The 57,671-nt window shown below is 56.2% G+C and carries 51 protein-coding genes (1 of these 51 running past the window's edge); 43 read left to right on the top strand and 8 right to left on the bottom strand.

Features of this window, described 5'->3' with window-relative positions; translation table 11 throughout:
* Positions 1 to 527 carry the 5' portion of an electron transfer flavoprotein subunit beta/FixA family protein gene (locus PKO01S_RS19710; RefSeq protein ID WP_127533156.1) on the bottom strand. 235 nt of this gene lie to the left of the window's left edge, so the window shows 527 of its 762 coding nt (coding positions 1-527); it begins with the start codon at positions 525 to 527; its stop codon lies off the left edge, out of view.
* A 451-nt stretch (positions 528 to 978) separates the two neighbouring features.
* Here PKO01S_RS19710 and PKO01S_RS19705 point away from each other — a divergent pair, with 451 nt between their 5' ends.
* The 26 genes from PKO01S_RS19705 (at position 979) to fumC (ending at position 32,768) form a co-directional block, all read left to right on the top strand.
* A complete protein-coding gene (locus tag PKO01S_RS19705; protein WP_127533160.1) occupies positions 979 to 3,327 on the top strand; it encodes a (Fe-S)-binding protein in 2,349 nt (782 codons plus the stop codon).
* 702 nt (positions 3,328 to 4,029) lie between these two features.
* Complete coding sequence (locus PKO01S_RS19700) at positions 4,030 to 6,786, top strand: 3-hydroxyacyl-CoA dehydrogenase/enoyl-CoA hydratase family protein (RefSeq protein ID WP_246070647.1); 2,757 nt, start codon at positions 4,030 to 4,032, stop codon at positions 6,784 to 6,786.
* 41 nt (positions 6,787 to 6,827) lie between these two features.
* Entirely contained in the window at positions 6,828 to 8,075 is a 1,248-nt protein-coding gene (locus PKO01S_RS19695; protein WP_127533154.1) for an acetyl-CoA C-acyltransferase, read from the top strand.
* Position 8,076: 1 nt separating this feature from the next.
* Positions 8,077 to 9,855 (top strand): acyl-CoA dehydrogenase family protein, encoded by a 1,779-nt coding sequence (locus tag PKO01S_RS19690; RefSeq protein WP_127533153.1) that lies wholly within the window; start codon positions 8,077 to 8,079, stop codon positions 9,853 to 9,855.
* A 110-nt stretch (positions 9,856 to 9,965) separates the two neighbouring features.
* Complete coding sequence (locus PKO01S_RS19685; protein WP_127533152.1) at positions 9,966 to 11,669, top strand: long-chain-fatty-acid--CoA ligase; 1,704 nt, start codon at positions 9,966 to 9,968, stop codon at positions 11,667 to 11,669.
* A gap of 311 nt (positions 11,670 to 11,980) precedes the next feature.
* Positions 11,981 to 12,409: a PaaI family thioesterase gene (locus tag PKO01S_RS19680; protein WP_127533151.1), complete on the top strand. Its 429-nt coding sequence runs from the start codon at positions 11,981 to 11,983 to the stop codon at positions 12,407 to 12,409.
* Between the two features lie 90 nt (positions 12,410 to 12,499).
* On the top strand, positions 12,500 to 12,709 hold the full coding sequence (locus PKO01S_RS19675; protein ID WP_127533150.1) for a hypothetical protein: 210 nt from the start codon (positions 12,500 to 12,502) through the stop codon (positions 12,707 to 12,709).
* 229 nt (positions 12,710 to 12,938) lie between these two features.
* Positions 12,939 to 13,127, top strand: coding sequence for a hypothetical protein (locus PKO01S_RS19670; protein ID WP_006038752.1), 189 nt, complete (start codon positions 12,939 to 12,941; stop codon positions 13,125 to 13,127).
* A 144-nt stretch (positions 13,128 to 13,271) separates the two neighbouring features.
* The gene (locus PKO01S_RS19665; RefSeq protein WP_127533149.1) at positions 13,272 to 14,282 is read left to right on the top strand and encodes a methionine ABC transporter ATP-binding protein; all 1,011 of its coding nucleotides are present in this window, start codon (positions 13,272 to 13,274) and stop codon (positions 14,280 to 14,282) included.
* On the top strand, positions 14,282 to 14,947 hold the full coding sequence (locus PKO01S_RS19660) for a methionine ABC transporter permease (protein WP_127533148.1): 666 nt from the start codon (positions 14,282 to 14,284) through the stop codon (positions 14,945 to 14,947). Before PKO01S_RS19665 ends, PKO01S_RS19660 begins: the two co-directional genes overlap by 1 nt.
* A 51-nt stretch (positions 14,948 to 14,998) precedes the next feature.
* Positions 14,999 to 15,862 (top strand): MetQ/NlpA family ABC transporter substrate-binding protein, encoded by an 864-nt coding sequence (locus PKO01S_RS19655; protein WP_246070646.1) that lies wholly within the window; start codon positions 14,999 to 15,001, stop codon positions 15,860 to 15,862.
* A 160-nt stretch (positions 15,863 to 16,022) separates the two neighbouring features.
* A complete protein-coding gene (gene map, locus PKO01S_RS19650) occupies positions 16,023 to 16,766 on the top strand; it encodes a type I methionyl aminopeptidase (RefSeq protein ID WP_127533147.1) in 744 nt (247 codons plus the stop codon).
* 942 nt (positions 16,767 to 17,708) lie between these two features.
* Positions 17,709 to 18,965, top strand: a complete 1,257-nt coding sequence (locus PKO01S_RS19645; protein ID WP_164779677.1) for a M48 family metalloprotease — start codon at positions 17,709 to 17,711, stop codon at positions 18,963 to 18,965.
* Between the two features lie 102 nt (positions 18,966 to 19,067).
* On the top strand, positions 19,068 to 19,733 hold the full coding sequence (locus PKO01S_RS19640) for a bifunctional 2-keto-4-hydroxyglutarate aldolase/2-keto-3-deoxy-6-phosphogluconate aldolase (RefSeq protein WP_127533145.1): 666 nt from the start codon (positions 19,068 to 19,070) through the stop codon (positions 19,731 to 19,733).
* Positions 19,734 to 20,235: 502 nt separating this feature from the next.
* Positions 20,236 to 21,906 carry a GspE/PulE family protein gene (locus PKO01S_RS19635; RefSeq protein ID WP_127533144.1) on the top strand — a complete coding sequence of 557 codons (1,671 nt, stop codon included), beginning with the start codon at positions 20,236 to 20,238 and terminating at the stop codon, positions 21,904 to 21,906.
* 24 nt (positions 21,907 to 21,930) lie between these two features.
* Complete coding sequence (locus PKO01S_RS19630; RefSeq protein WP_127533143.1) at positions 21,931 to 22,992, top strand: type IV pilus twitching motility protein PilT; 1,062 nt, start codon at positions 21,931 to 21,933, stop codon at positions 22,990 to 22,992.
* 6 nt (positions 22,993 to 22,998) lie between these two features.
* Entirely contained in the window at positions 22,999 to 24,216 is a 1,218-nt protein-coding gene (locus PKO01S_RS19625; RefSeq protein WP_127533142.1) for a type II secretion system F family protein, read from the top strand.
* A gap of 55 nt (positions 24,217 to 24,271) precedes the next feature.
* Complete coding sequence (locus tag PKO01S_RS19620; protein ID WP_127533141.1) at positions 24,272 to 24,640, top strand: prepilin-type N-terminal cleavage/methylation domain-containing protein; 369 nt, start codon at positions 24,272 to 24,274, stop codon at positions 24,638 to 24,640.
* Positions 24,641 to 24,778: 138 nt separating this feature from the next.
* Positions 24,779 to 25,459 carry a prepilin peptidase gene (locus PKO01S_RS19615; protein WP_127533140.1) on the top strand — a complete coding sequence of 227 codons (681 nt, stop codon included), beginning with the start codon at positions 24,779 to 24,781 and terminating at the stop codon, positions 25,457 to 25,459.
* 38 nt (positions 25,460 to 25,497) lie between these two features.
* Positions 25,498 to 25,956, top strand: coding sequence for a type II secretion system protein (locus tag PKO01S_RS19610; RefSeq protein ID WP_164779676.1), 459 nt, complete (start codon positions 25,498 to 25,500; stop codon positions 25,954 to 25,956).
* A gap of 15 nt (positions 25,957 to 25,971) precedes the next feature.
* Positions 25,972 to 26,514 carry a prepilin-type N-terminal cleavage/methylation domain-containing protein gene (locus tag PKO01S_RS19605; RefSeq protein WP_127533138.1) on the top strand — a complete coding sequence of 181 codons (543 nt, stop codon included), beginning with the start codon at positions 25,972 to 25,974 and terminating at the stop codon, positions 26,512 to 26,514.
* Between the two features lie 73 nt (positions 26,515 to 26,587).
* On the top strand, positions 26,588 to 28,612 hold the full coding sequence (locus PKO01S_RS19600; protein WP_127533137.1) for an autotransporter outer membrane beta-barrel domain-containing protein: 2,025 nt from the start codon (positions 26,588 to 26,590) through the stop codon (positions 28,610 to 28,612).
* A gap of 20 nt (positions 28,613 to 28,632) precedes the next feature.
* Positions 28,633 to 29,871, top strand: a complete 1,239-nt coding sequence (gene pilM, locus PKO01S_RS19595) for a type IV pilus biogenesis protein PilM (RefSeq protein ID WP_127533136.1) — start codon at positions 28,633 to 28,635, stop codon at positions 29,869 to 29,871.
* Complete coding sequence (locus tag PKO01S_RS19590) at positions 29,871 to 30,473, top strand: hypothetical protein (RefSeq protein WP_127533135.1); 603 nt, start codon at positions 29,871 to 29,873, stop codon at positions 30,471 to 30,473. Before pilM ends, PKO01S_RS19590 begins: the two co-directional genes overlap by 1 nt.
* Entirely contained in the window at positions 30,470 to 31,183 is a 714-nt protein-coding gene (locus PKO01S_RS19585; protein WP_127533134.1) for a hypothetical protein, read from the top strand. Before PKO01S_RS19590 ends, PKO01S_RS19585 begins: the two co-directional genes overlap by 4 nt.
* A gap of 196 nt (positions 31,184 to 31,379) precedes the next feature.
* The gene (gene fumC / locus PKO01S_RS19580; RefSeq protein WP_127533133.1) at positions 31,380 to 32,768 is read left to right on the top strand and encodes a class II fumarate hydratase; all 1,389 of its coding nucleotides are present in this window, start codon (positions 31,380 to 31,382) and stop codon (positions 32,766 to 32,768) included.
* A gap of 136 nt (positions 32,769 to 32,904) precedes the next feature.
* Here the strand turns inward: fumC and PKO01S_RS19575 are convergent, their stop codons facing one another.
* A complete protein-coding gene (locus PKO01S_RS19575; protein WP_127533132.1) occupies positions 32,905 to 33,636 on the bottom strand; it encodes a DUF3153 domain-containing protein in 732 nt (243 codons plus the stop codon).
* A gap of 188 nt (positions 33,637 to 33,824) precedes the next feature.
* Between PKO01S_RS19575 and PKO01S_RS19570 the strand changes: the two genes are divergently transcribed.
* On the top strand, positions 33,825 to 35,810 hold the full coding sequence (locus PKO01S_RS19570; RefSeq protein ID WP_127533131.1) for an ABC-F family ATP-binding cassette domain-containing protein: 1,986 nt from the start codon (positions 33,825 to 33,827) through the stop codon (positions 35,808 to 35,810).
* 543 nt (positions 35,811 to 36,353) lie between these two features.
* Here PKO01S_RS19570 and PKO01S_RS19565 read toward each other — a convergent pair.
* Together PKO01S_RS19565 and PKO01S_RS19560 are read right to left on the bottom strand one after the other, a co-directional pair.
* Positions 36,354 to 36,569: a hypothetical protein gene (locus tag PKO01S_RS19565; RefSeq protein WP_127533130.1), complete on the bottom strand. Its 216-nt coding sequence runs from the start codon at positions 36,567 to 36,569 to the stop codon at positions 36,354 to 36,356.
* 30 nt (positions 36,570 to 36,599) lie between these two features.
* A complete protein-coding gene (locus tag PKO01S_RS19560) occupies positions 36,600 to 37,559 on the bottom strand; it encodes a D-2-hydroxyacid dehydrogenase (RefSeq protein ID WP_127533129.1) in 960 nt (319 codons plus the stop codon).
* 64 nt (positions 37,560 to 37,623) lie between these two features.
* On the opposite strand from PKO01S_RS19560, the gene PKO01S_RS19555 reads away from it, so the two are divergent.
* From PKO01S_RS19555 to PKO01S_RS19545, 3 genes are all read left to right on the top strand, one after another.
* Positions 37,624 to 37,884 (top strand): DUF6953 family protein, encoded by a 261-nt coding sequence (locus PKO01S_RS19555; RefSeq protein WP_127533128.1) that lies wholly within the window; start codon positions 37,624 to 37,626, stop codon positions 37,882 to 37,884.
* A 41-nt stretch (positions 37,885 to 37,925) separates the two neighbouring features.
* On the top strand, positions 37,926 to 38,549 hold the full coding sequence (locus PKO01S_RS19550) for a hypothetical protein (RefSeq protein WP_127533127.1): 624 nt from the start codon (positions 37,926 to 37,928) through the stop codon (positions 38,547 to 38,549).
* Positions 38,550 to 38,621: 72 nt separating this feature from the next.
* Complete coding sequence (locus PKO01S_RS19545) at positions 38,622 to 39,215, top strand: hypothetical protein (RefSeq protein WP_127533126.1); 594 nt, start codon at positions 38,622 to 38,624, stop codon at positions 39,213 to 39,215.
* A 153-nt stretch (positions 39,216 to 39,368) separates the two neighbouring features.
* Here PKO01S_RS19545 and trxB read toward each other — a convergent pair whose 3' ends face one another.
* Both trxB and PKO01S_RS19535 read right to left on the bottom strand, forming a co-directional pair.
* Entirely contained in the window at positions 39,369 to 40,310 is a 942-nt protein-coding gene (gene trxB, locus PKO01S_RS19540; protein ID WP_127533125.1) for a thioredoxin-disulfide reductase, read from the bottom strand.
* A 96-nt stretch (positions 40,311 to 40,406) separates the two neighbouring features.
* Positions 40,407 to 40,808 (bottom strand): secondary thiamine-phosphate synthase enzyme YjbQ, encoded by a 402-nt coding sequence (locus tag PKO01S_RS19535; protein WP_127533124.1) that lies wholly within the window; start codon positions 40,806 to 40,808, stop codon positions 40,407 to 40,409.
* A gap of 228 nt (positions 40,809 to 41,036) precedes the next feature.
* Between PKO01S_RS19535 and PKO01S_RS19530 the strand changes: the two genes are divergently transcribed.
* From PKO01S_RS19530 to PKO01S_RS19475, 13 genes are all read left to right on the top strand, one after another.
* Positions 41,037 to 41,720 (top strand): response regulator transcription factor, encoded by a 684-nt coding sequence (locus PKO01S_RS19530; RefSeq protein WP_127533123.1) that lies wholly within the window; start codon positions 41,037 to 41,039, stop codon positions 41,718 to 41,720.
* On the top strand, positions 41,717 to 43,123 hold the full coding sequence (locus PKO01S_RS19525; protein WP_127533122.1) for a sensor histidine kinase: 1,407 nt from the start codon (positions 41,717 to 41,719) through the stop codon (positions 43,121 to 43,123). The genes PKO01S_RS19530 and PKO01S_RS19525 overlap by 4 nt, the downstream gene beginning before the upstream one ends.
* 118 nt (positions 43,124 to 43,241) lie before the next feature.
* Positions 43,242 to 44,126 (top strand): UTP--glucose-1-phosphate uridylyltransferase GalU, encoded by an 885-nt coding sequence (galU, locus tag PKO01S_RS19520; RefSeq protein ID WP_127533121.1) that lies wholly within the window; start codon positions 43,242 to 43,244, stop codon positions 44,124 to 44,126.
* A 53-nt stretch (positions 44,127 to 44,179) separates the two neighbouring features.
* Positions 44,180 to 44,533, top strand: coding sequence for a metal-sensitive transcriptional regulator (locus PKO01S_RS19515; RefSeq protein ID WP_281278938.1), 354 nt, complete (start codon positions 44,180 to 44,182; stop codon positions 44,531 to 44,533).
* Positions 44,534 to 45,486: 953 nt separating this feature from the next.
* On the top strand, positions 45,487 to 45,687 hold the full coding sequence (locus PKO01S_RS29420) for a copper ion binding protein (RefSeq protein ID WP_246070645.1): 201 nt from the start codon (positions 45,487 to 45,489) through the stop codon (positions 45,685 to 45,687).
* 39 nt (positions 45,688 to 45,726) lie between these two features.
* The gene (locus tag PKO01S_RS19510) at positions 45,727 to 48,027 is read left to right on the top strand and encodes a heavy metal translocating P-type ATPase (protein WP_246070644.1); all 2,301 of its coding nucleotides are present in this window, start codon (positions 45,727 to 45,729) and stop codon (positions 48,025 to 48,027) included.
* Between the two features lie 29 nt (positions 48,028 to 48,056).
* Positions 48,057 to 49,013: a hypothetical protein gene (locus tag PKO01S_RS19505; protein WP_246070643.1), complete on the top strand. Its 957-nt coding sequence runs from the start codon at positions 48,057 to 48,059 to the stop codon at positions 49,011 to 49,013.
* A 76-nt stretch (positions 49,014 to 49,089) separates the two neighbouring features.
* A complete protein-coding gene (locus tag PKO01S_RS19500; RefSeq protein WP_127533120.1) occupies positions 49,090 to 49,299 on the top strand; it encodes a cation transporter in 210 nt (69 codons plus the stop codon).
* A 182-nt stretch (positions 49,300 to 49,481) separates the two neighbouring features.
* Positions 49,482 to 50,591: a GntR family transcriptional regulator gene (locus PKO01S_RS19495; protein WP_127533119.1), complete on the top strand. Its 1,110-nt coding sequence runs from the start codon at positions 49,482 to 49,484 to the stop codon at positions 50,589 to 50,591.
* A 297-nt stretch (positions 50,592 to 50,888) separates the two neighbouring features.
* Entirely contained in the window at positions 50,889 to 51,584 is a 696-nt protein-coding gene (gene araD / locus PKO01S_RS19490; RefSeq protein ID WP_127533118.1) for an L-ribulose-5-phosphate 4-epimerase, read from the top strand.
* Positions 51,585 to 51,618: 34 nt separating this feature from the next.
* On the top strand, positions 51,619 to 53,301 hold the full coding sequence (locus tag PKO01S_RS19485; RefSeq protein WP_127533117.1) for a ribulokinase: 1,683 nt from the start codon (positions 51,619 to 51,621) through the stop codon (positions 53,299 to 53,301).
* Between the two features lie 405 nt (positions 53,302 to 53,706).
* Positions 53,707 to 55,152, top strand: a complete 1,446-nt coding sequence (locus PKO01S_RS19480; RefSeq protein ID WP_127533116.1) for an FxLYD domain-containing protein — start codon at positions 53,707 to 53,709, stop codon at positions 55,150 to 55,152.
* Between the two features lie 13 nt (positions 55,153 to 55,165).
* The gene (locus PKO01S_RS19475) at positions 55,166 to 56,314 is read left to right on the top strand and encodes a S1C family serine protease (RefSeq protein WP_127533115.1); all 1,149 of its coding nucleotides are present in this window, start codon (positions 55,166 to 55,168) and stop codon (positions 56,312 to 56,314) included.
* Between the two features lie 53 nt (positions 56,315 to 56,367).
* On the opposite strand, the gene ssuE is transcribed toward PKO01S_RS19475, so the two are convergent.
* Positions 56,368 to 56,913 carry an NADPH-dependent FMN reductase gene (gene ssuE, locus PKO01S_RS19470; RefSeq protein ID WP_127533114.1) on the bottom strand — a complete coding sequence of 182 codons (546 nt, stop codon included), beginning with the start codon at positions 56,911 to 56,913 and terminating at the stop codon, positions 56,368 to 56,370.
* Positions 56,914 to 57,142: 229 nt separating this feature from the next.
* The coding region (locus PKO01S_RS19465) for a hypothetical protein (protein ID WP_176587506.1) at positions 57,143 to 57,671 on the bottom strand (529 nt) is incomplete at its 5' end.

Raw genomic sequence — 57,671 nt, 5'->3', positions numbered from 1 at the left:
CCTTGCTGTGCCGTCACGAGAGCAGGAATGGGAACCTCGACGGTTGCGGTATCGCCTTCGATGTCGCGGTCGGCGACTAGGTTGCTGCCGTTGATCTCAACTCGAACGGCTGCCGACACATGCGGGATTCCGAGCCGTTCCGCTGTCTGCAAGGCAACGCTGCCCGCGCCCGTATCGACGGCGAACAGCCCGGCGAGAAGCAGGTCTGCCTTCAACGGCCGAATGGCGGCGGCGATCGCGGCAGCGACCGAAGCGCTGTCGTCGTCTGGCGACGGCTCGATGCGCACGGCCTCGTCCGCGCCCATCGCCAAAGCGGTCCGCAGCGCTTCCGCGCTTTGCTCCGGTCCGCAGGCGACCGCCGTTACGGTGCCGCCATGCTTCTCGCGCAAGCGAAGGGCTTCCTCCAGCGCATATTCGTCATACGGGTTGACGATGAGCTTAACGCCGTCCGCGGCTACCCGGCCGCCTTGGACGACGATTTTTTCCTCCGTGTCGAACGTTTGCTTAATGAGCACGACGATGTGCATCTTGTTCGCCTCCTCATGCCGTTTCTTGACCAGGTGTTGCCTGTGATTGTGATTGTGATGCCGATGCCGGTGCCCTCGGCGGGGTTCGTGTCCATCAGTGCTACGATATGTCCATGGCCGATTGATTAGACTAGCGGATGCGTGGCTGCAACAAGTGCATAAAGGCAGCCTTGAAAACACCTTAATCTCGGCGAACCACCGTTCCTATTATTGTTGGCGCCTCGCCGCATCCACCACTACAAGATCCCCAGAGAGTAATATGAATCCTCGCAAGAAATAAGCAAATTCCCTAATTGTACGTCCTGGTGCGCCAGCGACTGCCGCCGACCGCCGACGCATGTTCGCGGTCACGGGCTCATATACTTGAACAACGCGCAGTTGTGAAAGCGCTTCAACAACTTGTCCAATATCGAAGTCGCACTAGGGGGGCGATGCTGCGTTGACAGATGAAATGGTAATCCGGACGGTCAAGTGGCTGCTGTTCGCTGCTGTGTCGGGGACGGCCATCGGCTGGTTTGTGCAGGCGGTGGTGAGGCGAGTCGCGTATATGCGGCTAGGGCGGGGATCCTTTCGTCCGCCGCCTCTGCCTGCCGGTCAAGATCCAGCGGGGGAACCGTTCTCAGACAACCGCATGGAAAGCAGCGGCGGCAAGAAGGCGAAAGGGAACAACAGGACGAAGCCCGCCGGTTTCACTCCAGACGGAAGTGCAGGCGGACAAATTTTCGGCCATCGGAAGCTGCTGCGCGACATTCGAAGCGGCGTAATGCACCTGCTTCTTTTTTACGGCTTCATTGTTTTGCAGTTCGGGGCGCTCGACCTGATCTGGAAAGGGCTCGCAGGCTATTCGCTGCCGTACGCCCGTTTCGGCTGGTTCTCGTATATGCAGGAACTAACGGTAGCGGTTGTTTTTGTCGCGGTGCTGTATGCCGTGTTCCGGCGGTACATTGAGCGGATTGAGCGGCTCAAAAGGGGCTGGAAGCCCGGCATCGTGTCGCTGTTCATCGGCGGCATCTGCGTAACGGTGCTGCTGACGCTCGCGTTCGAACGGATCGCCGAGCCGGCCTCCGTTCCCGGTGAAGCGTACGCGCCAATTTCTTCTGCAGCCGCGGATCTGCTCCAGTCGATAGGGGTAACGCCGGGTACGGCGGAGTCCGGTTACGAATCGGCATGGTGGATGCATCTGTTCGTGCTGCTGGCTTTTCTGGTGTATGTACCGCAATCGAAACATTTTCATCTCTTTACGGCTCCGGTTAACTTGTGGCTGCGCCAAAAAGGGGGCCGGATCGGCCGCTTGGAACCGGTCGATCTCGAGGACGAAACGGCGGAGTCGTTCGGCGTCGGCCGAATCGAGGATTTCCGGCGCAAGCAGCTGCTTGATCTGTATGCCTGCGTCGAGTGCGGGCGATGTACGAACGTCTGCCCGGCGTCGAACACTGGGAAGCTGCTGTCGCCAATGCATTTAATTGTGAAAATGCGTGATCATCTGACGGAAAAGGGCGCCGCCGTTACGAAGCAGAACGCTTACGTTCCTGCATGGGTGTGGGCATCGGGCGGCACTTCGCCGGATACGAGCGTCTCGGACGGAGAGCAGAGCGGTCGGGATCGGCTGCCTGCGGGCAGCTTCCACGTCATGGGCGCATCGGTGCCGATATGGAGCGGAGGGCGCAGCGCGGCCGATACGTCAATCGCCCCGACGATGGAGGCGCAGGCGGAGGCTTGGCAGCGTACGGGAACGCCGGGCGGCGACGCCACGGAGGTCGTGCTTATTGGCGGCGTCATGACGGAATCAGAGTTGTGGTCCTGTACGACATGCCGCAATTGCGAGGACCAGTGCCCGGTAGGCAATGAGCACGTGGACAAAATTATCGACATGCGCCGCCACCTCGTGCTGATGGAAGGGCGTCTGCCCTCGGAAGGGCAACGCGCGATGCAGAACATCGAGCGCCAGGGCAATCCGTGGGGGCTTCCGCGCGCCGACCGCGCCGCTTGGATGGAAGCGTGCGCCGAGCAAACGGGCATTACGGTGGAGACGGTGCAGAGCTTCGAGCAGCGCGGCGAACGTCCGGAATGGGTCGTATGGGCAGGATCGATGGGGGCTTATGACGTTCGCAGCCGCAAGGTGCTGTTCGCTTTCATTCGGCTGCTGGACGCGGCCGGCGTCCGGTTCGCAGCGCTTGGCTCGGAAGAGCGAAATTCCGGCGATACGCCGCGGCGGCTTGGCAACGAGCTGTTATTCCAGGAGCTGTGCAAGGAAAATATCGAGACGCTGGAGAGGTACGGCATCCGCCGGATCGTCACGGCTTGCCCGCATACGTTTCATGCGATGCGCAATGAGTATCCGGATTTCGGCCTTCACCAGGATACCGAAATCGTCCATCATACGGAGCTGCTCGCCAGGCTGCTGGATGAAGGGAAGTTGGTGCCGTCGCACAGCGTCTCGGAGCGAACGGCTTATCACGACTCTTGCTATATGGGGCGCTATAACGGCGCTTATGAGGCGCCGCGCCGAATTCTGCGGGCTATCCCAGGCATGGAGCTGACGGAGATGGAGCGTTCCGGCCGCAACGCAATGTGCTGCGGCGCCGGGGGCGGCATGATGTGGATGGAGGAGCGCGCGGGCGCCCGGGTCAATGTGGCGAGAGTAACGCAGGCGCTGGCTGTCCAGCCGACGGTGATCGGTTCCGGCTGTCCATACTGCTTGACGATGATGGAGGATGGTCTCCGCCAGCTCGAACGCGAAGGCGTTGCTGCGCGGGACGTTGCAGAGCTGCTGGCCGCTTCTGTTTTAGGCGAGACTTAAGTGCTTAGGGGGCAGCAGGCGGACGGATGCACATTGCTTGCAGCCTCTGTGTTAGGTGAGGCCTGAGATCGCAGCAGGCAGCAGGCGGGTGCGGTTTGGACGCCACTGTTTTAGGCGAGGGCTGAGAGTCCAGTAGGCGGACGCGAATGTGTCTGGTGACGGGTGTCGGGTGTGACGGATGTGACAGCAGAAGTGATAGCCGAGAGGTCGGGCTAGCATAGGCAGTGATGCGTGATGCGTGATGCGTGATGCGTGATGCGTGATGCGTGATGTGTGATGCGTGATGTGTGATGCGTAATGCGTAATGCGTAATGCGTAATGCGTAATGCGTAATGCGTAATGCGTGCGTGATGCTCGTGAAATAAGAGTCTCCTAAGGTTACTTAATTTCACGCAGAAGCTATTCCAGTTCATTTAAGCGACGCCAATAGACTCTTATCGCATGATCGAGGCGGCAATTCCTTACCCGTATGCATCATTAAGAGTCTTTTGCAGTCTCCTATTCGGATACTTTGACCTAACCGCGACCGTTAAGCGACCTTTGAGGGCGCTTAATTCAGTTGCACACGACGGACCTCGGTGGATCCGGTACGGTATAGTCCGGCGCGGAGGCTGTTAGTTCGCGGGGACGTAGATCCGACAACCCATCAGCATGAACTCGCACCGACGATGCCATTTTGACTCACTTAAGGGAGGGAATAGCGTGAATCAATCCCACAGACCGATTCGCCGCGCGGCGGTTATCGGTTCGGGTGTTATGGGGGCGGCGATAGCCGGCCATCTCGCGAACTCGGGCATGCGGGTGACGCTGCTCGACATTGCGCCGAAGTCGCTCACGCCGGAAGAGGAGAAGGCGGGGCTGGCGCTTGAGCGTCCCGAGGTGCGCAAACGTCTCGCTGCTGCCGCGATTGAGAAGCTGAAGACGTCGAAGCCGGCGGCACTGTACGATGCGTCATTCGCTAGCCGGATAACACCTGCTTGTCTGGAGGACGACGCGCAGGTGCTGGGCGATGCGGATTGGATTGTCGAGGCGGTAACCGAGCGGGTCGACATTAAGAAGAGCGTTCTGGATACGATCGAGCGGCACCGGGCGCCGGGATCGCTCGTCAGCACGAACACGTCCGGATTGTCGGTGGCATCGCTTGCGGAAGGGAGAAGCGATGATTTTCGGCGGCATTTTATGGCGACGCATTTTTTTAATCCGCCGCGTTATATGAAGCTTGTCGAGATTGTGCCTGCTCCGGATACGGATGTTGACGCACTTGCTGAGCTGACTAGGGTATGCGAGAGGCAGCTTGGCAAAGGCGTTGTCGTGGCGAAGGATACGCCGAACTTCATCGCGAACCGGGTCGGCACTTACGGCATGCTCGTCACGCTGGAGGAGATGGAGCGGTTCGGGCTGACGGTCGAAGAGGCGGATGCGCTGACCGGACCCGCGCTCGGCCGGCCCAAAACCGCGACGTTCCGCATGCTCGACCTTGTCGGACTGGATACGCTGCTCCATGTGGTCGACAACGTGCGGGAGCGGAGCGGCGATCCGGAGGATGCGCTCGTTTTTGCTCGGCCCCCTGTGCTGGAGAGACTTGTTCGCGACGGGCGGTTAGGGGAAAAAAGCGGCCAAGGCTTCTACCACAAACGCCGCGGAGCAAGCGGCAAGAGCGAGATCGAAGCGCTGTCTCTCGTTACGCACGAGTATGGGCCTGCTGCCAAAGTCTCATCGTCCATCATTGACGCATCCAAGGCGGCCAAAGGCGCCGCAGCGAAAGCGCAGGCGCTGCTTTCCGGCGTATGGCAGGCGCCGGTCGCTTGGCCGCCGCGCGGCGAAGCCTCGATCAGCGGAATCGCGAGTCCGTCGGGCGATAAGCAGGCAGATACGCAGGAGGTGGCCGGCCCGAGCAGGGGCGGTGGCGAGCTGACGGAGGATACCGCTGCGTTGCCGCCAACTGCTGGATCTGGCGCTTCAGCCGTCCCGCCGCCGACCGCTACTGTCGCCGATACTGCCGCCGCCGCAGCTGGCGCGCCGTCATCTGCTACTGTCGCCGATACTGCTGCCGCTGTCGTCCCGCCGACTTCCGCTTCCGTCGCCAATGCCGCCGCTTCGCCGCCTTTATCTTCGCTGCCCCGCGATGTCCGCTATACGCTATTCGCTTGGCATTCGCTGAAGCGGACGCTGCTCTATGCCGCGCGTCAAGTCGGCGTCATTGCCGACTCCATCGTCGACATCGACCGGGCGATGGAGTGGGGCTTCAACTGGGAGCTTGGACCGTTCGCGTTGTGGGATGCGCTGGGTGTCGAGCGAACAGTGAAACGGATGAAAGCCGAAGGCGATACGGTGCCGGATTGGGTGGAGCAATGGCTGGCGGACGGCAACCGGTCTTTCTACAAGCAGGAAGGAGTCGTCAGGCTGTACGTATCGGATGGACGCTACCGCGAGACGGAGGAGTCGGATGATACGATTTCGCTTCCGTCGCTCAAGGCGGCGGGGCGCGTCATTCTGAGCAATGCCGGCGCAAGCTTGATCGACCTCGGCGACGAGGTAGCATGCCTTGAATTCCACTCGCAGAATAACGCCATAGGTGCGGATATTTTGAGTGCGATCCGACAGTCGACCGAGGAAGTCGGGCGCAACTGGCGGGGGCTGGTGCTGGCGAATGAAGGACGCAATTTCTGCGTCGGCGCGAATCTGATGCTGCTGCTGATGGAAGCGCAGAACGGCGAGTGGGATGAGGTCGAGGACATCATCCGGATGTTCCAAGGCAGTATGCTCCGGCTCAAAAGAATGGCCCGGCCCGTCGTAGCCGCGCCGCACCGGATGACGCTCGGCGGGGGCGTCGAAGCTTGCTTGCCTGCGGACCGGATCGTGTTCTCGCCGGAGACGTACTTCGGTCTCGTCGAGACCGGCGTCGGGTTAATTCCCGCCGGCGGCGGCTGCAAGGAGGCTGCCATTATGGCGGCATCCCGCATGCAGCCGGTTAACGGAGCCGGCTCGCTGCACGAGCAGCTTGCCGCGCTGTTCGAGACGATCGCGATGGCGAAGACGACGACGAGCGGCCATGAGGCGGCTGCTCTTGGCTTCATGCGTCCGCACGACACGGTCATTACGCGGCAGGACGCCCGTATTGCCGAGGCGAAGCGGGCGGTGTTGGAGCTTGACCGCGCCGGATATGCGGCGCCGGACCCGGGCGCGCGCGTCACGGTTGCCGGCCGAGAGGGCAAAGCGATTCTGCTGCTCGCCGTCGATTCGATGAAGCGCGGCGGTTATATCAGCGTCCATGATGCCCGCATTGCGTCGAAGCTTGCGCATGTACTGGCCGGCGGCGATGCGCATCCGGGAGCGGAAGTAAGCGAGCAATACTTGCTCGATCTGGAGTGCGAGGCGTTTCTCGCGCTGCTGGGCGAGCCGCTGACTCAACAGCGGATGCGCCACATGCTTGAAACCGGCAAGCCGCTCCGGAACTAGGACACTCGGCTCGAATATTCTCTCTAGAAGGAGATGAGCGCATGCCATTCGATAGGGAACGCGATCCCGTCATCGTGTCGGCCGTCCGCACGGCGGTCGGCAAAGCGAAGAGAGGCTCGCTGTCGCAAACGCGAGCCGAAGATCTAGGCCGGGCGGTGCTTCGCGCCGCCATCGACCGGGTACCCGGGCTGTCATCCGGCGACGTCGAGGACGTCATAATCGGCTGCGCAATGCCTGAGGGCGAGCAGGGGCTTAACTTCGCCCGCATCATGTCGCTGTACGCCGGCTTTCCGAACGCGGTGCCGGCTCTAACCGTGAACCGGTTCTGCGCCTCCGGCCTGCAGGCGATCGCTTACGCGGCCGACCGCATCCGGCTCGGCGAGGCGGATGTGATCATCGCAGGCGGCGTCGAGAGCATGAGCCATGTGCCGATGACGGGCTTTCGGCTGTCGCCTCATCCGGCGATCGTCGATGCGATGCCGGAAGCGTATATGGGCATGGGGCATACGGCGGAGGAGGTCGCACGCCGCTATGACGTAAGCCGCGAAGCGCAGGATGCTTTCGCAGCCGCCAGCCATGCGAAGGCGGCTGCCGCGATCGCCGCAGGCAAGTTCAAAGACGAAATCGTGCCTCTGGAAGTATCGCTAGGCTCTGTCGATGCGGGCGGAAGGCCGACGGAGCGCCGGTTTGTTTTTGACACGGACGAAGGGGTAAGGCCGGATACGACGGCGGAGCGGCTGGCGAGACTGAAGCCTTCCTTCGCGCGGGACGGCAAGGTGACGGCGGGCAATGCGTCGCAGATGAGCGACGGAGCGGCGGCGGTCGTCGTCATGAGCCGTGCGCGCGCCAGGCAGCTCGGTGTTAAGCCGTTGGCTGCTTTCCGCTCCTTCGCGGTAGCCGGGGTCGCACCGGAGGTAATGGGTATCGGTCCGATCGAGGCGATACCGAAGGCGGTTGCCCGGGCAGGCATCACGCTCGATCAGGTCGATCTGTTCGAGCTGAACGAGGCGTTCGCCGCGCAATGCGTGCCGATTATCCGCGAGCTGGGTCTTCCGGAAGAAGCGGTCAACGTCAACGGCGGCGCCATTGCGCTTGGCCATCCGCTCGGTTGCACCGGCGCGAAGCTTACCGTGTCGCTGCTCCATGAGCTTCGCCGGAGGGGCGGCCGGTACGGCATCGTCACGATGTGCGTGGGCGGCGGCATGGGGGCCGCAGGCGTATTCGAGGCGGAGCCGACCGTGCAGACGCATATTGCAGCACCGATTAGCGACGAAAGGAGCGTGTTCTAAAATGGCGACGGACCATGCAGCGAGCGGCGGCCGATTCGTCGTGGACGATTCGGCGCCTCAATCGATTGTGACGCCTGAGGATTTAACGGAGGAGCAGCGCATGATGGCGGATGCGGCGAGAGCATTCGTCGAAGGGGAAGTGAAGCCGCGCGACGAGCAGATCGAGAAGCTCGATTATTCGCTGACCGTCCAGCTGATCCGGAAAGCCGGCGAGCTTGGACTGCTCGGTGCCGACGTGCCGGAAGCATACGGAGGGCTCGGGCTTGATAAAGTGAGCACGACGCTGCTGGCGGAGACGATGGCGGAGGCGTCCTCCTTCGCGTTGTCGGTCGGCGCGCACGTCGGCATCGGCACGCTGCCGATCGTCTTCTTCGGCACGCCGGAGCAGAAGGCGCGCTACTTGCCGGACCTTGCTGCCGGCACGCGAATCGCGGCTTACTGCCTGACCGAGCCGGGATCAGGCTCCGACGCGCTCGGCGCGAGGACGACGGCGCGGCTGTCGCCGGACGGCACGCACTACTTGTTGAACGGCTCCAAGCTGTACATTACGAACGCGGCCTTCGCGGATGTGTACATCGTCTATGCAAAAGTGGACGGCGATCATTTCACTGCCTTTATCGTGGAGCGGGGTACACCGGGCTTCACCGTCGGTCCGGAGGAGAAGAAGATGGGCATTAAGGGCTCGTCGACGTGTCCGCTCTTCTTCGAGGATGCACCGGTACCGGTCGCCAACGTGCTTGGCCAGGTGGGCAAAGGCCACTTGATCGCCTTCAACATATTGAATATCGGACGGTTCAAATTAGGCGCGGGCTGCGTTGGCACCGCGAAGGAGACAATCGCGCTTGCAGCTTCGTATTCAGCGTCGCGCAAGCAGTTCGGAAGACCGATCAGCTCGTTTCCGTTGATCGGCGAGAAGCTCGCGGATATGAACATCGCCGCGTTCGTCACCGAAAGCATGGTGTACCGGACGGCTGGGCTGATCGACGAGCGGCTCAGCACCGCTGATCCGAATGCTCCTGACGCGGGAGCACAGGCGGCCAAAGCGATTGCCGAATACGCGCTGGAATGCTCGATCGTGAAGGTGTTCGCGACCGAGGCGCTTGATTTTATCGCGGATGAAGGAGTGCAAATCCACGGCGGCTATGGCTACATCCAAGAGTACAAAATCGAGCGCATATACCGTGATTCGCGGATCAACCGCATTTTCGAAGGGACGAACGAAATTAACCGAATGCTTATTCCCGGCACGCTGATGAAGAAGGCGCTCAAAGGAGAGCTGCCGCTGCTTCGCAAGGCGCGGGCGCTGCAAGAGGAACTGCTGCAGCCGATGCCGCTTCCATCATTCGACGGAGCGCTGAGCAGGGAGACGTACCGGTTGGGCCAAGCGAAGAAGACGTTCCTTGCCGTTGGAGGGCTCGCGGTGCAGAAGCTTGGCCTGCGGCTGGAGCAGGAGCAGGAGGTGCTTGTCGCACTGGCCGATATCATGATCGGCATCTATGCGATGGAAAGCGCGCTGCTGCGCGTCCGGAAGCAGCTGGCCCGCGTCAGCGAGGCGGCGGCCGCTAATGCGGTCGATATGACCGTCGTCTTCGTTCAAGACACGATGGAGCGGATCGAGCGGCTCGCCCGCAAAGCGCTAGCGGCGATTGAACAAGGCGATGCGCTGCAAGTGCAGCTGTCGGTGTTGAAGAAGCTGATGCGAGCGCCGCTTACCGATACGATCGCGATTAAACGGTCGATCGCTGAGAAGGTGAAGGCGGCAGGCCGGTACGTCGTGTAACCGCAAGAGCAACAGCATGCGCCGGAACATGTACAAGTGCATGTGCATGTGCATGTGCATGTGAAGGCCATGCGCAAGTGAGCCCATTGTGAGCGGAAAGGGTGAGGACGATGGAACCGATCGAACCGCGTCCGTGGCTGCGCCATTATCCCGAGGAGGTGGCCGAGACTTGCACCTATCCCGATCTTGCGGTTACCGACCTGCTGTTAGAAACCGAGCGCAAGTACGGCAACCGGCCGGCCGTTTATTTTATGGGCCGGACTTTGACCTACAGCCGGCTGCTGGAGGACGTCCGCCGTATGGCGGACGCTCTTCGGCGGCTAGGCGTTGAGAAAGGAACCCGCGTTGCCATCATGCTGCCGAATTGCCCGCAGGCCGTTATCTCGTACTATGGCGCGCTGTTCGCCGGCGCAATTGTCGTTCAGACGAATCCGCTCTATGTGGAGCGGGAACTTGAGCATCAATTGGCCGACAGCGGCGCGTCCGTCATTATTACGGTTGATTTGCTGTATGCCAGGCTCGCGCGCGTGCGGGGTGAGCATACAGAACTAGGACCTGTGCCCGATCTTCGCGCCGTTATCGTCACATCTATTAAAGATGGGCTTCCTTTTCCGAAAAATATATTGTACCCGCTCAAGCAGCGGAAGGAAGGCTTTCGTCCCAATATCCCGTACGGAAAGCTTGGGGTTCATGCGTATACGCGTCTAATGTCGGATGCGAGGCCTGCAACTTTCCCGGCAGAGATTGACCCAAGCCGCGATCTGGCGCAACTGCAATATACAGGAGGCACGACCGGTCTTGCCAAAGGCGTCATGCTGACTCACCGCAACTTAGTCGCTAACATGGTGCAGACATCGGCTTGGATCTATAAAGCGGAGGACGGCAAGGAGCGGTTTCTCGCTGCGCTGCCGTTGTTTCATGTGTTCGGTCTGACCGTATTGATGAATTTGTCTGTCTATAAAGCGGGAGAGCTTCTGTTGCTGCCCCGGTTCGAAGCCTCACAGGTGCTGAAGACGATCAAGGAGCGCCGCCCGACGCTGTTTCCCGGTGCGCCGACGATGTACGTGGCGCTATTGAACCATCCGGAGGCGGCCAAATTGGACCTGTCCTCGATCGAAGTGTGCATTAGCGGCTCGGCGCCCCTGCCGCTAGAAGTGCAGCAACGGTTCGAGGCGTTGACAGACGGCCGTCTGATCGAAGGGTACGGGTTGACCGAAGCCTCGCCGGTGACGCATGCCAATCCGGTATGGGGAAGGCGCAAGATCGGCACGATCGGACTTCCGTTCCCCGATACGGACTGCGCCATCTTCGATCAGGAGACAGGAGAGCGATTGCCGCCCGGCCGAATCGGAGAGCTGGCCATACGCGGTCCGCAAGTGATGCAAGGGTATTGGAACCGTCCGGCGGAGACGGCTAAGGTGTTGAAGGACGGCTGGTTGTATACGGGCGATCTCGCCACGATGGACGAAGAAGGTTATTTTGCCGTCGTGGACCGGATCAAGGACGTTATAATTGCAGGCGGCTTCAACATCTATCCCCGCGAAGTGGAAGAGGTGCTGTACGAACATCCGGGCGTCCGGGAGGCTGCCGTTATCGGCATTCAGGATGCTTACCGGGGCGAGACGGTCAAAGCGTATATCGTGCCGAAGGACGGCGTCTCGCTGTCCGAGGAGGAGCTGAACCGGTGGTGCCGCGAGCGGCTGGCTTCATTCAAAGTGCCTCATGTATATGAATTCCGAAGCGATCTGCCGAAGACCATCATAGGCAAAGTGCTGAAGCGAAAGCTGCACGAGGAGCTTGAAGAAACACAGTAGAATCAGTGTGTAAGCTCGCAGATGAATAGTCAGATCGACTTTTGTATCTGTCTTCGTTGCATAATTTGCAATGAAATTCAGGTTTTTCGCACTGGCAACAGTCTTCCTTGCAGTCCGTACAATGAAAAATCCGGAAAATCCGCAAAAAGAGCACAATTCGCTGTTTGAAAGAAATTTCCATTGTATAAGATACAATGAAGGCGTAGTGAATGGAGCTTCATTGCCCCGTTCGTTGTATGGAATACAATGAACCGTAATGGCGCATAACCCGCCGAAACAAATTGGGCAACCGATAAGGAGGGACTCCTATTATGATGCCGCCGGAATCAGAAGATTGGGCTCGGATGGAGGAGAAGGCCCGGTCGACTTTCTGGGGGGCGCTCGGCTGCGAGATTGAGAGCGCAGAGCCGGGTAAAGCGGTCGTTCGGCTTTACTGCGAGGAGCGCCATTTGAATATGGCGGGGCTTGTTCACGGCGGCGTGCTGGCGTCGCTTATGGACAACGCGATGGGGTTGGCTGTGATGCTCGCATTTCCCGGAGAATTGCTCGTCACGGCGCAGCTGAACATTCATTATTTGGCCTCATCGACAGGCGGCCCTCTGCGCTGCGAAGCCTCGATGGTTCACCGTTCCAAGAGGACGGCGACGATGCAGGGACACATATACGGAGATGACGGCAGTCTGCTCGCTTGGGCTAGCAGCGCGTTCCGAATCGCAGGCTCAAATGCAATCAAAACGTAACATTTAGAAGGGTTCCGATCTGTTGAAAGGGGCGGTTTTTTTCGTTATACTTAACTTTATATGGAAAAACGGTTGTGAGGGGGCGTCAGAATGGTTGAAGGTTGGGTGACTACCCTTGTTGTCGTTTTTGGCGTAGCCGTGGCCGTTGTCGGCGTTGTCGCATATCTGCGAATGTTCAGGAAAGGCGCAGGTGCTGCAACATACCGTTCGACAGCAGGCGACAATAATTCCCGGCCATCTGCCCCCTCCCAGCTAACGGATGCGCCTATTTTGACGGATGATGGAGATCGAAATTTGTAGAGTAAAATTTGTTAATTTTTATATATGGAACCGTTTTAATTTGTGTATTCCCTTTTATAGCTAACTGCCAGATGGTATAATAGTAAGAAAAGTTCAAATTGTTTTGCATTTTTTTGACCGTGGGAGCCGCTGTAATCCACCCTGGATGGATTAGCGGGTGCCGTGCCGCCTTCCGTAATCGTACCGTGAAGTTTGAGGATAACCATCCAACGCTTAGGGGGGAGATTTCATGGCCAAGCATAGCCAGAATGAAGTCAAGGAAAGCCTGAAAGAGCTCACGCGAATTTTCCAGCCGAAAGATCCGCGCAAATTTGTGAAGGACTACATTCGCAAATATCGGATAACAGGTGGTTACGAAGAAGAATTGACGATGCTGGTGGAAGACGAGCTCGGCAAGCTGAACTCCTCGGTCGGTTGAACAGTCGATGAATAGAAGATCGTATAACAGCCTTACTCCTGAATACAGGGGTAAGGCTTTTTTCTATTACTCATGGATATTGGAAAGGTTGGTTAACTTAATACTGTTTGTTACTGACGACCAGTTGCTTGGGGGTGTGCCAATCTGATTGAACTGAAGGCGATAACGAAAGTGTACCGGTCGCGCGCAGGGGTAACGGAAGCGATTCGCGGAATCGACCTGCATGTACGGAGCGGTGAAATATTCGGCGTCATCGGCCATTCCGGCGCGGGCAAAAGTACGCTGCTGCGCTGCGTCAACCTGCTGGAGAGACCGACGACGGGCTCCGTCACAGTCGGCGGCGTAGAGCTGACGAAGCTTAGCGCGAGACAGCTGCAGCGGCAGCGAAGGCGGATCGGCATCATTTTTCAACATTTCAATCTGCTCTCGACGGCGACGGTCCGCGATAATATTGCGTTTCCGCTACGGCTGGCCAAGCGTCCCCGCTCCGAAATTCGTGCCCGGGTCGACGAAATGATTAAGATGGTCGGTCTGGAAGGACACGGGGACAAATATCCGTCGCAGCTGTCCGGCGGTCAGAAGCAGCGTGTCGGCATCGCCCGGGCGCTGGCGAATAAGCCGGAAGTGCTGCTGTGCGATGAGGCGACATCGGCGCTAGATCCGCAGACGACGGAATCGATACTGTCGCTACTGCTAAGCATTAACGAGAAGCTGGGCTTGACGATTATGCTCATCACGCATGAGATGAACGTCATCCGCTCGATATGCGACCGGGTGGCGGTCATCGATGATGGCGTTATTGTGGAGTCGGGCGAAGTGATCGACGTATTCCTTCATCCGCAGCAACGGATTACGCAGGAGTTCGTCGCGCAATCGGGCGATGCTTCGGACGAATTCACATCAGGACTGGACGGCGCCCGCAGAGGCAGGTTGCTCCGTGTCCGGTTCAAAGGCGAGATGACCTACGAGCCCGTATTGTTCGAAGCCGTGAAGGAGACGGGGGCTGTATTCTCGATTCTGCAGGGCACAGTGTCGCGGATGAAGAGAGTGCCGTACGGCCATTTGCTTGTCGACGTACGCGGCAGCAACATGGACATGGACCGGATCGTGGAGCGGCTGCGGACGGAAGGGATCGAGGCGGAGGTGCTGTCATAATGTTCGGTAATTTTAGCAATGTAAGGCCGGACGAACTGCGCGAGGCCGCCTACGCTACACTGCGGATGCTTGGGCTTTCAATCATGTTTACGGTGGTGCTCGGGCTGTTGATCGGGATCCTTCTGTTTCTTACTTCACGGGGCCAATTGCTGAGCCAGCCAGTGGTATACGGCGTTCTCTCGTTCGTCGTCAACGTGCTTCGTTCCGTTCCGTTTGTGATTCTGATGATTTCGATCATGCCGTTCACGAAATGGCTGACCGGCACTTCGATTGGCGTCGAAGGCTCCATACCTCCCCTCGTCGTAGCCGCTGCGCCGTTCTTCGCGCGGCTGGTGGAGACGTCGCTTCGCGAGGTTGACCGCGGCGTTATCGAGGCTGCGCAGGCGATGGGAGCTTCAAGCTGGAGCATCGTCCGCCGCGTGCTGATCCGGGAAGCGGGCGGAGGCCTGTTGGCCGGCGTTACGATTACCGCGGTAACGCTTGTCTCTTATACGGCGATGTCAGGCGTCATCGGCGGCGGCGGACTTGGCGATCTAGCGCTGCGTTACGGCTATCAGCGGTTTCAGACGGACGTCATGTTCGTCACGGTCGTGCTGCTCGTCCTTCTCGTGCAACTGCTGCAGTCGATCGGTGATCTGCTCGTCCGGCGGATCAGCCGCAAGTAAAGCAAGAAGAGTCATGGATTCACTCATATCATGAAGCGGAGGTTGTATGTAATGAAGCGAATGGTTTGGGACAGACGATGGGTGGCATTCGCTGCGGTGCTGGTGCTTGTCATCGGTTTGACTTCGGCATGCGGCGAGAAGAAGACGAATGAGAATAACGAAGAGAATAACGGAACCGCGGGCGAGACGCCGGCGAGAGTGGTGCTCAAGGTCGGTGCGACGCCGGTTCCGCATGCGGAAATTTTGAAAGAGGTCCAGCCTGTTCTCCAGGCGCAAGGCGTCGATCTGCAGATCGTCGAGTTCAACGACTATGTGCAGCCGAACGTGCAAGTGTACGAGAAGCAGTTGGACGCCAACTTTTTTCAACATACGCCCTATTTGGACCAGTTCAATAAAGACAAGGGGTACGATTTGGTCAAAGTAACAGGTGTGCATATTGAGCCATTGGGAGCGTACTCCAAAAAGATTCTGCAAATCAGCGAGTTGAAAGACGGCGCCTCCGTCGCGATTCCGAACGATCCGTCTAACGGCGGACGGGCGCTGGTGCTGTTGGAGAAGAACGGTCTGCTGAAGCTGAAGGAAGGCGTCGGCGTGAATGCGATCGTACCGGATATAATTGATAATCCGAAAAACTTGAAGATCAAAGAATTGGAGGCGGCGACGCTGCCCCGCGTGCTCGATGAGGTAGCGATGGCGGTCATTAACACGAACTACGCGCTGGAGGCCGATCTGGTACCGACGAAGGATGCGTTGTTCCTGGAAGGCAAAGATTCCCCTTACGTCAATATTCTTGTGTCCAGGCCGGACAACAAGGACAGCGATGCGATGCAGAAGCTGGCCCAGGCACTGAACAGCGAGCAAGTCCGGATCTTTATCGAGCAAAAATATAGCGGAGCCGTCGTCCCGGCATTCTAGTACACTCGGGGATCCGCCAGCGGTACAGCAGCTGTTGATAGGTGCCATTGGACACTGATTTCGCCCGCTTTTTCCGAACGTTCATCACTTGCTTCCATGTTCTGATCTTTATTCACAACGAATAAATTAGACATGAAGACCGACGGGAGTGATGGACGCGATGGAAAGAAAGACGCAGGAAGAGATTCGCCGAATCGCCAAAGCGGGACGCGTCGTGGCCGAATGCCACCGGGCTATCGCCAGCCGCATTGCACCCGGAGTGACCACGCTTGAAATCGACCGTTTCGTTGAACGATTCATGCGTGAACGCGGAGCAACGCCAGCGCAGATCGGGTATAAAGGTTACCCGTTCGCGACATGCGCCTCCGTCAACGATGTGGTATGCCATGGGTTCCCGGACGCCGAGCCGCTCGAAGAGGGCGACATCGTCACGATCGACATGGTAGCGGACGTCGAGGGTTGGAAAGCGGACTCGGCATGGACGTATGCGATCGGCAAGACGACGCCGCGCGTGAAACGTCTGCTGCGGGCGACCCGGTCCGCATTGGACAGGGCGATCAAGCAGGCCGTACCGGGCAAGCGTCTGGGCGACATCGGACATGCGGTTAAATCCAGTGCAGAGGAAGCGGGATTCAATGTCGTCACGACTTTTGTCGGACATGGGATCGGGAGAGAAATTCATGAGCTGCCGCATGTCGAGAACAACGGGCGCCCTGGCAAAGGGCTGCTGCTGAAGCCTGGAATGGTCATTACGATCGAACCGATACTGACGACCGGCTCGGCTGACATCTGGATCGGGCAGGACGGCTGGACCGCACGGACGCAGGACGGTGCTTTGGCCGCACAGTTCGAACATACGGTAGCGGTGACGGAACGCGGCCCCGCCGTGCTGACGGATTGGTGAACGATTAGGGAACAGCATGGGAAGCGTACTGACGAGAGGCAAAGCTGAAGACCTTGCTCGAGGTGCAGGAATGCACCGGGGGAAGCTGGATTTTGTCGGCAGGCGCCTTCTTGGAACGGAATAGAGTGAACAAGAGCCGTCTCGATGGAGACGGTTTTTGTTTGTGTCTCAAGGGGAAGAGCGGGGGTGCGGTGAGGGGGAAGCGTTAATCGTGCTTGTATGCGCTTGTTCGTTACGTGTCTGTTGTTGAGTGACTATTGTTGTGAGTCTATTGTTGCGTTTCTGTTGTTGAGTGCGAGCAGGCTTTCAGGTTGGTTGGTTTCATATGAAGCATGAAGGGGAAAAGGGCGGTGGTTTGATTAGTCGGCGTCCGACCTCGCACCGGGAGGCGCTCGCGGTGTAGAAATGCGTTGGTCGAGGACTTTCATTGCATACTGTACAATCAAACGCGCTTAAAGAAAGGTGTGTCTGCGGCCTCGTTGTATTCTATACAACGGAAATATGACAAAGACTCCGGATTCCCGTCATTTTGGCTGCTATCCTTGTTAATCCATTGTACGAAGTACAACGAGCTATAGCTTGCGATATTAAAGGCTGGATTTCGTTGTACGGAGTACAATGAAGCCTAGCTGTTCGTGAGCTGCAGCTCCGTATGGCGAAGCGCAGCTGTTAATGGGCGGCCACTCCGATGGCGAAGCCCAGCTGTGCGAGAACTGTAGCTCCGTATGACGAAGCCCAGTTGTGCGTGAACTGCACTCCGTAGGCAACAGTTTTACAAGCGGGCGCATGTGTGCGAAGACTCCAATGTTGTTTCTGCCAGCTCTTGTCTAGCCGCACTCCTTTAATTTTTACTGATGCTGTTGGAAGTGTGGAGGTATTTGGAATATTGTGCAGAATTAATGCTCTTGAATGTCGAATATTTCTACATCAGGGGGAGCAACGATGCAGGAACAGCCTAAGGAATGTCCAGCATGCGGTCTGACGTTGACGGTTAATTCGGGGTTTACGGTATGGTGCACAAGCTGCGAATGGAACATCGATCCCGATGGAACAAGCAGAAAGAATCAGTTGGGGGAGCGAATGGCAAGGAAGCTAGGCGTACGTTGGACGGAATCGCTGTATAACAACATGGCTTATGAATTAGGTGCTCCGACGGCAACCTGGTTGAGAGTCGTGTCCTATTCGGCAGCGGCATTTTATTATGTGCTGTTCTTATATTTGATGGTGTACGGCCTATATCTGCTTCTCTTTTTTCAGTCTGTATTCGGGCTGCTGCTGGGAATCGCAATGCCGCTGTTCGGCTTCTTCATGCGGCCGTTCGGTCGTCGCAAAGGTTCTCCGCTTCGACTCAGCCGTCAGGATTATCCTGCGATTTACGAATGGGTTGATACCTTATCCGAGACTATGGATGCGCGGCCCGTACAAGAAGTTCACTACAACGACAGTTTCAATGCATCGTATTACGAAAATATATGGGGAGGCAGCCGGACGCTTACGATCGGAATGCCGCTTCTGTCGATTCTATCCGAGGATGAAATGCAGGCATTGCTTGGCCATGAGCTCGGTCATAATCGGCACCGGGATCTTGCGAAGCACCGGTTTACGTTATTCGCACTGTCCGGTTTGGGCCGACTTTATTACGAGCTAATACCGAAGACTGACTGGAGCGAATGGTTCGGACCCATTCATCATCTTAATGTAGCAGTTCGCCGGCTCTTGCGGTACATCGTGTTCGCATTCTATAGCGTTATCGGACTAGCGGTTTGGTTGGACAGGCAAAAGGCCGAGTATCGTGCGGACGAAGCGGGAGCAGAGGCTGGCGGTGTACGTGCCTCAGTATCGCTGCTTCAGAAGCTTCATTACAGCGAAACGTTCTACCGTTCGACCGAACGTATCGTTCATTATGCTTACCGTGCTAACATTTATGATGAGTTCCGCGAACGGATTCGATATTTGCCGGAGTTGGAGACGGAGCGGATTAAGCGGTTGATGGAACGCGCAAGCACGAGTGTTGATGCCTCGCACCCGCCGACCTCCTACCGCATTCGGCATTTGGAGCGGAGGCCGAACATCGAAGGGGCAACTCGCTTAGCGTTGTCCGCTGGCTGGAGAGAACAGTTTAAAGAAGAGCTTGCCCGGCTTGAGCAGTCCAGCTCGAAGAGGGTGTTGGACGGATGGCGCAGCCACTTGTATAGTTAGTCGCTTAACAAGGTTGACGCGGCGCCTAGTCGTCTTTACTATGGAAAGTAGCGAGAAAGTGCTTTCTATTTCGAAATAACAGATGAAAAGGTGCGTATTGCTATGAAGAAAATAACAACGTTGCAACAATTATCAGCTTCCGGCGTCGTCGCCGTGCTCCGTGCGGATTCTGCTGAAGAAGTCGTAGAGATGGCACGCCAAGCGATCACAGGCGGCATCAAGGCTATAGAGATTACGATGACCGTGCCGTTCGCGCTTCGGGCGATCGAACAGCTGGCATCGGAATATTCGTGCGAGGTCGATCCAAGCTCCGAGAAGTTCGCGATTATCGGCGTCGGCACTGTGCTTGATCCGGAGACGGCGCGCATGGCGATTCTGGCAGGCGCTCAGTACGTCGTGGCTCCTGCGTTCAACGCGGATACGATCAAAATGTGCAACCGTTATGGGATCCCGGTCATGCCTGGCGCGGTCACGATTCATGAGATTCAAAGCGCGCTCGAACTCGGCGTCGATATCGTGAAGCTGTTCCCGGGCAACCTGTTCTCGCCAAGCATTATCGGCGCGATCAAAGGTCCGCTTCCGCAAGCGAACTTGATGCCTACCGGCGGCGTATCGCTGGACAACTTGAAAGATTGGATCAAAGCAGGCGCTGTCGCAGTCGGCATCGGCTCCGATCTGACGAAGGAAGCGTCCAAGACAGGCGACTTGTCGTCTATCGCCCGCAAAGCGGCAGAGTACATGGAAGCATACCGGAACGCGAAAGCGTAAGCCTAACGGCTGTTCTCGGATATAAATTCAGGTTTAGAATAATCGGCTAACCGATCTCATGATGAGACGGGGGCCGATTTTTTTTGTCCAATAAGCAGAAAGTTCAAAAGAAACTGTCGAAAGAAAGAGCGGAGCGGCTGACGGGACAGGATTATTTTGATAGCAAAAGATGTGCGATTTGCTACAATTCTGAACTTTTTGTTACAAAATCATCCAGTGCTTAATCGTAAAATGAGTAGGTCTTATATAGGAAAATTGACGCATTATGTCGAATCGAGACGATTGCTTTGTCGAATGGAAAATGGCTCTCATCCATCGCCGTTGTGCGATTTTATGCTATAGGACTAAAGTCGCACTAATTTTTGTGAAAAGTAGCTGGAAACGATTGACGGGGGTCGAGAGGTATGGTTAAATGTACACATCGAAACTGTTACAGAGTGACGCAATTTGTGTACAACACCAACAATTTTACTAGGACTCTAGTTCAGGCTGAGGTGAGGCTATGCGAGAGGTTCGCAAGAGAATTGGTGATCTGCTTGTTGAGGCAGGCGTCATTACAGATGCTCAACTGACGCAGGCGCTATCCCAGCAGCGTGAGCTCAAGATGCGGTTAGGCGACGTTCTAATCACGCAAGGCTACATTTCTCAGCAGCAATTCATCGAAGTGCTGGAGTTTCAGCTCGGTATTCCTCATGTCCAGCTATACCGCCAGAAGATTGACCAGAAAGTCATTCAACTTATCCCCCACAAGATGGCCGAACAGCATTCCGTACTCCCGCTGCGCGTGGACGGCAACAAGCTGATTCTAGCTATGGCCGACCCGCTCGATTATTTCGCTATAGACGAAATTCGTATTCTGACCGGACTTCGGGTTGAAGCGGTCATTGCATCCCAAGAAGAATTGCTGCGTGCGATTACAAGGTATTACGGCCTGCAGGGCAGCATCGAGCAAATCGCCACCCGAATGCAGGAAACCCAAGAGGAAGAAGTGCTTCAGACCGCGCAAAATGACGATTCTCCGGTTGTGAAGACCGTCAATCAGATCATTATGCAAGCTGTACATATGCTCGCAAGCGACATTCATTTCGATCCGCAGGACGACGGCATGCGCATCCGGTACCGGATCGACGGCGTGATGCGGATGGAACGGACGCTGCCGATCGGCATGATGCCGGTCATTACGGCCCGGATCAAAATTATGGCCAACCTGAACGTCGCGGAGCGAAGGCTGCCGCAGGACGGCAGGGTCGAACTTGATCTGGACCTTCGCAAAATCGATATTCGCGTCTCGACGCTCCCGACGCTGCACGGCGAGAAAATCGTTATGCGCGTGCTCGACATGAGCGGATCGCTCGCAGAGATCAATCAACTCGGCTTCTCCGAACCGAACCGGCTTGCCTTCGTTAATGGCATCAGCCGGGCACACGGCGTAGTGTTGCTGACAGGACCGACGGGCAGCGGCAAGACGACGACGCTGTATTCCGCACTATCCCATCTGAACCGCGACGATGTGAACATCATCACGGTTGAAGACCCGGTCGAATATCATCTGACCGGTATCAATCAGGTGCAGGTCAATTCGGTGACAGGGCTCACGTTCGCGAAGGGACTTCGTTCGATTTTGCGGCAGGACCCGAACGTCGTCATGGTGGGCGAAATCCGCGACACGGAAACGGCGGAAATCGTCGTCCGCGCCGCCATGACGGGGCATTTGGTGCTGAGTACGCTTCATACGAACAACGCGGTTAATGCGATTAACCGGTTGATGGATATGGGCGTAGAGCCGTTTCTTATCTCATCGGCGGTCAGCTGTATCGTTGCGCAGCGGCTTGTCCGGCGCATATGCCCGTACTGCAAGGAAAGTTACGAGCCTGAACACAGTGAGGCGGAGCAGTTGCGTAAGCACGGCATTCACGCGAAGCAGTTATACCGGGGTAAGGGCTGCGGCGAATGCGGCCGGACAGGCTATAAAGGCCGACTGCCGATTCACGAAGTGCTGACGGTCGACCGGGGGCTGCGGACGCTTATTTTGCAGAAGGGCTCGGATCAAGATTATGCGGATTACGCGATGGAACACGGCTTAATTCCGATTATCGCGGACGGTTTGCGCAAGGCGGCTGAAGGACATACGACGATAGGAGAGGTGTTCCGCGTAATCGGAAGAGAGGCGTAGGAGAGGGCAATAGGAGGGCAAGTGATGAATTGGAGCATGGAGGAGCTGCTGCGGCAGGCCCATGACAACAACGTGTCGGATATTCATATGACCGCCAAATCGCCGATCATATTTCGAATACGCGGAGAGCTTCAAGCAGAAGGCCAACTGCCGCTGGAACCGGAGCATACGGAGGCGGCAGCCCGGTATCTCATGACAGAAGAGCAATTCGAAGCCTATGACCGCTCGGGCGATATCGATTTCGCTTATTCGCTCGAAGGCAAGCGGCGTTTCCGGGTTAACGTCTACCGTCAGAGCGGCGCCGTTGCACTGGCGATTCGCCCGATCGGCTCTTCCATTCCGGGGATGGGACAGCTAGGGTTGCCGGGTGTTGCCGAACGTCTCATCATGAAGCGGCAAGGGCTGCTGCTCGTCACAGGACCGACCGGCAGCGGCAAATCAACGACGCTCGCGTCGATGATCGGCCGAATCAATGAGACGTTCAGCGGCCATATCGTAACGCTGGAGGATCCGATCGAGTACGTGCATCCGCACCGCAATTGTATCGTTAATCAGCGTGAGATCGGCTCGGACACGCAGTCATTCGCAAGCGGCCTCCGTTCGGCGCTGCGTCAGGACCCGGACGTCATTCTCGTCGGCGAGATGAGAGATTTGGATACGATCCGAACGGCCATTACGGCAGCGGAGACGGGACATCTCGTGCTGGCGACGCTCCATACGGAAGGAGCGTCGCAGGCGGTGGACCGGATGATTGACGTATTCCCGGCGGAGCAGCAGCAGCAGATCCGGTACCAGTTGAGCAGTACGCTGGTCGGCGTCATCGCACAGCGCCTTCTGCCTGCGGCGGACGGGACGAGCATGACGGCGGCATTCGAAGTGCTCGTCAATACGCCTGCTATCGCCAATTTGATTCGATCGAACAAAGGGCACCAGCTTCGGTCGGCCATTCAGACGGGCGGAACAGATGGCATGCAGACGATGGATTCGGCGATTCGCCGGTTAGTGGCATCCGGTATGGTGACGACACAGACAGCGAGACGGTTTCTGGATGGACTGAATACTGGAGACCAGCAGAGGTGGGAGTGATAAGGCATGCCGAAATACGGCTACAAGGCGGTTAATTCGGCAGGCCATGCTTTCTCGGGCGTGCTGGAGGGCGCGACGGACCGGCAGGTTGCTGAGCAACTGAAGCAGCAGGGGCTGTGGGTGACGAAGCTCGTTAATCATGATAAAAGCATCCTGCACCGGGACTTGTCGCTTTCCATTGGCGGCGGACCGAAGGTAAAGCTAGAGCCGTTCACCGTATTTTGCAGACAGCTTGCGGTGATGTACAGGGCCGGGATCAGGCTAGTGGACGCGGTCGGCATGCTGAGCGAGCATGCTCCGTCGAAGCCGTTCCGCTCTGTGCTGGCCGACATTGCTGAGCAGCTCAGCGACGGCAAGCAGTTCTCCGCTGCGGCGGCGTCTCATCCGTCGGTGTTCAGCCCGATTTTTATTAATATGACGAAGGCCGGAGAGATGAGCGGAACGCTCGACGAGATGCTGGAGCGGCTCGCGGTCTACTACGAGAAAGAGAACAAGACGAAGAAGAAGGTGCAGTCGGCGCTGGTCTATCCGGCGATTATGTCGGTCGTCACGGTTGCCGTCGTAATCTTCATGATGATATTCGTTGTACCGAGGTATGTTCAGACGTTCCGGGATATGGGGATTGAGCTGCCGCTTTCTACGAGGATCGTCATCGCGGCTAGCGATTTCGTCAGCGGTTACTGGTATATAGTCCTTGCATCGCTGTTCCTGCCGAAGCTTATTACGGCGATGATACGCCGAACGGATGGCGGAGGAACAAGGCTTGATTATATCAAGTTGAAGGTTCCTGTCTTCGGCAAGCTGTGGCACAAGCAGGCATTGGCGAGATTCAGCCGTACGTTCGGATCGCTGTTCGCGGCAGGCGTACCTATAATGGAGAGCTTAACGCTTGTGTCGCAGGTTGTAGCGAATGAGGCTATCGGCAGCGTCATCAACCGTGTGAAGGATGGCGTCATGAAGGGTGATACGTTGTCCGAGCCGCTGCGGCGCAGCAAGCTGTTCCCGCCGATGCTCGTACAAATGATGACCGTCGGCGAGCAGACCGGCGCGCTCGATGGCATGCTGAACAAAATCGCTGATTTCTACGAAGACGACGTCGACGCGATGGCAGACAGGCTGAAGTCGCTGCTCGAGCCGATTATGATTCTAATCATTGCGGGCATCGTAGGAGTTATTGTGCTCGCCGTCATGACGCCGACGTTCAAGTTGATGCAGGAGATGTAAGAGATGGGATTTACGCACTTGTTTATATAAAACTATTTGAAGAGGAGATGGGTTTATGGAAACGGCAGTACAATCGGGCAAATCGATGTTGAAGAACAAGAAGGGTCTGACGTTGATCGAGCTTCTGGCTATTATCGTCATTATCGGTATTATCGCTGCAATCGCGATTCCGGCGGTTAACAATATGATCTCGAAGTCCAAAACGAGTTCGGATGCTGCGACGGATCGAATTGTTCAGGAAGCGGCGGTTCGTTACGGCATGGATAATACAGTAACTGATGATCAGGAGATTAACATTACGGAACTGCAGACCAAAGGATATTTAACTACATTGCCTGACTGGAATGATACCGCCAAGAAGAAAACTAAGGTGACATTCAATATCGATGCTAATGGAGTAATTACGGCCACGTTGACTAAATAAACCAAAGAAGAACCTAAATACAGGTACGCGTATTACTTAAAAAAAGGTAACCCGTCCGGGTTGCCTTTCTTTGCTGAATTGCTTGGCTGCCTATCATTTTACGAAAGAACAATCCGAACATCAGGGGGAGTCTGATCCATGCTTCAACCTCACATCTATCTCGCCCTCTTCGGTTTTTCGTTGGCGATGCTGCTGAACCTTCTTGCGGAGCGGCAGCTAGATCATCCGTTCGCTTGGAGGGAGCAGGAGCTGCCGCTTCCAAGTCGCTTATATGCTGGCGGATTCGTGCTGACGTTTCTGCTGCCGTTCGTTTATGTCGTCATCGGCTCGGGTTGGGAGCTTGTTATCGTTTATACCTTGCTTATCGTGCTCTATCTGACGACGCAGACCGATCTGGCCGAGATGATCATTCCGGACAAGTTCGTATTCGCCGGACTGGCGGTGGCGTCGGGGCTTCGGCTGACCGATCATCCGTTGCCATTGTGGAATTACTTGGCGGCGGCGTTCGCTGGAAGCGGATTTCTGCTTGTCGTCGGTGTCGTTGCCAGCCGATTGCTCCGGCAAGAGGCAATGGGCGGCGGCGATATTAAGCTGTACGTGCTGATCGGTGTTGTGCTTGGACTGAAGCTGACTCTGCTTAGTATTTTTGTAGCTAGTGTTGTTGGATTGATCGTTGCACTCATTCATAAGTTGATAGGGAGCGGAGGGAAGATTGACAGACCAATGCCATTCGGCCCCTCTATAGCAGTAAGCGCGCTGGTGTGCTGCTTATGGGGAGACCGGCTGCTCAGTTGGTACTGGAGCTCTATGCACGCCTAAAACTCTAGGGATTTCAAAATGGCGAGGGGATGCACCCGATGAACAATCAACGCGGACTAACGTTAATCGAACTGCTCGCGTCGATAACGCTGCTTGCTTTCGTCGTGATCACCGTTACTTTCGTGCTTCAGCAGTCTTCGCTGTTCTCCAAGTCGAACAGCGACAAGGAGAACAACGTACTTATTGCCAGAACCGTAATGGAAAACATCAAATCAGGTCTCAAAACAGGCGACACGGTAACGTTGTACGGATCTGCGGTATCGCTGTCCGGCCTCAAGGCAAATTCGAATGCCGCTCTGCCGGCGTTATTGATTCCTAATTCCGCTAGTCCGAAGGTGCGGGTTGATGTGCGGACGCTGCCGATTCCAAGCGGTACCGTATCGATCCGTACCGATGCTTATCATATCGGCGATTATTTCAGACTCGTTCAAGTGACGGCGACGGAAATGGCCACGAACCGCTCTTACAGTTTGAAAGCTTACGTTGAATACAATTAGCCAAGGAGGCTGCCTATGCTGCCGCAATGGATGAATCGCTGCATCAAGAAGACTCGGCAAGGCGATGGTGCTGCCTCCTTCACGACCATACGTAAGACGAATGCCGGACTTACGTTGGTGGAAGTGCTTGCTACGATTGTCCTGATCAGCGTTGCTTTCACTGCCGTGTTTTTTGTTATTAATCAGACGCACAACGGCGTTAAACAAATCACTTCACGCGAACAGATGATGGACGAGTCCCGTACGATCATCAATCATATCGTTCAAGCTTCCCGCCGCGAATCGGCGGTCGTGACAGCGGACCCTGCCCGTTCGCTGGACTTGAAATACGAATCGGGCGGTCAGGTCGCTTATAGTTACGATGCGGCAAAGCATGAGCTGTCCTATACGTCGACGGTCAACGGAGAAACACGGTCTGGCGTACTATCGGCCCATGTGGGCAGTGTCTCATTCACACCGGACCGTGCGGGCCGGCGAATCGATATTTCGCTAACGATGACAACGCCCGGCGGCGGAACATACGTTGCCTCGACGGTCGTCAATCTTCCATCACTATGACTTACTGCGAGGGAAGAAGCTGTAGAAGGGACGACGACGTTCATCTATTTGGCAAAGGAGAGGAGCATGCTGCATGTTAAAGTCTCAACGGGGCAACACGTTAATTCTTGTGCTCGGATTCGTTATGATACTCGGACTGCTCATTATCCCTCTTACTGGAATGTTGAACAACGGTCTGCTTCACTCTGCGACGGATGGTACGACAGAAGCGGCATTTATTCAATCCGAATCAGCTGCCGTCGTCTATAAACGGCTTTATGCGGAAGCGCAGGCCAAAGGTACCGAAATGACCGAGGCGGATGCCAGGCAGCTCGCTGCCGGGATCACGTCTCTTGGATTATACGACCGGCTGAACGTGGATGTGACGCCAGCGAGCGGGATGCCGGAGCGGATAGCGTTCTCGTCCTGGAGCGGAGCGGGGCAGCAGGAACGCGGCCAGACGGTCGAACTGCAATTCGCCTATAACGAGCAGACCGGCGGCGGCGGTCTGGCGCCGAAGGATGACGTCTTTTATCGCAAGCATGCGGTCATTACGGACAAACGGAATTACGATTATTTGTTCACGTATTGCGGGTCGGAACGGCCAAGTGAAGATTTTATCGGAAAAAATTATGATCGAGCCAAATATACGACCGAATTTAACGAGTATATGGACCGCTACACCGGTTCAGCGTTCGACGAACGGTTCAGCAGAAGGCCGCAGCCGCTGGCTCCGCTGGCCGTGCCGGATACGGTGACAACGATACCGAATGTGAAGACGAAAAGTACACCGTATACGTACAAGGCGGGCGGACCGGGCGTGAAATATGACGGTGATGTCGAGATAACGGAGACTAAGAAGGACTCTCCTTATATCATTGGCACGATGACGACGCCGGGGTATACGGGCATTGCGATTCAAGCCGCAGGCAACCTATCCATTGCGAGCTGGAACGAAGGAGCCACCATTAATGGAAAGCTTGTTGTGGGAGGCTCCCTTGCGGCCCCCGGAAGTACGTCGCTCACCATTAATGGGGACACATTAATCCGAGGGAATATGACGATCGGGCAGATGGGCCTGCTCATCGTGAAAGGCAACTTGATAGTGAACGGGAATCTTGCATTTACTGGATCTGTTGGCAGGTTGGTCGTTGAGGGGGATTTAATCGTAGGCGGCAACTTCTCGATTGCTGGTCATATCAGTGAACTAAAAGTACAAGGGACGTTCAGTTCCGGGAAAGATATGAAATTCACAACAGCCGACCTTATTTCCGCAGGTAAGTGGACCGCTTCGGGACTGATAGACGGTAACGACCGAAACTCGATTATTGCGGGGGGCAGCTTCAACTTTACGCAGATCAATGGGCTTAAAACAACCGGCGATTGGAGTATGGCGTCCTCTAATTCTTTCGGGAAAGTTAGCAATGTAACGTTGGGCGGTTCTTTCCTGTCTGGGAGCAGCGCTGTTTTTCAATCCAAAGTCAATGAATGGTTCATTCCAGGGGATATCAGTGTAGGCGGTACATTGACCGTTGAATCCGTGAGCAATTTGCATATTGGAGGCTCCTTGTATGCTGTTGCCGGCGTCACCTTGAGTGATATAGGAAATTCATTTGTGGTTGATGGTTCTATGTTATCGCGCGGTCCAATCTTGTTCAGTAACACCTTTAAAATTATGAAAGTAGCGGGAGATATTATATCACCGCAGACCATTACGTTCGCGAACACCGTTGATGACCTGAATGTCGGGGGGTCAGTAGTATCAGGATCGGATCTCACATTCAAAAACTCCGTAAATAAATTAAAAATTGAGAAGGACTTACTATCATCCGGCAACATCACATTTGAAAATGTCATCGGATCTCTGTTTACAACAGGCGGTATGACCGCAGCCCTTAAAAATATTGCGATGCAAAATACGATTAGCCATCTGACGTTAGGCGGCTTTTATGCAGGGGGAACTCTTACTCTGCCTGATTACTATAGAGAAGATTGGGGCAATGGCAGGAACGCCATCTGCATCAACTACAATCCGCCGTCCGGCGGGAAGACGGTTGCACCGTCCAAGCAGCTTATTATTACGTCGACGTGGAGCTCGCGCAGCTACCGGAGGCCATAATTCGGAGAGGAGGGGCCGTTATGAAACAGGACTCCATATGGAATAAACAGATCGACTGGAAGCGGCTTTTCACACCGAGTCCGAAGAAACCGGGCCGTCCGCCATTGAAGCCGAGCCTGCCATCGAAGCCAAGTGCGAGTCGGCCGAAACAGCTGAGTGAGCTATGGAGAACAATGAAGCGGCCGAGCTCGTTCCTTGGCATGGAAATCACGGACAGCCACGTGAAGCTGTGCGAGCTTGAGAACAACTCGGGAGGCGTACGCGTGCTGCAGTCGGCGAGGATCGAGCTGCCTGCGGGTGCGATGAGCGACGGCCGAATCGTGGATTCGGCAGAGCTGGAGCGGACCATCGGCGAGCTGCTGGCCAACCGCTCTTGGAGCAGCCGGAAGGTTCATTTGGCCATACCGAGCCAGATGGTCATGATGAAGACGGTGAAGCTACCGGATCTTCCGGACAAGCAGATTGAGAAGCTTCTGCGCTATGAGTTAGCGCATGGTCTCAGTCTGCCGTTCGACCGGCCGTATTACGATTATTACCGGATTGGTCCGGTTATGGCGGATGATAGTAGGATGGAAGCGGAGTTCGAGGAAGGCACGGGATTGGCCGGGCCTCGCGCTTCGGAAATGCTGTGCGAGGTGGCGATCGTTGCAGCACCAACGGCGCTGTTGGAGCAATATACGACGCTGCTGCACGATGCGGGGCTCGAGCCTGTCAGCTATGAGGTGAAGTCGTTCTCCTTGGCGCGGCTCAATGAGAGAACGTCGGCAAAGGCAGAAGCAGCAGAAGAAGGAAAAGCTGGAGAAGCTGGAGATGCGGGCACCTGTATCTTGATGGACGTGAACACGACGAACTGCGAGATTACGATTGTGGATGAGGGCATTATTCGAATTATGCGCAATGTCGAGGTTCAATTCGAGCGTGGGGGAAGCCCGCATGCGGCATCTCTGTCCCCGCTGTCGTATTTGCTGGATGAAGACCATCATTTCAATAATGCTTGCCAGGACATTATAGCCGAGCTGGAACGGCTGCTTAACTTCTACCGCTATAAGCTGAACCGCCGCGACCGAGAATTCAACCGGATTATGCTGACGGGCAGTCTTGCGCGAATGGACCGGCTGCGGGAGACGCTAAGCAGCCAAATGTCCCGCCAAGTCGAGACTGCGCAGTGGGGGCTGCTCAAGCTTGCGCCGGATTCCGCCGCCATCGATGTCTCCGCGTATGCGGTACCGATCGGATTAGCGATGCGGGGGAGAGAATGATGAGAACGATTAATTTATTGCCCCGCGTTCCTTATATCGTCAGACGAAAAAGCTGGCTCATCCTGTTGGCGGGGTCATGCGGACTGCTGCTGCTCGTCGTGCTTATTTTTCTTCATATGCACTGGGAGGACGACCGATCGTCCATTGAACGTGAGATTCAACAAGTGTCGGAGGAGGTGCGCGAGCTCGAGCACTCGACGACGAAGACGGAGACGACCACTGCATTCGACCAGGCGATTAACATGTCGCATGATCTAGAGAAGCAGCAAGCCGATTGGGAGATGCTGCTCCAGCCGCTGCTGGGCTCCGTTCTGATGGACGGTCAATTGATGACGATTGAGGCTGGCGAGGACCGGAAGTTAAAAGTGACGAGCGTATTTTTGTCGGAGGAAGAAGTTACAATAGCGCTCGCGAAGCTGGAAAAGGCGCCTGAATATAAGGATATGAAGCTGTCCATAACCGAGCATGTGAAGGGAGAGACGCCGGGGAAACTTAGTCTGGTCCGGTCGGACGGGCAGAAGCTAAGGCTGGATAACGTCGATTATTACACCCTTGCGCTTGAAATCGAGATGAATGAACGGCAGGAGGAGAAGACGCCATGATCCCGTCCCAAAGCTACAAGCATCTGTATGAGCAGCACATCCATAAAGCAGCTTGGAAAGTAGCCGGATCAGTCGCTGCCGCTGTATTGTTGAACACGGTGGTCGTACTTTGGTTTCTCTTGCCTGCCTACAACCGGCATCATGATGCGGCCCGTGAGCTGGCATCGCAGCGGCTGGCGCTGGACGCGCTGAAGCAGAAGCCGATTGTGCAGCAGGCGACAGATTCGGGAATTGCCGGTATCATGAAAAGGCTGCCTCCTCGACTATTGCTGTCGGAGCTGACGACGACGATTCGGGAAGCCGCTGCGCAGCGGGAAGTTCTATATGTGAAGCTGCAGCAGGACGATGCCGCGCAGCAGGCAAATTCCGGGACAGCTGCTGGCGCCTCGGAGCAATCGGGACAGACAGCGCAGTCTTCGAACGGTTCGCCGAACGAAGTGAAGTTTCGCTTGACGATGTATGGCGATCTTCGTTCGCTTATTTCATTTGTAACCTTATTGCAGCATCAGGAGAAGCTGCTGATTGTTGATTCGATCAAGTATCAGAAGCTTGAGGATACAGAGGGATCGACTTCTCTTCAATTGCTCGCACAGCTGCCGTCGTGGCGGGCCGGTAAGATTGGCTACTCGCTGGAGTTGACGTTCCGGGCGTTCGAGCTTCCGGCATCGGTCAGCAGCAAATTCGAGAATATTTCCGTTGCAATGAACTAATCTGGATTCTTAACGCTATATGGAATGAGCAGTGGCAGACACCGAGGAGGTGGGGCTGTCCGAGGCTTACTCCATATAGCTTTATTATTTGAATTAGGTTGTTGGGAGGAACGTTTTGGAAGAAGCAGCATTAGGGTATTAATGGGGTAGTTGGGCGACAATAGGGTGAGCGATGTTTGTTTAGGAGGATGAAGCGTTGGAATACCGGATGGAGAAAGATACGATGGGCGAGATCCGCGTTCCCGCGGATAAGCTGTGGGGCGCGCAGACGCAGCGAAGCTTGGAAAACTTCCGTATCGGCGGCGACCGGATGCCGGTTGAGGTCGTTCATGCGATGGCGGTCGTGAAGAAGGCGGCGGCACAAGCGAACGGTGAGCTTGGCGTCTTGGATACGGAGAAGTCCGAGGCGATTGGCCAAGCAGTCGATGATATATTGAACGGCGAATTGGACGATCAGTTCCCGCTCGTCGTCTGGCAGACCGGCAGCGGGACGCAGACGAATATGAATGTGAACGAAGTGGTAGCCCGGCGCGCGAACGAGCGGCTGGAGCAGCAAGGAAGCGGGACGCGCATTCATCCGAATGACGATGTGAACCGGTCGCAGAGCTCCAATGATACGTTTCCGGCGGCGATGCATATTGCTGGCCTGCTGGCGGTTGAAGAGACGCTGCTGCCGGCGCTTGCAGAGCTCCGGGATACGTTCTCTGCGAAAGCAGAACAATTCCGCGGCATCGTCAAAATCGGCCGAACGCATCTGCAGGACGCAACGCCGCTGACGCTCGGACAAGAGGTAAGCGGCTGGCACGCGATGCTCGCCGAGACGGAGGCGATGCTGCAGTCGAGCCTCGGCGGGATGCGCAGCTTGGCTCTCGGCGGTACGGCCGTCGGCACCGGCATTAATGCGCATCCGGGCTTCGCGGCGCTCGTGGCGGAGAAGGTGAGCGGGCTGACGGGTCAATCATTCGTGACGGCGCCGAATAAGTTCCATGCGCTGACGAGCCATGATGCGATCGTGTACGTGCATGGGGCGATTAAGGCGCTTGCAGCCAATCTCATGAAGATCGCGAACGACGTTCGCTGGCTTGCCAGCGGCCCGCGCAGCGGCATCGGCGAGCTGATTATTCCGGAGAACGAGCCGGGCAGCTCGATCATGCCGGGCAAAGTGAATCCGACGCAATGCGAAGCGCTGACGATGGTCGTCTGTCAAGTGATGGGCAGCGATGCGGCGATCGGCTTCGCGGCGAGCCAGGGCAATTTTGAGCTGAACGTGTTCAAACCGGTTATTATCTACAACTTTATGAAGTCTGTACGGCTGCTCGCTGATGCGATGCGCTCCTTCAACGAGCACTGCGCAGTCGGTATCGAGCCGAACGAGGGAACCATCCGCCGTAATTTGGAGCAGTCGCTCATGCTGGTCACGGCGCTCAATCCGCATATCGGCTACGAGAATGCGGCGGCGATTGCGAAGAAGGCGCATAAGGAAGGCACGACGCTCCGGGAAGCGGCGGTCGCAAGCGGCCTGCTTACCGGCGAGCAGTTCGATACTTACGTCCGGCCGGAGAATATGGTCGGTCCGAACGCATAGATCGTAAATACGAAAGTCCGCTCTGTACATGCGCGTCGTGCGCTTGTGCTGGAGCGGACTTTTTGGCCTGGAAAAAAGGTTGCGTGCACTGGAATCGAGCCGATCTGGAGCGTTCCGGCCCCGGCCCTGACCCTGACTAATGGCGGAGCTTGTTCCTTCTTCTTCTGACAATAAAGGCGGTTGCTGCGAGAGCGAGAAGAAGGGCGGCGATTGCCGCAATGATAATATGGCGGATATTCGGAACGTTGACCGCAACTTGTACCGTATTCGGTTCGGTGAGCGACAAATGCCAGACGAGCGTCCTGCCCCGGTCCTGGGCGGCATCGGCGTTATGCGACTCGGCCGGAATCGGCAGCGTCAGCTTGAATTCGAAGCTGAGCTGGCGAAGCACCAGACTTCGCACGAGCGGAGAGAGGGAGTCGAGCCGGGCGGTTAGCTTCTGCCACGTTTCATTCGGGATTAACGATTGCAAATCCGTTGATGCTGTCACTTGCTCCCTTGTGACGAACCAGCCGTGTGTATTCTGCTCGCGCGTGACCGTAACGCCGGGAATCGGCGCTTCGGCATGTTCGGTTAGATCCAATGATTTGGTTGCGCGCAGACTTTGCTTGCCGCCGCTGGATTCGATGGGCCGGACGGTAAAGCCGTCATCGTTCAGCCGCTGGCTGAGCTGATCGAGCAGCCGTTCATCGGCGACAGCTTTCAGCGCTGTTCCGCTTAGCGTGAACGACAGGTCGAGCTTGCCCGTCCCGTTCGCTTTTACCGTAAGATGGGCCTCGCCTTTCGCACAACTGCTCAGAATAGCAGATAGGCCGATTAGTAATAAGAATAGAATAAGCCATCTGATGGCGGATAGGGATAATTTCAAGGTTATTCACCGCTTTTGGGTTAGGGTAGGTGATCTGATCGAAATGCTGCTTGCGGTCGGACATGCATACTATCTATACGATAACCTTCTGCGGCTGCCAGATCAATAACGAGCCGCTCGCGCCGGATTGCCGGTGTGGTATAATAATGGGATGAAGACGGATTATCGGGAAAGAGCGTGAATATACGATGCACTTATTGTCTGTAGAACATTTGACGAAGACGTACGGCGAGAAAACGCTGTTCGAGGATATTTCATTCGGCGTCGCGGAAGGCGACAAAATCGGCATCATCGGCGTTAACGGCACCGGCAAGTCGACGCTTCTCAAAGTGATTGCGGGCCAAGAGACGGCGGATTCCGGTCAAGTGACGATGTCGGGACGGGTTACGGTCCGCATGCTGGCGCAAAACCCGGCTTACGATCCGGAGGAGACGATTCTGGAGCATGCGCTCGGCGGCGACTCGCCGCAGCTTGCGGCTGTGCGCACCTATCATGAGGCGCTGCAGTCGCTCGAGTTGAATCCGTCCGACGAGACGCTTCAGCAGAAGCTCGTTGCGGCGAACGCCAAGATGGACGAGCTGGATGTCTGGCAGTTGGAAAATGAAGCCAAAACCGCGCTGTCCAAGCTTGGACTGAACGATTTCTCGCTGCGGATGGGCGTGCTGTCCGGCGGTCAACGCAAACGGGCCGCGATGGCAGCGGCGCTTGTGCAGCCATCCGATTTGCTGATCCTCGACGAACCGACCAACCATATCGACAACGAGTCGGTGGCGTGGCTGGAGTCGATGCTGCAGAAGCGGCGCGGCGCGCTGCTCATGATTACGCATGACCGGTATTTCCTTGACCGGGTAGCGAACCGGGTGCTGGAGCTGGACCGGGGACGCGCTTATTTCTATGAGGCGAACTACAGCCGGTTTCTTGAGCTGAAGCTGGAACGCGAGGAGCGGGAGGCGGCATCGGAGGCGAAGCGGCAAAATTTGCTCCGCAACGAGCTCGCATGGATTCGCCGCGGCGCGAAAGCGCGGACGACGAAGCAAAAGGCGCGCATCGACCGGTTCGAAGCGCTGAAGGCGCAGGCGCCGAGCCAAGCAGGCGGCAAGCTGGATGTGTCGATTGCATCGTCCCGTCTCGGACGCAAAATCGTCGAGCTGGAGCAAGTCGGCCACAGCTTCGGCGGACGTACGCTGTTCCGCGATTTCAGCTATAAGACGGTGCCGGAAGACCGTGTCGGCATTGTGGGCCGCAACGGCAGCGGCAAGTCGACGCTGCTTAAGGTGATCGGCGGCAGGCTGACGCCTGAGCTGGGCGTTGCGGAGATCGGCCCGACGGTGAAGATCGGCTGGTTCTCGCAGGAGCACGAGGAGATGGACGAGTCGCTGCGCGTCATTGAGTATATCCGAGAAGGCGCCGAGCAAGTGAAGACGGCAGACGGCAGCAGCGTGTCGGCGACGCAGATGCTGGAGCGGTTTCTGTTCCCGCCGGCCATGCAGTGGACGTACATTAACCGGCTGTCGGGCGGCGAGAAGCGCCGGCTGCAGCTGCTGCGCGTACTGATGGAAGCGCCGAACGTGCTGCTGCTCGACGAGCCGACGAACGACTTGGACATCGCGACCTTATCGGTTCTCGAGGATTATTTGGAGGACTTCCCGGGCGTCGTGTACATTGTCTCCCATGACCGTTATTTCCTCGACCGTACCGTAGACCGGCTGTTCGCTTTCGAGGGCGGCGTCGTATCGATCCATGCCGGCAACTATACGGAGTACGAAGAGCGGACAGGCGAACGCGATGCGGGAGGTGCAGCGGGCGGCGACAGTTCCTCCGGCAAGCCGGCGGCGGCAGCGAGCGGAGCGGGTGCTCCGACCGGCAAGCAAGGAGGCGGCAGTTCAGCGGCGGACAGCGGAAACGCGGACGGAGGCGGCCGCGCCAAATCGCTTAAGATGTCGTACAAGGAGCAGAAGGATTTCGAAGCGATAGACGGCTGGATTGCCGAGACCGAAGAGGCGTTGGCTGCGGTCGCGCAGCGTATGGACGAGTCCGGCAGCGATTCCTCGCTGCTCCAGCAGCTCATCGTCGAGCAGGGGCAGCTAGAGGCGAAGCTTGAAGAGCTGATGGACCGCTGGACGTACCTGAACGAGCTCGCCGAGCAAATCGAAGCTCAGAAGCGGAACAAGTAAACGGATGAGAGGCGTGCAGAGGATTCTGCACACCTCTTTTCGGATGCGGAGCGAACGATATGATGCTGGATGCTTCATGCATTCTCCCTTATGAGTGGGAGGATTAAGCGTCCCTCGGGGGCGCTTATTTTATCGGGTACTGATGCTGGTGGGCATTAAGAGTCCTGTAACGTCGCTTAAAAGCTCATTTGGGGCGGAAATGCACGGATTCGGCGGATTTAGTATGCTATGGGAGACACTTAAAAAGTTAGAATGTGTGAGTGGAGAGAAATAAGCGTCCTTCGGGGGCGCTTATTTCATCGTGTACTGATGCTGGTGGGCATTAAGAGTCCTGTAACGTCGCTTAAAAGCTCATTTGGGGCGGAAATGCACGGATTCGGCGGATTTAGTATGCTATGGGAGACACTTAAAAAGTTAGAATGTGTGAGTGGAGAGAAATAAGCGTCCTTCGGGGACGCTTATTTCAGTGGTATACCGTGCTGTGCTGCTGCAACAAGAGAGCCATCACACCGACATATCAGACGGAGCAATGGCTCTTGTGTTTTACCGCTTCCGAAGCTCGAAAAATTCGCAGCTGGTGCGGGAATAGTAGGCGACGTCGCTGACGGTCGACTGGATGACGATCGTGTTGTCGTCGAAGCGGACGATGACGCCGCCGTTCTCGATCATATGATCATCCTTGAAGACGCGAAGCTTAAGCTGCTTCTCCAGCGCCTCTTGGAAATCGGCGTCCGTCATTAATCGGCGGTTGATAGACAAAGGAATGCTCCTCTCTGCAAGTTGGCCCGTCTAATACTTCTGGCTATAGTCCACGACGTTGCATTCCGGTCGGCCGGTTGCGGTGTACGCGCGCAGATTGCGAATGAACAGGTCGGCGACGCGGCCGCTGTAATGGTCGGTCTGTCCGGCGGTGTGCGGGGTAATAATGACATTGTCGAGCGCCCACAGCGGGTGGTCCTCCGGCAGCGGCTCCGGCTCCGTCACATCGAGGCCGGCTCCTGCAATAATTCCGTTCTGCAGCGCATGCACCAGATCGTCGGTAACGACCGAAGGGCCGCGGCCGATATTGACGAAGAAGGCGGAAGGCTTCATGCGTGCGAACGCATCCGCATTGAACAGCCCAGCCGTTTGCTCGGTCAGCGGCAAAATGTTGATGACATAGTCGCTTGCCGCCAGTACGTCAGGCAGTCCGCTCATGTCATACATTCGGTCGAAAGCATCCAAAGGAAGGCCTGACCGGCGGACGCCTAGCGTCGTCATGCCGAACGCCCGGGCGAGCCGCGCCAGCTCCGATCCAATCTCGCCTGCGCCGATAATGCCAATCGTCGCGCCGTGAATTTCGCCGTAGCGGCCCTTCGGATCCCACTTACGGCCGACTTGGTTGCGCACGGCAGTATGTACGTTGCGGGTCCAAGCGAGCATCATGGCGAGCGCGGTCTCCGACACCTGCTTCGGATGTACGCCGCTCGCATCCGTCAGCACGACGCCTCGCGCTGCCAGCTTGTCCAGCGGCAGTTGGTCGACGCCTGCCGACCATGCCTGCACCCAGCGAAGCTTCGACTCCGGCAGCAAGCCGTCCGTTACGATCGCGGGGCTCCAGCCGATGACTGCTTCTGCTTCGCGGAACAGCGAGCTGTCCAGCTCTTTCATTTTGCCGAAGATCACGTTCCAGCCCTCCGCCGCTTCGCGGATGCGATCCTTCTGCTCAGAGGAATAAGCGCCCATTGCAATTAACATTTTCTCACTCATATCGAAACCTCCCGGCCATATAATCGTCTAATCAGTATAACAGAAAATGGAGAGTGACACTTGGATGGAGAAAGACACTGCACCGGCAGCATCAGACAAACCAACAGAGATCGCGCAATGGATGCTGCATGAACTTCAGAATAAAGGCATTTTGCATCAATCGGAAGCGACATCCTATATCGCAAGCCACTTCGGCGAGTCGTATCTCTACGTGAATGATAACGGCAACTTGTCGATTGGCAAGGACGTGAAGAAGGCGTTCCGCAAGCTGCATAAGGGCAGGGCGGCATGGGAACGGGATGGCTTCTTCTGGGGCTGGACGTAAACGCGAGAGACATCCGCCAGGCGGGAGGGAGGAAACGAAATATGACCAAATGGATCGGATCCATTCTGCTGGCCGTTATCTTGCTGTTCTCGGCTTACAAAGCTTACGAGTGGATCTACACGTATCCCCATAAGATCGACGTGACGCTGACGGGCGTCAAATACCAATTGGGCGCCGAAGGGGAGAAGGCGGGAACAGAACCGGCAACAGTCGTAATTAAAGGAAAGGTGCACCGCAACTTCTGGAACAAGCGCAGCACGCAGGGCGAACGCACCTTCGAAGGCGAGGTCACAATCGTCGGCGAACAAATTCCGGTGCCGGAGGATCAGCGGAAGCTGGAAATTCATTTTACGGACGATGGATGGGGCGCGATGACTTACCCTCTTATTCATCATAAAGCCAATGGTGCTGTCTCGAGCATCACCTTTTACCAATCCCACTCGATATTCGCGAACAAAGATTTTTCGAAAGTGACATTGTCGCTCGTAACGCCGAATGGCATAGCCGACGGCACGCAGACGAACGGCGGCTCCAGTTGGTCAGCGGAAGACGGCTACATGATTTCCGCACCTGCGGCAAACCGTGACGATGCGCTCGCCTTGTCGAACGAACTTATGATTAAATTTTTAAACCGGCCTGGAGCGGAGACGTATACGCTTAAGTAAAGTAACATGGAATCCACCGCACCTTTCTTCCAACCGAGCTCCCGGCATCGTTACGGAGAGGAGAGAATGTCGTTGAGTCGAAAAGGATGGATCATCACGATAAGCTCGCTGATCGTTATTGCTTTGGCAGCATCCGCTATTTATTACACTTTCCCGCGCAATGTCGAGGTCCGATTAACCGGTATCAAGTACCGGCTCGGCGAAGAAGGAGCGAAGGCCGGCACGGAACAGGCGACCGTCTTCATTAAAGGGAAGTCGCGCATGACTTGGAAAGGCAAGCGGATCTTCCGGGGCGAGGTCGGCATTGTCGGCGAAGACATTCCGGTGCCGGAGGATCAGCGGCGGTTGACCATTCATTTTGACGATAAGGGCATGGGAGCGATGTCTTATGCTTACTTCGATTATGATCGTCCCGGCGGAACGGCACATCCGAGAACTTACCGCTACCATACGCTGTTTGCTAACAAAGACTACAGTGAAATCACGCTTTTGCTAATGATGCCGAGGGGCGGCAATACGGACACGAGCTCGAAATGGTGGAGCGGTGAAGACGGCTTCATGCTCTCCGCCCCAGCCAATAACCGGGAAGAGGCACTGGTTGTCTCGAATCAGCTTATGCGCAAGTACTTGAGCCAGCCGGGGCTGGAACGATTCCGGCTACAATAAACCCTCATAGACGTCAAGAAGGGGCTGTCTCCCTCGGTAGATTCGAATCTTCCCGAGGGGCAGCCCCTTCATGCTTGCTATAGCTTAGAATCGTCCGGTGGACCGGTGCGATAGGGCGGCGACGTCGTATGCCATCCGCCTATCCTATTCCTATTAAACCGAAACCGACTTGCTGTGCTCTTCTTCCAGGAAACGCTCCGCTTCCAGAGCAGCCATGCAGCCGCTGCCGGCTGCCGTAATCGCTTGGCGGTATTTCGTATCCTGCACGTCGCCGCAAGCGAATACGCCTGGAATGTTCGTCTCGGTCGTGCCCGGCTTCACGACGATATAGCCGTGATCGTCCGTCTCGATCTGACCGCCAAGGAAGCCGGTGTTCGGCGTGTGGCCAATGGCTACGAATACGCCGTCCGTCTCAATGATTTCTTCTTGGCCTGTCTCGTTGCAGCGAACTTTCAGGCCGGTAACGCCGAGGCCGCCTGCAACGACTTCGACTGGCGTATTGTTGAGCGCCCAGCTGATTTTCTCGTTGGAGCGCGCGCGGTCCTGCATGATTTTCGAAGCGCGCAGCTCGGAACGGCGGTTAACGAGTTTGACTTCCGAAGCGAAGCGCGTCAGGAAATGCGCTTCTTCCATGGCGGAGTCGCCGCCGCCGATGACGACGATTTTTTTGCCGCGGAAGAAGAAGCCGTCGCATGTCGCGCACGTGCTGACGCCGCGTCCGACGTTGTCTTGCTCGCCCGGAATGCCGAGATATTTCGCCGATGCGCCTGTCGAGATAATGATCGATTCCGCTTGCAGCTGTTGGCCGCCTTCCACGTTGACCGTGAACGGCCGGTTGCTGAAGTCGACGCTGTTCACCCAACCCGTCATGAACGTCGCGCCGAAACGCTGCGCTTGCTTGCGCATGTTCGACATGAGCTCGGAGCCGAGAATGCCTTCAGGGAAGCCAGGGAAGTTCTCGACTTCCGTCGTCGTCGTCAATTGGCCGCCCGGCTGCGGGCCTTCAATGACGAGCGGCGCCATGTTGGCGCGCGCCAGATAGATAGCAGCGGTGAGTCCAGCAGGACCGGTACCGATAATGATCGTTTTGTACATAAGAATGTCCTCCCGATGAATACAATTGAATTGTGTGCAATTGAAAATAATTTGTTCTTTAAAATTATTATAAATAAGCTCGTTTGTCAACCGCGTTTAGCCCTGCATAAGCTTCACGTGATACTGTCTTCTGCGCGGCCCGTCGAACTCGCAAAAGTATAGGCCCTGCCATGTGCCAAGCACGAGGCGGCCGTCTTCGATCAGGACGGTCTGACTAGTGCCGACGGTCATCGCCTTCAAGTGCGAAGCGGTGTTGCCTTCGGCATGGCGGTACTTCGGATGCTCCCAAGGATATACCTCGTCAAGCCTCATCAGCACATCATGCTTAACGTCGGGATCGGCGTTTTCTTGTATCGTAATGCCTGCGGTCGTATGCGGGCAATAGATGATAGCGATACCGGTGCGTACGCCGGATTGGGATACGAGGGACGAAACTTTGCGCGTGATGTCGATCATTTCATCGCGGCGCGACGTCGACAGCGTCTCGGTCATGATCATTCGTATTCGCTCCTAACTTGTCGGACTGGAGTTGGAAAGCAGCGCCATCCGTTGTCCAGTGTGGCATAGGCAGGGCGCTGGTGTCAAACGATAGCGTCCTTATTTTTAAGCCTGCTCTAAGGATTGGACCGGAAACGGTGTGCTATGATGAGTTTAGAGCAGGTCATGAGGACGGATGAATAGAGACAAGCCTCGCGCCGGGGTGCGCGGAGAAGGGGATTTGTACAAATGGCGAAAATATTAGTCGTAGACGACGACGCGAACATTCGCGAGCTGTCGAGTCTATTTCTAAGACGGGAAGGCTTCGAAGTGATTCAGGCTGTGGACGGCGAGGATGCGCTTCGTCAATTGGAATCGGTTCGGCCGGATATGGCAATTATGGATATTATGATGCCCAGACTCGATGGCTGGGCGTTATGTGAAGCGCTGCGAAGCAGCTACGGGCATGATATTCCGCTGCTCATGCTGACGGCGAAAGGCGAGACGGCTCATAAGGTAAGAGCATTCGAGCTGGGAGCGGACGATTATATGGTGAAGCCGTTCGATCCGATTGAGCTGACAGCGCGAGTGAAAGCGCTGTTGAAGCGGTACCGGATCGTTGCCTCGCAGACGGTTGAGATCGGCGAAGTGTCGCTGAACCGGACGGAATATGATGTGTTGGCGCCGGAAGGCCGCGTTAAGCTGCCGCCGAAGGAGTTCGAGCTTCTGTTCAAAATGGCCAGCTATCCGAACAAGACGTTCGCGCGGGAGCAGCTTATCGAACAAATATGGGGCGTCGACTACGAAGGGGACGAGCGGACGGTCGATGTCCATGTGAAGCGGCTGCGCGAACGGTTTCCCGAGGAGACGTCCAGATTCCGGATCGTCACGATACGCGGGCTCGGCTATCGGCTGGAGGTGACGGCCGGTTGAAGGTCCGCAGCTTATACGTCCGGCTGGTCGGCATGTTCCTCGTGGTCGTGTTGGTCAGCATTAGCGCTTCATTTCTAATTACAAGCCAGCAGTTCAGACGGGATATTAAGGTTGAAATGACGATGCAGCTGGCGAATACGGTGACGGATATCGAGCGGCTGTACAATGCGACGGCCCCGCGAGGTTTGATGAACTTCTTGTCGGAGACGGCACGGCTGACGAACGTATCGCTCGTCGGGATTAGCAGAGACGGCCAATGGTTCGGCTTCGGACAACGGTACCGTTCGATCGCCAATCAACTGGAGCCGGAGCAGGTTGCGGACGTGTTCGCGGGCTCGACCGTATCGGTCCAGATGGAAGACAACGGGACAACGGATAACAAGATGAGGATGCGTACGGTCGGTAAGCTTGCGCATTTCGGAAGGGTGGAGCTTGCCGTATTCGTAAGTCCGGACCGCGTCCCGCAAGAGCGCAGCTTTATGCGGACGTCGAATATGCTGCTTCTGACTTTGCTTATCGTAGGCAGTTTGCTATTTCTCGTCGCGGCGCATTACGTCGTTAAGCCGCTCAAACAGTTGAAGAGGGCGACAGGACGGCTGGCCAAAGGCGATTTCTCCGTGAGGGTGCCGCTTAATCGTAAGGACGAGCTCGGCGATCTGGCCGACAGCTTCAATACGATGGCTGACAGCCTCAGCCGGCTGGAGGCGATGCGCTCGGATTTCGTGTCCAGCGTATCCCACGAGCTGCAGTCTCCACTGACCTCGATCGGCGGCTTCGCCGAGGCGCTTCGCACTTCCGAAATGACGGATGAAGAACGGAATCATTATGTCGATATCATTAAGCAAGAGAGCGGCAGGCTGTCGCGGCTCAGCGACAATATGCTGCGGCTGGCATCGCTCGATTCGCGCCATCATCCTTTTCACCCGCAGCCGTTCCGTCTGGACCGCCAGCTTCGGGATAATGTGCTTGCTTGCGAGCCGCAATGGGCGGACAAAAGAATTGAGCTTGAGCTGCACCTGCACGATACAGTCATTCATGCCGATGCCGACAGCTTGAGCCAGGTATGGATCAACGTGCTTCACAATGCGATTAAGTTTACGCCGGCTGGCGGACGAATCGCCGTCGGCATGCAGGAGACGGGAGGCGGGACAGTCACCGTCCGGTTCTCCGATTCAGGCCCGGGTATTCCAGAGGATGCCCGGGGGCGGATATTCGAACGGTTCTACAAAGCCGATCCGTCACGGGACCGAAGCGCTGGAGGCAACGGGCTCGGATTGTCGATTGTGAAGCAGATCGTCTCGCGGCACGGCGGGACGGTTGAAGCGGAGCCCGGCGGCGCTGGGGGCGGCGCGGTCATTGCGGTAACGCTGCCGCTCCTTCCGCAAGAAGAGCTGGATGAGTAAGCGGGTTCATTTGGAAGGTGCTTTGCCTTCATTGTTATTTTTGAATGAGGAGTCGCATACGATGGCCAATATGGCATGGTGATGCACGATCAGAAGAAGAAGGGCGGTAGCCGATCCGATGAATGACAGACCACGGGTACGCAAAGCGATTATTCCGGCTGGCGGGTTAGGTACGCGGTTTCTGCCGGCAACGAAGGCGCAGCCCAAAGAAATGCTTCCGCTCATCGATAAGCCTGCGATTCAATATATCGTCGAGGAGGCGGTAGCCTCCGGCATCGAGAGCATTATGATCGTCAGCGGCCGTAACAAAAGAGCGATCGAGGATCATTTCGATAAGTCGGCGGAGCTGGAGACGGAGCTCGAGGAGCGCGGCAAGGAGGAACTGCTCGAGATGGTCCGGTCCATCTCGACGCTGGCGAATATTTGTTATGTCCGCCAGCGTGAGCCGCTCGGACTTGGCCACGCCGTACTCAGCGCGAAGACGTTCACGGAGAACGAACCGTTCGCTGTGCTGCTCGGTGACGATATTTTGCTGTCGGATCGACCTTGCCTGAAGCAAATGATCGATGTGCACGAGCAGTCGGGGGCATCCGTCGTTGCGGTTATGGAAGTGCCGTGGGATCAAACACATAAGTACGGAATCGTTGAGCTTGACCGCCCGGGCTATTCGAACCGGATACGCGGCATGATCGAGAAGCCGGCTCCGGGCGAAGCATCTTCCAATCTCGCGGTCGTCGGAAGATACGTCCTCGACCCGTCCATCTTCGGCTTGTTGGAGCAGGCGCAGCCCGGGAAGGGCGGCGAGATTCAATTAACGGACAGTCTCGTTAAGCTGAACCGGTTCTCGCCGATCGAAGCGTTCCCGTTCGTCGGCGTCCGCCATGATATTGGCGATAAGCTAGGCTTCGTTCAAGCGACGATCGATATGGCGCTGAAACGGCCGGACTTGGCTGACGAAGTACGGGCTTATATGCTGGAACGGTTGTCCCCTTCACATACCTGAGGGGGGTATGTTAGAATGATGGCAAACGACGACGGAACGGGGGGAGAGCCGCAGTGAACGAGGAGACGATACCGTCAGATCATGTTGTTGCGCACGACGACCACTGCTGCACGAACGAAGAGGGTTCGCCGCGCAAAAGCCATCATTCCGATAAAGTGAAGACGAGTCTGACGAACCGGCTGAGCCGGATCGAAGGGCAAGTGCGGGGTTTGAAGAACTTGATCGAGAAGGATGCTTACTGCGACGACGTGTTGAATCAGATCTCATCGGTACAATCGGCGCTGAACGGAGTCGGCAAGCTGCTGCTCGAGCACCATCTTAAGAGCTGCGTCATCGAGCGGATTCAAGAAGGCGATTCCGAAGTGATCGGCGAGCTGCTCACGACGCTGAACAAGCTGATGAAGTAGCGAGCGTACAGAGTTTGAAGCGAATGATTTTCGCAGAGAATGACAAGAGAAGTAAGGTCCCTTTCAGGCACAGGCCGCGTCCGTACGCACGGGCCGCTGGTGCCGGGAAGGGCTTTTTTGTCCCTTAGAGATGAGTAACGAACGGTGTTTTGCTCCGTTAGCGTAAAGTGTGTCGTTAGAGCGCTGAAGGGACGGCAGGAGTACCGTTAGAGTAACAAAGTGTGTCGTTAGAGCGCCGAAAGGACGACTGGAGAGCCGTTAGAGTAACAAAGTGTGTCGTTAGAGCGCTGAAGGGTCGGCAGGAGTACCGTTAGCGTAACAAGGTGTGTCGTTAGAGCGCCGAAAGGACGACTGGAGAGCCGTTAGCGTACCAAAGTGTGTCGTTAGAGTGCCGAAGGGTCGGCAGGAGCGCAGTTAGCGTAACAAAGTGTGTCGTTAGAGCGCCGATAGGGCGACTGGCGAGCCGTTAGCGTACCAAAGAGTGTCGTTACAGCGCCGATAGGGCGACTGGCGAGCCGTTAGCGTAACAAAGAGTGTCGTTACAGCGCCGATAGGGCGTCTGGCGAGCCGTTAGCGTACCAAAGTGTGTCGTTAGAGCGCCGAAAGGACGACTGGAGAGCCGTTAGCGTACCAAAGTGTGTCGTTACAGCGCCGGAAGGACGACTGGAGAGCCGTTAGCGTAACAAAGAGTGTCGTTACAGCGCCGATAGGGCGTCTGGCGAGCCGCTAGCGTACCAAAGTGTGTCGTTAGAGTGCCGGTAGGGCGTCTGGCGAGCCGTTAGCGTACCAAAGTGTGTTGTTAGAGCGCTGCCGAGACATCTGCAACACCGGTAGCTTAACGATTGAAAAGCAAAAAAATAGAAAAAAACCTATTGACTTATATAGGGTAGGGGGGTATTCTATAAACAAGAACAACAGCCACCTAATAATAGGGATTAAAGGAGAAGATAAAGATGACGACAACGAAACTTCAAGTAGCAGGTATGAGCTGCCAGCATTGCGTGCGGTCGATTGAACAAGCGCTTCAAGGTTTGGGAGGCAGCGCGGCAGTCGAGCTGGAGACGGGGATGGTCGAAGTGACGTTCGATGAAACGAGCGTAACGCTGGAGCAAGTGAAAGAAGCAATTGAAGAGCAAGGCTACGATGTAGCTTAAACCGATGCCGGGCGCAAGCCGCCGAAGGGAGAATGGACAATGGCAACGAACCATGTTGAAACGGATACTGTCTCGCTCGAGCAGACGACGCTGCAAATATCGGGCATGACTTGCGCGGCTTGCGCAAACCGGATCGAGAAAGGGCTGAATAAACTGGCGGGCGTGTCGACTGCCAGTGTGAACTTTGCGCTTGAAACAGCGCATATCGAATATGACCCTGCCGAAGTATCGCTTTCGGATATGGAGCGCAAGGTAGAGCAGCTCGGCTATAAAGCGGTATTGAAGCAAGCGGCAACGAACAGTGCTGCTCTTCATGAGGAGACGATTAAAAAGCAGCAGCTAAGGTTCCTGGTTTCGGCCCTGTTGTCGCTGCCGCTGCTATGGACGATGGTGTCGCATTTTGCCGTGCTGGATTGGATTTACTTGCCGTCTTGGCTTGAGAATCCATGGGTTCAGCTTGCGCTGGCAACCCCGGTCCAGTTCATCATCGGCGGCCCGTTCTACGTCGGCGCGTACAAAGCGCTGCGCAGCAAGAGCGCGAATATGGATGTGCTCGTGTCGCTCGGTACTTCGGCGGCTTATCTGTTCAGCTTATACGAGACGGTTAACTGGGAGCTGAACAAAGGCACCGCTCATGGACATGAAGGCATGGGCATGGCGGGACCTTCGCTGTACTTCGAGACAAGTGCGATTCTCATTACCCTCGTTATACTCGGCAAGCTGTTCGAGGTGCGGGCGAAAGGCAGAACGTCCCAGGCGATTCAATCGCTTATGAAGCTGCAGCCGAAGACGGCTGTGCTTATCATCGGCGGCGAACAGAGCGTCGTGCCGATCGAGAGCGTGAAGTCCGGCGATACGCTGCTTGTGAAGCCGGGCGAGAGCATTCCGGTTGACGGCGATGTGCTGGAAGGGCGGTCGACGGTTGATGAATCGATGCTGACGGGCGAGAGCATGCCGGTTGACAAAGGTCCGGGAGACCGCGTCATCGGCGCCACGATCAACCGCAATGGCGTATTGAAGGTACGCGCAGTCAAGGTAGGCCAAGATACGGCGCTGGCTCACATTATTAAAGTTGTAGAGGATGCCCAAAGCTCTAAAGCGCCAATCCAGCGGGTAGCTGATGTAATCTCGGGCATATTCGTCCCCATTGTAGTCGGAATTGCAATAGCTGCGGCGCTCGTATGGTATTTCTTCATTGAGCCTTCCGATACGGCGAAGGCGCTCGAAATCGCGATTGCAGTGCTCGTCATTGCTTGCCCTTGCGCGCTCGGTCTGGCGACGCCGACATCGATTATGACCGGTTCCGGCCGTGCGGCGGAATTCGGCGTTCTCTTCAAGGGCGGCGAGCATCTGGAGCAGACGCACCGGATCGATGCTGTGCTGCTCGACAAGACGGGCACGGTTACAAATGGCAAACCGGAACTGACGGATGTGCTTCCGGCTCCTGCCTGGGCAGACGGGATGAGCGGCGATGAGCCTCGCAATGCTTTGCTCCGGCTTGTCGGGGCGGCGGAGAAGCTGTCAGAGCACCCGGTCGCCGAAGCGATCGTGGAAGGCGCCGGCAAGCAAGGCATTGTGCTGCCGGAAGCGGACAGCTTCGAGGCTATCCCTGGATACGGCATTCGCGCTGCCGTTGGAGGAAGAACGATTTTCGTCGGCACGAGACGGCTCATGGAACAGGAGAACATCGATGCGGCATCGGCGGCGGATGCAATGGAGAAGCTCGAGGCACAAGGCAAGACGGCAATGCTCGTTGCGGTGGACGGCCGGTATGCCGGGATCGTCGCCGTGGCGGATACGGTGAAGGAAACGTCGCGTGCAGCGGTTTCGCGCCTGCATGCAATGGGCATACAAGTAATGATGGTTACAGGTGACAACGAGAGGACTGCCCGTGCGATTGCAGAGCAGGCTGGCATCGAGCATGTGCTTGCTGAGGTGCTGCCGGAACGCAAGGCGGCAGAGGTGAAGCGTCTGCAGCAGCAGGGTTTAAAAGTTGCGATGGTCGGAGACGGCATTAACGATGCGCCTGCTCTGGCAGCGGCGGATGTCGGCATCGCGGTTGGCACGGGAACGGACATTGCGGTGGAGACGTCGGACGTGACGCTGATGCGCGGCGATCTGAACGGTATCGCGGATGCAATCTATATGAGCCGGGCAACGATGCGGAACATTAAGCAGAACTTGTTCTGGGCGCTCGCTTATAATGCGCTGGGCATCCCGATTGCAGCCATTGGCTTATTGGCGCCATGGGTAGCGGGCGCGGCGATGGCCGCTAGCTCGGTGTCTGTCGTGCTCAATGCGCTTCGTCTGCAGCGGCTTCAGATTAACCGGCCATCATGATCTGAATCGGCAGGAGTGATATAGGTTCGATGAAACGGTTAGCGGTTATTTTGTTAATTACCGTACTCGCAGCGGGCGCTGTGACGCTCGTATACGAGAATAGAAAGACGGAGACGACCGAGACGACAGCTGGGAAGACGGATGAGCCTACGGAGCATAGCGCCACGGAACACGGAGCATCAACGGAAGCTGCGGATGACGGAGGCACTCATCGCCACATGAACGAATCGAACAGCGAAGGGGACCATGCCGGTATGGAAGGTATGGAAGGCATGGATATGGAGGAGGATGCCGGTTTTCAGGCGGTGCTCGCGGCAGCGGGCGACGGTCTGAAAGCAGGCCAGGATTCGGAGCTTACGATTCGTATTCAAGACGATGACGGCGCGCCGGTGACGAAGTTCGCGATCAGTCATGAGAAGCTGCTTCATCTGATTATCGTCAGCGAGGATTTGCGTGATTTCCGCCATATTCATCCGGGCTATGACGGCTCCGGCGTATTCCGGGTCATGACGCAGTTCGCATCCGGCGGCAGGTACAAGTGGTTCGCTGATTTCGTGCCGACCGGGAGCTCAAGCGTCACGCGCAGCGGCTGGCTGACGGTGGACGGCAAGCCTGTCTATGACGCTCCGGCTCTTCAAGCGGACAGCAGCCTTATCCATCAAGTAGAAGGCACGCAGGTCGAGTTGGTGATGGGAAAAGCAGCGGCAGGCCAAGAGGCGGAGCTCACATTCCGGTTCCGCGATGCGGCAAGCGGCAAGGAAGCATCCGGCATGCAGAATTACTTGGGTGCAGCGGGTCATGTTGTCATCGTGTCGTCGGATATGGAGCAATACCTTCACGTTCATCCGGCCGATTCTCAGCAGACAGCAGGGCCGGAGGCGAAATTCAGCACCACTTTCCCAGTGGACGGCCTGTATAAAATATGGGGGCAGTTCCAGCGCGACGGGCGTGTCTTGACCGTACCGTTCGTCGTGAAGATCGGCTGAGGTTCGAAACCGGAGACAACTCGCGTATAATAGAATTCAGCGGTACAGGAGCAGGAGAACGAAGGAGGCGGAAGAAATGACGGTACAACAAACAACGCTTAAAGTGTCGGGGATGTCGTGCGGCCATTGCGTCAAAGCAGTAGAGGATGCGCTGCGTCCGATTGGCGCGCAAGGCAAAGTCAGCTTGGAGCAAGGTCGTGTCGACGTAACGTATGACGACAGCCGCCTGTCGCTCCAGCAAATCCGAGAAGCGATTGAGGAACAAGGCTACGATGTAACGAATTGACCGTTGGAACAAATGGCATGGAGCGTCATTCAGTAAGTTATGTGTAACATAACATCAACAGCCGCAACGTGGTCTACGGACCTCGGAGCGGCTGTTTGTTCTTTTTAAACCAGCATTAAGGTACGTACAAGTGCAGCCATGTGTTATACTCGGAACAGACAACTTACTGAATGAGGTGCGGAATGAAGGACCAGTCGGTTCCTAAATATATACAGTTGAAGCAAGAAATTTTGACCTGGATCGTAACGGCTCAATTCAAGCCGCATGACAGGCTTCCTTCGGAGAACGAAATCGCCCGTCGATCCGAAATGAGCCGCCAGACAGTCCGGCAGGCGCTTGGCGATTTGGAGCAAGAAGGTTGGTTATACCGGACGCAAGGCAAAGGAACGTTCGTTGCCGATATGCAGGCCGCTGAGCGCAAACCGGCACCGCAGGGGATGACGATCGGGATGATTACGACTTACATATCGGATTACATTTTTCCAACGATCGTACGAGGGGTTGAGGCATCGCTGCGAGAGCATAGCGCCCGGCTTCTGCTCTCCAGCACGGATAACGAGAAGTCGCGGGAACGCGGCAGTCTCGAGTCGATGCTGCACGAACCGCTTGCCGGACTTATTATTGAGCCGACGAAAAGCGCGGAAGGGAATCCGAACTTCGATTTTTTCCTCGCTCTCGATGCGCGCCAAATTCCGTATGTCATGCTCAATGAACGGTATTCCGACGTCGATGCGCCGTGTCTAAGAGTGGATGACGAGTTGGGCGGGTACCGTGCGGTCGAGTATTTGCTACGTCACGGCCACCGGCGAATTGCCGGGTTCTTCAAGACAGACGATTACCAAGGGGTTCACCGGATGCGTGGGTTTCTGCGGGCGTTCCGGGAGCGCAAGCAGCCGGTGGCAGCTGATTGGGTCATCCGTTATTCGACGGAAGAGAAGGGGAACCGTCCGCTGGAAGCGCTCGACCGTATGCTGGACCGCGGACCGGAGGAACGGCCGACCGCGATCGTATGCTACAACGATGAGCTTGCGGTAAGCTTGCTCAATATTGTGCGGCAGCGGGGGCTGTCTGTTCCGGACGACCTATCGATTATCGGCTATGACGACTCGAGCTTGGCGGTTGCGACCGAGGTGAAGCTGACGACGTTTGTCCACCCGAAGACAACGATGGGCACGGATGCAGTCGAGTTGCTAATGAAGCTGATCGGCAAGCGGGCTCCCCGCTCAGCGCAGCACGATATCGTATATGAACCGGTGCTGATCGAGAGGGAGTCTGTCAAACCGCTCGCTTAGTCATGCAATGCAGCGGCAGACGGGAACGTGGACGCAGTTGAACGGCGGCAGCAAGCAGTGAACAGTGAACAGTGAACAGGGTGATTTGAGCAAGAAATGTCCAAGGAGCATCCGGATATAAGCAAGGTGTCAACGGTTCACAGGAGAGAGGGCAAGGACGACGAAATCGGCCTTGCCCTCTTCGATTTATCGGTAACGCCGGCCGAAAAAAAACGTGACATACTTGTACGTACAACCTATAATAAAACCATAGAAATCATTCATGCATGTCCGTATAAGTTAGGAGGCGCTGCATTCATGTTGGAAGCATTGAAAGAGGCCGTATGCGAAGCGAATATCGAGCTTACGAAATACGGATTAGTTACGTTTACTTGGGGCAACGTGAGCGGCATCGACCGTGAGCGCGGACTTGTCGTCATTAAGCCAAGCGGCGTTCCGTATTCGGAAATGAAGCCGGAGCATATGGTCGTCGTCGACTTGAACGGCAATGTCGTAGAAGGCAATCTTCGCCCTTCATCCGATACGCCGACGCACATCGTGCTGTACAAAGCTTTCGAATCGATCGGAGGCGTCGTGCATACCCATTCTCCTTGGGCGACCAGTTGGGCTCAAGCGGGCCGTTCGCTGCCGGCGCTCGGAACGACGCACGGCGATTATTTTTACGGAGAAGTACCTTGCACGCGTTCGATGACGCAATCGGAGATCCAAGGCGCCTATGAGCATGAGACGGGTGTTGTAATCGTAGAAACGTTCGAGCAGGCTGGCATTGATCCGTCGCGGGTTCCTTCGGTGCTCGTTCATAGCCATGCGCCGTTCAGCTGGGGCAAAGATCCGCACGATGCGGTTCACAACGCGGTCGTACTCGAGGAATGCGCTAAGATGGCGCTTAACACGTATGCGCTCAATCCGAATGTACAGCCCATGGATCAGAATTTGCTGGACCGCCATTACTTGCGCAAGCATGGCGTTAATGCCTACTACGGCCAGAAATAAACCGCAACCATTTGGTAGAAAAGGAGCTTAGGCGATGAGCACAAAATACGCAATCGGCGTCGACTACGGAACGCAGTCCGGCCGTGCCGTCCTGGTAAATCTGTCGAACGGCCATGAAGTCGCGGAGCATGTTACGCCTTACCGGCATCATGTTATTGACGAACAGCTGCCTGGAACTGGCATTAAACTGGAACACGATTGGGCGCTGCAGCATCCGGCCGACTATATCGAAGTGCTGGAGACTTCGGTCCCTGCTGTCATGAAGGAAGCGGGCGTAAGTCCTGCTGACGTTATCGGTCTTGGCATCGACTTCACGGCATGCACGATGCTGCCGATCGATGCGGAAGGGACGCCGTTGTGCTTCAAGGAAGAACTGAAAGACAATCCGCACAGCTGGCTGAAGCTGTGGAAGCATCATGCGGCGCAGGATGAAGCGAACCGTATTAACGAAATCGCGGCTGCTCGCGGCGAACGATTCTTGCCTCGTTACGGCGGCAAAATTTCGTCCGAATGGATGCTGGCGAAGGTTTGGCAAATATTGAACGAGGCGCCGGACATTTATGAGCTTGCCGATCAATTCGTCGAAGCGACGGATTGGGTCGTTGGCGAGATGACGGGCAATATCGTACGGAACAGCTGCACGGCCGGCTACAAAGCGATTTGGCACAAGCAAGAAGGCTATCCGAGCCAAGCGTTCTTGAAAGCGCTTGACCCGCGTCTCGAACAATTGGCGGAGACGAAGCTGCGCGGAGACGTTGTCGCGCTCGGCACGAAAGCCGGCGAGTTGACGGCGGACATGGCAGCACGTATGGGACTGGCGGCTGGCACAGCTATTGCGGTCGGCAACGTGGACGCGCATGCAGCAGTACCTGGCGTTGGTGTGGTAGAACCGGGTAAGCTGGTCATGGCGATGGGCACATCGATCTGCCATATGCTGCTTGGCACGGAGGAGAAGGAAGTCGAGGGCATGTGCGGCGTCGTCGAGGACGGCATCATTCCGGGATATTTCGGCTATGAGGCGGGCCAATCGGCGGTCGGCGATATTTTTGAATGGTATGTGGAAGAAGCGGTGCCGGCATATGTGAAGGAGCAGGCGGATAAGGAAGGCGTCAACATCCATGTCTATTTGGAGCGCATGGCCTCTGAGCTAGGCGTCGGTGAATCCGGACTCGTGGCGCTCGACTGGTGGAACGGCAACCGTTCCGTTCTCGTCGATACCGACTTGACCGGCACGATCGTCGGCTTGACGCTGCTGACGAAGCCTTGGGAAATCTACCGTGCGCTGCTCGAAGCAACGGCGTTCGGCACGCGTAAGATCGTCGACGCATTCCACAGCAACGGCGTAGAAGTAAATGAGCTTTATGCGTGCGGCGGCTTGCCGCAAAAGAACCGTCTGCTCATGCAAATCTATGCCGACGTGACGAACCGCGAGATCAAAGTGGCAGCTTCCAAGCAGACGCCAGCGCTCGGAGCGGCGATGTTCGGTGCGGTTGCTGCAGGCGCGGCTAACGGCGGCTATGACAGCATCGTCGAAGCGGCACAGAAGATGGCGCGCGTGCGCGAGGAATCGTTCAAGCCGATTCCGGCTAACGTGGCGGTGTACGAGAAGCTGTACGCCGAGTATAACGCGCTGCATGACTATTTCGGCCGCGGCGCGAACGATGTAATGAAACGTTTGAAAGCAATTAAGGAAGAGGCTGCGGCTTCGTCGCACTAATTCATTAGATTAAGGCCTCCTGCAGGTGCGCAATTTGCGCTTGCGGGAGGCCTCTTGCGTTTAAGTAGTACTGGAGGCTTGTTTTAACGACACAAATCGTGTCGATAGAGAGCCGGGAAGTGGCAGTAACGACACAAACCGTGTCGTTAAAGTGCTGGAGAGCGTCGAGTGAGAGCGCCGCTAGAGTAACCGCTATGGTTCAAGTAGTATAGGAAGATGTCCCCAATCGGCTTCCTACGCATTTTTCCTGACAGCAGACACACTATTTGGTTAGAAAAATTAGAGAATCTTAGGTTGGATAATACGCATGTATTCATATAAAATGTAGGTTGACAGATTTGCACCGGCACGCAGCTGGCACATAGATAGATAAATAGATTTTGCTTAACGTAGGAGATGGGTTTGGTGTATTGTACGTACTGCGGCAAATTGAATCATCAGCAGGACGGCAGGTTTTGCAGTTATTGCGGCAAGCCGCTCGTGCTTGAAGATAAATGGGAAGAGCAATCGGAGCAAGAGACAGCCGCTTCGGCCAACTCAGCTATTTCGGCGGAGGGTGAAAACCGGGTATCCGGCGAGCAGGCCATGGAATCGTTGTCTGATCGGACGTGGGACACGGAAGAATTTGAAATAACCCGGGTGTGGAAAGTTTCGGATTTGCATGAGGCGAATGCAGCGGCAGCATCTGGTGCTCCGCATGAGCATCAGCATGAGGCATATGCACAGACCGACTTCGAAGAGGGAGAGGCAGCAGAGGCAGAGGACCAACTGACCAGTCCGGCACATCAAGCGGCGCGCAAACCAAAGGGCATTAGCGCTTATGTATGGCTTGTGCCGCTCATACTGGCTCTGCTGGTCGGAGCTTTGTTATATGGGTATTACTCATTCGAGAAGCTTAAGAACGACCGCGTCGAAGGCTTGCATGAGGAGGCGAAGCGGCAAGCGCTGCTGGGCAGCTACGACAAGGCTGCCAATCTGCTCGAACAAGCGATCAAATCGCGGCCGAAATTTGAGGCGCTTCAAGCTGACCGTGCGATTGTGCGGGAGGCAGCGGAATTGAAGGCTAAATTGGCGGAAGCGGCGGATCAGCTCGGGAAGCAGCATCTAGAGGACGCGGGCAAATTGTTGAATGAGTCGCAGGGGCAGCTGGATCAGCATACGGAACCGCTATTCGAGCCTCTTCATGCAGGCTTGCAAGAGCAGCGGACCCGGCTTACGGTCATGTCGATCCAGTCGGAACTGGACGGGCTTACAACCGTATCGGAGCTTGCGGACAAGCTGCGAGTCGCGGATGGGTTGAACAGCGAAGAAGCCGAAGCGGTCCATGATCAAATCGTAGGAAGAATCGTCCATGTCGCGCTGGCGGAGTCGGAGCGGCTTCTTGCGAAGAAAGATTATACCGATGCGACGGCCGTCGTCGAAGAAGGCTTGGAGTATGCAGCCGACAATGAGGAATTGCAGGCGATGAAAACGCATATCGACAAGGAGAAGAAAACGTACGAGGCTGCGGAGCAGAGCCGGATTGAGCATGCGATGCAGAAGGCGGCGGAGGAAGATCTGAAGAACCGGACTGCAGCTGTACAAGCGGGCACACTTAACACGACGCTGGACGAGTTCGGCGATCTTCATGTTCATATCGAGCTGCTGAATGTGGCCACCAAGACGATCTATTCCGTCTATGCGGAGTATACGCTGCTGGATCAGGACGGCAGCACGATTGGTACGGGTACAGCCTATGCGACGCCGGACAGTGTAGAGCCGGGAGATACGGCGGTAATCGATGATATTTATTACGGTGCATATAAGAAAGCAACAGTCCGGGTGGATAAAGCCGGTTGGTATTTGGATTAGGAGTGGACATGCAATGAGAAAAGAAGGGTGGATTTGCCTCATCGCCAGCCTTGTCGTGTTGTGCGCAGGCGCGGCAGGCGCGCTGCAGATCGACAGCAAAGCGGCGGCGTCCCTGAAGGGCCAGCCGCTGCTGGCGATGCCGGCTGAAGCTTCCGGGCCGGAGCCGGTCTTGGCGGACCGGCCGCTGAAGGATATTATTTTCGCCACACAGAAGCTGGTCGTTATGCTGGAGACGGAGGATGGCTCGCTCGGGTCGGGATTTCTGTACAATGACCGGGGCGATTTGATTACGAACGGTCATGTCGTCGTCGGCGCCAACCACGTTAGAGTGAAAACATCGGACGCCCGCGAGCTGGACGGCACCGTCATCGGAATCAGTCCGGATATCGACGTAGCCGTCGTTCGGGTCCCAGAGCTGGCCGGTACGCAGCCGCTTCCGCTGGACAGCAAGAAGAGAGGCGAGCTGGGCGACGAAGTGCTTGCTATCGGAAGTCCGTTAGGTTATCAGAATACAGTGACAACGGGCATCATTAGCGGCGTAGGACGGGAACTCGATATCGAGCCGTACGCGTATAAGGATATGTACCAAATCTCGGCCCCTATCGCGCCAGGCAACAGCGGAGGACCGCTTGTCGACCGGGAGACGGGGGCGGTAATCGGCATTAACTCAGCCGGGGCGGAGCAGGGCTCGATCGGCTTCAGCATCCCGCTGGACCAAGTGATGGCGCTCGCCGAGGGCTGGTCGGATTCGCCGATGGAGCAGCTGCCGGATACGGCGATGGATTCGGATACGTTCGAAGAAGGCGGCGTGGGCGATGTATCGTTCGAGGATATGGCCAGCTATCTCGTCACTCATTTCTACGACAGCTTGAACAGCGGCGATTATGTATATGCGTATTCATTGATCGGAAGCACATGGTTGACGGGTACGACGTATGAGCAATTCCGCGCAGGATACATTTCGACGAAAAATGTGGCCATCGACCATGTCGATGTCAAAGTAACCGAAGAAGATCATGCGGAAGTGACGGCGTTCATTACGGCGGAGGAGCGCGCGGACGGAAAGCAGCGTACCAGCAAGTATAAGGTCGTCTATACGGTTGGTTATGAGAACGACCAATTGAAGCTGCTTAGCGGCAAAGGCGAAGAAATCAAATCCTAAAAAACAAAACCTCCTAGTTCGCGGGCGCTGACTAGGAGGTTTTGTTATGTTCGTTAGCGGGAAATAAGACGCAAGTCCGAGACGAGCTCTTCAATCGAGCGGTTGAGCCGGTCAATCAGTTCATCCGCCAGCGTGAATGCTGCGGCATGGTCTTGGCTGCGCACTACTTGGTTGTCTGTCGCGTAGATCGGGCTAATAAAGTTCCGCGCGCCGATTGCAGACAGCACAGGCTTAAGCGAGTAATCGATGGACAGCAGATGTGCGATCGTGCCGCCGATAAAGACAGGTGCCACGATTTTGTCCACGAGTCCTTTCTGCGGAAGCAGATCGAGGTAGGTCTTCAGAATGCCGCTGTACGACGCTTTGTAGACCGGGCTGGCGATGACGACCGCATCCGCCGATTCGACGAGCGCATTGGCTTCGGCGATGGCAGGGCTGTCCCAACGGGCGAGAATCAAGTCCTCTGCGGGAAGGGATGTGACCGAGATCGTGTCGGTATCGATACCGCGGTTAACGAGCTCTTGGTGAAAATAGTCCGTAATTCCGTTCAGACGGGACGAGGGATTCGGAGTAGCAATAATAAATACGACCTTAGACACCGTTGTTCAACTCCTTAAATGGACGGAATACACCGAATAAGATGAGGTTGTCATGGTTGGATTTCAGTTAATTCCGATGGAAATTATATGAATAAGTTCACTATATCATGGGTCATTGGGCTGGTCAACGACTAATCCAGGAAGACCATGCGGATACAGTGAAAACTCCCCATACCCTAATAATCATCGGCATGGGGAGTTCGCTTTAACCGTGAAACTATACTTGTCGTTAGTCGCTGTTCTCGTAATCGTCCGCTATAATGACGCTCCGGTCTCCCTCATATTGAATTTCCGGTACGCCGTTGTATATGACTTCGTCCTCGTCGCGCAGCGGCGGCCGGAATTGCAGCTCAAGCTCGACAGAGTCGCCGCGCTGCAATGGAGCGTTCACCAGAGTGGACGGAATCGGCCGTCCGTTCAGAATAAGCGTGTACGTTATGCCGTCTGTAATCGGAATGCCTCCAACCGATGTAATCTGGCCGTTGAAGTTGATCGTTACTGCACCGGTACTCCGCAGCGCTTGAGCGATCGTCATTCCTTGAAAGAAAGGAATGGTATACGCCTGCGTGACGTTCGGGAACACCCGGCCTCCGTTGATCAGTACCGTTACTGCATTCGGTATCGGTATTGGCCCCGGTCCCGGCGGTATCGGCACTGGAATTGGGATCGGTATCGGTATAGGCCCCGGCGGGAAAGGCGGTCTAGGCGGCGGGAACGGCCCCGGCGGGAACGGCGGTCTAGGCGGCGGGAACGGTCCA

This window comes from Paenibacillus kobensis NBRC 15729 (genome assembly GCF_004000825.1).
GTDB lineage: Bacteria > Bacillota > Bacilli > Paenibacillales > Paenibacillaceae > Paenibacillus_T > Paenibacillus_T kobensis.
The sequence above is the reverse complement of the archived record's forward strand: the minus strand, read 5'-3'. Positions and strand labels throughout refer to the sequence as shown.

What these genes read in the sequence shown, in the direction of transcription:
- PKO01S_RS19705 (WP_127533160.1), top strand. Translation starts at nt 979, where the DNA reads ATGGTAATCCGGACGGTCAAGTGGCTGCTGTTCGCTGCTGTGTCGGGG.
- PKO01S_RS19695 (WP_127533154.1), top strand. Translation starts at nt 6,828, where the DNA reads ATGCCATTCGATAGGGAACGCGATCCCGTCATCGTGTCGGCCGTCCGC.
- PKO01S_RS19690 (WP_127533153.1), top strand. Translation starts at nt 8,077, where the DNA reads ATGGCGACGGACCATGCAGCGAGCGGCGGCCGATTCGTCGTGGACGAT.
- PKO01S_RS19685 (WP_127533152.1), top strand. Translation starts at nt 9,966, where the DNA reads ATGGAACCGATCGAACCGCGTCCGTGGCTGCGCCATTATCCCGAGGAG.
- PKO01S_RS19680 (WP_127533151.1), top strand. Translation starts at nt 11,981, where the DNA reads ATGATGCCGCCGGAATCAGAAGATTGGGCTCGGATGGAGGAGAAGGCC.
- PKO01S_RS19675 (WP_127533150.1), top strand. Translation starts at nt 12,500, where the DNA reads ATGGTTGAAGGTTGGGTGACTACCCTTGTTGTCGTTTTTGGCGTAGCC.
- PKO01S_RS19670 (WP_006038752.1), top strand. Translation starts at nt 12,939, where the DNA reads ATGGCCAAGCATAGCCAGAATGAAGTCAAGGAAAGCCTGAAAGAGCTC.
- PKO01S_RS19660 (WP_127533148.1), top strand. Translation starts at nt 14,282, where the DNA reads ATGTTCGGTAATTTTAGCAATGTAAGGCCGGACGAACTGCGCGAGGCC.
- PKO01S_RS19655 (WP_246070646.1), top strand. Translation starts at nt 14,999, where the DNA reads ATGAAGCGAATGGTTTGGGACAGACGATGGGTGGCATTCGCTGCGGTG.
- map (WP_127533147.1), top strand. Translation starts at nt 16,023, where the DNA reads ATGGAAAGAAAGACGCAGGAAGAGATTCGCCGAATCGCCAAAGCGGGA.
- PKO01S_RS19645 (WP_164779677.1), top strand. Translation starts at nt 17,709, where the DNA reads ATGCAGGAACAGCCTAAGGAATGTCCAGCATGCGGTCTGACGTTGACG.
- PKO01S_RS19640 (WP_127533145.1), top strand. Translation starts at nt 19,068, where the DNA reads ATGAAGAAAATAACAACGTTGCAACAATTATCAGCTTCCGGCGTCGTC.
- PKO01S_RS19635 (WP_127533144.1), top strand. Translation starts at nt 20,236, where the DNA reads ATGCGAGAGGTTCGCAAGAGAATTGGTGATCTGCTTGTTGAGGCAGGC.
- PKO01S_RS19630 (WP_127533143.1), top strand. Translation starts at nt 21,931, where the DNA reads ATGAATTGGAGCATGGAGGAGCTGCTGCGGCAGGCCCATGACAACAAC.
- PKO01S_RS19625 (WP_127533142.1), top strand. Translation starts at nt 22,999, where the DNA reads ATGCCGAAATACGGCTACAAGGCGGTTAATTCGGCAGGCCATGCTTTC.
- PKO01S_RS19620 (WP_127533141.1), top strand. Translation starts at nt 24,272, where the DNA reads ATGGAAACGGCAGTACAATCGGGCAAATCGATGTTGAAGAACAAGAAG.
- PKO01S_RS19615 (WP_127533140.1), top strand. Translation starts at nt 24,779, where the DNA reads ATGCTTCAACCTCACATCTATCTCGCCCTCTTCGGTTTTTCGTTGGCG.
- PKO01S_RS19610 (WP_164779676.1), top strand. Translation starts at nt 25,498, where the DNA reads ATGAACAATCAACGCGGACTAACGTTAATCGAACTGCTCGCGTCGATA.
- PKO01S_RS19605 (WP_127533138.1), top strand. Translation starts at nt 25,972, where the DNA reads ATGCTGCCGCAATGGATGAATCGCTGCATCAAGAAGACTCGGCAAGGC.
- PKO01S_RS19600 (WP_127533137.1), top strand. Translation starts at nt 26,588, where the DNA reads ATGTTAAAGTCTCAACGGGGCAACACGTTAATTCTTGTGCTCGGATTC.
- pilM (WP_127533136.1), top strand. Translation starts at nt 28,633, where the DNA reads ATGAAACAGGACTCCATATGGAATAAACAGATCGACTGGAAGCGGCTT.
- PKO01S_RS19590 (WP_127533135.1), top strand. Translation starts at nt 29,871, where the DNA reads ATGAGAACGATTAATTTATTGCCCCGCGTTCCTTATATCGTCAGACGA.
- PKO01S_RS19585 (WP_127533134.1), top strand. Translation starts at nt 30,470, where the DNA reads ATGATCCCGTCCCAAAGCTACAAGCATCTGTATGAGCAGCACATCCAT.
- PKO01S_RS19570 (WP_127533131.1), top strand. Translation starts at nt 33,825, where the DNA reads ATGCACTTATTGTCTGTAGAACATTTGACGAAGACGTACGGCGAGAAA.
- PKO01S_RS19560 (WP_127533129.1), bottom strand. Translation starts at nt 37,559, where the DNA reads ATGAGTGAGAAAATGTTAATTGCAATGGGCGCTTATTCCTCTGAGCAG.
- PKO01S_RS19555 (WP_127533128.1), top strand. Translation starts at nt 37,624, where the DNA reads ATGGAGAAAGACACTGCACCGGCAGCATCAGACAAACCAACAGAGATC.
- PKO01S_RS19550 (WP_127533127.1), top strand. Translation starts at nt 37,926, where the DNA reads ATGACCAAATGGATCGGATCCATTCTGCTGGCCGTTATCTTGCTGTTC.
- trxB (WP_127533125.1), bottom strand. Translation starts at nt 40,310, where the DNA reads ATGTACAAAACGATCATTATCGGTACCGGTCCTGCTGGACTCACCGCT.
- PKO01S_RS19535 (WP_127533124.1), bottom strand. Translation starts at nt 40,808, where the DNA reads ATGATCATGACCGAGACGCTGTCGACGTCGCGCCGCGATGAAATGATC.
- PKO01S_RS19530 (WP_127533123.1), top strand. Translation starts at nt 41,037, where the DNA reads ATGGCGAAAATATTAGTCGTAGACGACGACGCGAACATTCGCGAGCTG.
- galU (WP_127533121.1), top strand. Translation starts at nt 43,242, where the DNA reads ATGAATGACAGACCACGGGTACGCAAAGCGATTATTCCGGCTGGCGGG.
- PKO01S_RS29420 (WP_246070645.1), top strand. Translation starts at nt 45,487, where the DNA reads ATGACGACAACGAAACTTCAAGTAGCAGGTATGAGCTGCCAGCATTGC.
- PKO01S_RS19510 (WP_246070644.1), top strand. Translation starts at nt 45,727, where the DNA reads ATGGCAACGAACCATGTTGAAACGGATACTGTCTCGCTCGAGCAGACG.
- PKO01S_RS19505 (WP_246070643.1), top strand. Translation starts at nt 48,057, where the DNA reads ATGAAACGGTTAGCGGTTATTTTGTTAATTACCGTACTCGCAGCGGGC.
- PKO01S_RS19500 (WP_127533120.1), top strand. Translation starts at nt 49,090, where the DNA reads ATGACGGTACAACAAACAACGCTTAAAGTGTCGGGGATGTCGTGCGGC.
- PKO01S_RS19495 (WP_127533119.1), top strand. Translation starts at nt 49,482, where the DNA reads ATGAAGGACCAGTCGGTTCCTAAATATATACAGTTGAAGCAAGAAATT.
- araD (WP_127533118.1), top strand. Translation starts at nt 50,889, where the DNA reads ATGTTGGAAGCATTGAAAGAGGCCGTATGCGAAGCGAATATCGAGCTT.
- PKO01S_RS19485 (WP_127533117.1), top strand. Translation starts at nt 51,619, where the DNA reads ATGAGCACAAAATACGCAATCGGCGTCGACTACGGAACGCAGTCCGGC.
- PKO01S_RS19475 (WP_127533115.1), top strand. Translation starts at nt 55,166, where the DNA reads ATGAGAAAAGAAGGGTGGATTTGCCTCATCGCCAGCCTTGTCGTGTTG.